Consider the following 57,671-nt stretch of genomic DNA (forward strand, 5'->3'; position numbering starts at 1 on the left):
TGCTGTTCACACTGGCGGTGATACTGGACGTCCCCACTATGATCCCGGCGGTCAGGGTGGCGGTGTAGACACCACTGCTACCCTCAGTAACTGCGCCAAGGGTGCCCAGCGTCCCGGCAAAGTTCACCGTCTGTCCGGTGACCGGGTTGTTGTTGTTATCACGCAGCGTCAACGTTACCACCGAAGTGTCGCTGCCATTGGCTTCGATATTGACCGGCGCTGCTACAAGGGTAGAGTTCGTGGTGCTCAGCTCGCCACTGTTGCCGTTCAGGGTCACCGTAGCTGGGGTCATGTCCAGCGCAATGCCGTTGATATTCGAGCTGACAGCGGTGGTGCCCGATACCGTTCCCGCCGTCAGGGTCGCGGTGTAGACACCGTTGCCGCTATCGGTCATGGCACTCAGTGTTCCCAGGGGACTAAGAAAGGTCACATTCTGACCCGTTACCGGAATATTGTTGCCGTCTTTCAGCGTCAGCGTCACCACCGAGGTATCGCTGTTATTGGCTTCGATATTGACCGGCGCTGCCACCAACGTAGAGTTGGCAATGTTTATTTTTTGTGCATTCACCGTGATAAGCATGCTTGCCTGACTGGAAGCATTACCTTGGGTGTCATAGGCGATGGCGTTCAGAATATAACTGTTACCACCGGTTCTGTTCATCTGATACTCAGGCAGCGTTATCTCCAGCCCATCCTTGCTGGTTTGTTTTAACACGCCACCTGCCGCCATCAGCTCTGCACTTTGCCAATCTATACGCTCAAGCCCGTGTGTTGCCGTCACTTGCGCGGTGACGGAGAGCTGCGAGAAAGGATCGCCCGCCAGACTGTCCGGTAAGGACAACCGCACCAAATTCTGTTTCTGGTAATCCAGCACAATATGATTGTTACGTTCAACCAAATCATAGCGACTCCCGGCCAGTGTACGGCTCGCTGCAACGGCTGAGGGGTCGATATGGGATTGCCACGTTTCACCCAGGCGATAGTTCAATTGGAAGTTGATATTGCTGTCGTTTTGCCCACCTTTACCGGCGCGATGCTCAGCGCCAATAGTCACTAATGGGATGGGGGTATAATTCACTCCCGCAGTAATGGCGTGCGGATTTTTCTGGCGGTTATCTTTGCCAAACAGCGCGACATCATCACCCCGGTATTTTTCATACATCGCCTTACCGCCCAACTGGGGATACGACGGTAAATAGGCTTCCGCCCGCAGGTCATAACCGTTGGCCGGGCGTTCGTTATAATCGATAAAGTCCCGTGACTGGTGCCAGTCCGTGATACCAAAATAGTTGTTGGCGGACAATTTCAGATAATCAGTCCAGGCTTCTGCGCCCACGCCGATACGCCGGTTCTTACCGGTGAGATCATTATCAAAGAAGGTATTGGCACCATACATCCAGTTCCCCTGGAAGGTACGAACCCCGGCCCCCATATTGACCGTATTGCGGCTGTCTTTATTACGGGCACCGAGTTGGGTAAAGAGAATGGATTTTTCATTATCATACAGCGGGATCAAGACATCGGCCGCACTGCCGTCCAGATGGAAGTCATCATTAATATTCAACTGTACGCGAGCAGTACCGAACTGACTCAGCCACTGTTGTGCTGAGTTATTGAATTCATTGCTGGCCGCAGAACGCACCATCCGCTCACCGGATTTAGCGACATCACCGTTGGATAAGGCAGTGGCACCCGCCACTGCATGACCGGCTAATGTATTTTCTACTGAAAGTCTGTTGTCTTTATTGTTATCTACCGAGAAGGGAGAGGCTTTACGGGGGACATCAATTTCATCGCCCGTCGTCAGGGCAGTGAAGGGACGGGAAAAAGTCCGATAAATATTTATTTTTTTGAGTTCGTCAACGGTAATCCCGTATTTTTTCGCCACCATAGCGACGGTTTCATCCGACCCCAGCACATAAGGCTCAGTAGATGAATAGGAGACTATTGTGTCGGCTTTTGACGCCTTCATTGCCGCAATTGCCGGTGAGAAAGAGACGCTCAGCGGGACAAATAATTGTAATAGTAGTGTGCCCCAGGCAACCCGTCTGATGTGGGTTGGGAGAATATAATGACTTTGTCTGTTCGGTAAAACACCGACAGTAGGCTCTGGTTTTTTAAAAAAAGAAAAACATTTAATCATGTATACGCTCATAAATAACGAACATCACTCTTTATTAAGGATAATAAACAAAGGTCATTCATTACACATAGTTATTATAATGGGATTGTGCACTCGTTTTTTCGAGCGCAGTAACTAAAAAATATTATTAATCAATAGATAAAAATAAATTTAAACAAAAATGTAATTATTTAATTTAATCTTAGAAAAGGACCTTAATTTAAGGTAGTAGTAACTATTGAAAAATACAATGGCAGCTATTTTTTAATTTGCCGTGTCAGTTTTCACAATAATCTTAGGTTAGGAATATATCTAGATAATAATTCTATAATAAAACAATAGCGTAGTGATATAAGATTGAATACCTCTTCATGTAGGAATTATCTCATCACATAGATTTGTAGGTGTAGTGATGTGATGGACATCCCTCGGCACTGTTGCAGTTGCAAATAGGCAGTGGTGATAAACTGAGCTCTCTTTTTGCAGAAGGAGCAGCATATGAACCCTTTCCATGGCCGACATTTTCAAGGCGAGATAATCCTTTGGGCTGTTCGCTGGTACTGTAAATATGGCAGAGCACTGGCGCTGCTGAAGCGTGAGGGCAAGTGTCCACTTAGTGTTGAGCATCGGCAGGTGAAATATCTTAACAACGTGATTAAATGCGGCCACGGTAAGTTGAAGCGGATAATCAATCCGATGTTAGGCTTCAAATCCATAAAAACCGCTTATGCCACAATCAAGGGTATAGAGGTGATGCGCGCGTTGCGTAAAGGTCAGGCTAAACCCTGGTATTATCGTCCCCCTCAGGGAGAAGTGCGCCTGAGCAACTACGTTTTCAGTCTCTAAAGTTTTAACCTGAGAGGAAACTTACCCTCAGCGACTATTTGCAACAGTGCCAGAAGTTGTGCCCGTTTATGATCGCCCTCAGTTAATTACTCAGGCCATCGATAGCCTCTCGTTTAAATTACTGGAAGAGTTTTTGGTCGTAGCTTTGCCTTACTGACATCAATCCCAACGTGACACATGCTTTACCTCAATCAGGCGGTAAAGAAACATCAACAACCTGGTGTCCCCATGAGTGCCAGCCAGATGCGAACAGCAATTTACGAGGGTGCTGTATTACGGGTGCGACCAAAAGCCATGACCGTGGCGACTATCATGGCGGGGCTGCTGCCCATAATGTGGGGTGGCGGTGCGGGTTCGGAGGTGATGCAACGTATTGCCGCTCCGATGATAGGCGGTATGCTCAGTGCGCCGCTACTTTCAATGCTAGTCATCCCGGCGGTGTATATGTTGCTGCATAAGGCAGACCGCCAGCCCTAGCTTGTGATTAGCGGTTCATGATTTGTTATTAATTCAGACCTAAGTCTGGCCTCTCAGGTCTTAGGGCTTTCCGTTGCTCTCTCATCACATCTCAACCTGACTGCATGTTTAGCGATACAGAAAACAACAGCACTAGAAGCCAATCGTTCAATACCGTGACCGCCGGGCAATAGAACAAATAAATTCATACTCCTTTACTCAAAACATTCTACTGATCAGATAACCCCTATTTTACCTAACCGTACCCCCACGTAGTTTGCGCCTAAATATCTCTCCCCCCCCGCTCTACTTATTACATCTTACGTATCCATTATATTACTTACGTAACACCTCACGAAAACAGATTTATTAAAGAAATACAAGAACCGAGATGAATATAGAAGAACAATATTGAGAGTTATATAAAATAACATTTAAATCAACGAAAATAAAAAACAAACAAATAAGAACAGATAATGATAAATAATAAATATGGATGCAATCAAGATAGAATACAACTTGTTACTCATCACTACATCATGAGAAAATACGCCAGAAAACTCATTAAGAATATTGAAAGTTAAAATAAAGACAATTCACCACAATCTTAATAACATTATTACGACCATATTATGACCAAGATTTTCTTTTTTCCACACAATATGTCGAAAGGAGAAAACAACGCTAAATACAGCGATGCGACACAAATCATAATAAATTGCATAAAAACATTAGAAACATACACAGACCACTCACACAGAACAGGTAGCCACCAGTATGGAGAAAAATGAGATTGTGTTTAAATTAGAAGGCGCGGTGCTATTCTCTCCGGAAAAACGCTGCTTAAGCGGACCCGATGGATCAGTGGCGATATTAACTGAAAATAATCTTAGATTTTTACAACTCTTACTTAATGGCGTCACTGAAAAAGAAGAGATCATCAATGAAGTGTGGAAAGAGCAACGAGGGGCTATCAGTGAGAGCAGCTACTATGGGCAGTTGTATATGCTGCGTAAAGCCTTCCTACAGGTCGGCCTAAAAGAATCGCTGATACACACCATCCCCCGTAAAGGGGTGCGCTATACCGGGTCGATTAGCCAGATAGCGATAAATAGCAGTCTAGAAAATCAACAGAGTAGTGAGACTGCTAACCCCGTTTCTATCATGCACGATCCTACTCTGTTGGCGGTAGCTACAATACCCACCAATGCCGGAACAATGACATTATCCCCTCCAGCCACTAAGAAAAGTTTTTTGCACAGCTACCGTTGGAAAAAACTGATCTCATTATTGGCTGTTTTCTCTTTCTGTTGGCTCTCATTTCTCTCAGCTTTGGTCATTATTATCTTATTAAAAGGAGAGTGACTTATCGTTAATATTAAGAGTGAGATAAGTGTAATTTTAAAAGACTAAATGATGATTGCCATGAAGCCAAAAAACAAAAAACACCGTTAAATAGTTAGCACTACGAACGAGGCAAGAAAGAAAAAATTCACTCTAGTCTGGCAGTAGAAAATGAACGCCACGGTGCTCATACAAAACATAACGGGTACAACACCCATAACTATTTTAAAAGGAAAAGTATTATGATGAACTTCATGACTAAAGCTTACGTTACCGCACAAGTTAAAGCACAAGCCTTCGCACAGGATAACCGTGGTTCTATCATTGAATATGTGATGATCATTGCACTGGCGGGTGTCTTTATTGGTCTGGCAAAACCAGAGTTGAAGGAATTGATTGAGAATACCATCTCAGCAGCAAAAACAAGTATTGCTCCATAATATCAGCAATAAATATGGCAGCCGTTGGCTGCCATATCCTTTACCTTAATATTAGGTCTGACGATGGATATAATTAGATTCTCGTTAATGGTATTAATCGTCTCTCAGCTATTATTTGTTTGTTACAGTGACATCCGCCACAGAATAATAAGCAATAAGTTTGTTATTAGCATTGCATTCAACGCCATTATATTGATCCTGGTAACACATCATACTGTTAGTATCATTATTCCTATTGTCGCACTATTTTTCGGCTATATTATTTTTCATTTCAACGTGATGGGAGGCGGCGATGTAAAATTGATCACAGTACTCCTGCTGGCACTGACGGCAGAACAGTCATTAAATTTTATAATCTACACAGCGATCATGGGCGGAGTTGTTATGTTAGTAGGTTTATTAATCAATCGCGCTGATATCCAAAAACGCGGGATTCCCTACGCCATTGCTATCACTGCTGGATTTCTATTATCTGTATTAATTTAAATGGCTGAAATAAATTGATTTATCACGATAGCATGACAAAAGGTACGAATAATGAATCGAAAATTTCTTATATTATTTTCACTCCTGATTGTTGCCATCGGAATCTCCGGTATTCTGTTAAATCCTGATAAGGAGATACCTGAATTACTGGCTCAGACAGAGAAAAGAAAAGAGAAAAACATTGTATTAGCCCAAACACGCCATGACCTTAGCGCCGGTGCTTTAGTCTCCAGACAAGATTATTCATTACAGAATATCACTGTAGATGAATCGAGCGGTCTGGTTAAAAATGATCTATCACATGGTCATAGAATTGATGGTCATTTATTAAAAAACAATATTTTAGCGGGTTCATATATTACCGATGAAATGTTAATCTCGCCCAATAGCCATGAATTTTCCCAGTTAAATTTAAAAAACGGAGAGATAATTTATAAATTTTTTATTACGAAAAAAAATGAATACTTACTGAACACCTTAAATCCGGGTGACTTTCTTTCATTCCAATTGCTGACACTTGAAACGAATAAAGCAAAAGGAATGGAAAATGGTATTGCTATTGATAGCAATAGTATGAATAGCAAGCAAAGGCAAAAGTATTCACTTAATAACGTGATACCTAACATGCCGATATTAAGCATTAAAACGTATTCATCTGAAGAGTTATCAGTAAAAAACAACAAAAACAATAAGACTGAAGAGTATTCCCTGGGTTATATTGAAGTGATAATGAAAATACAAGACCTCGAATTTATCCATACGGTGGAGAAAGCCGGTGAGGTGTTTTTAACCCCCAAGAGTGGCGATCACAAACGAATAGATTTGGATGAAATTATCCCTACATTACAGACAATAAGAGAGCTAAGAGGATGAATCGACATCAACTAAAAGATAAAAAACAAAATATAATTATATTCTCGGTTATCTTTATTCTCTACTTTTTGTTTGAAAACACAGCTACTGCCAAGCAAATTTATCTGCCCATTGGTGGTTCACACATTATAAAAACACAGGAAGAGATAGATACGGTTTTTGTCTCTGCCGCAAAAACAGCTGACTATGAAATAGTCGATAATAACAGTGTTATTATTTATGCTAAAAAAGAAGGCTTGGCTGAATTCACTTTGTTCAACAAAAATCATCAGCCGATAAGTAAAACACGAGTGCTGGTGAATAATACTATCAATGATGCTTATCGAAGAATACGTACAGAGTTTCCTGATAGTAAGATAGAAATAAATAAGATAGGCGAAAGCTATATACTTACGGGGAGTGCCGAAACCGAGGAAGCAAAAGATACCATTACCAGTATTATCGGCGAGGCGACTGCAAGTAAAAAAGAAAAAGAGAGAGAAGAGAGTTATCAAAGCAACCCTGAATATCGGGGTGTTATTAATAAAATTAAATTACCTCAAGCCAATCAAGTTAATGTAAAACTCACTATTGTAGAAATAACTAAAGATTTTACTGAAAACATAGGGCTAGATTGGAATTCGATAAAAAGTGCAGCAGGCGCTTTTCAGTTTTTAAATTTTAATGCACAAAGCATCAGCACATTAGTCCATGCTATTAATGATGAGGCAATTGCCAAAGTACTGGCAGAACCGAATCTATCGGTCTTATCAGGTGAATATGCCTCCTTCTTGGTTGGCGGTGAAATACCGATTGTTAGCACCAATCAGAATGGTATTAATGTCGAATATAAAGAGTTTGGCATTAAATTAAACATTGGTGCCAAAGTGAATGAGAAGAAACGTATCCGTGTCATGTTAGGTGAAGAGGTCAGCAGTATCGATAAAGTATTTAATCTTAGAGGTGGGGACTCCTACCCTTCATTACGCATACGTAAGGCAAATACCACAGTAGAGTTAGGTGATGGTGAAAGTTTTATCCTCGGTGGCCTGATCAGTAGTACTGAACGGGAGTCACTTAAAAAAATTCCGTTTATTGGTGATGTTCCCTTATTAGGGGCTTTATTCCGTAATGCACAAACTCAGAGGAATCAGAGTGAATTGGTGGTAGTCGCAACCGTAAACCTGGTAAAACCGGTATCGGCAAGACAGATTGAACTCCCTGATTTTATGCATACCTCTACGGTAGAACGTTTTTTCAATCTGACCAATATCAAAGATACTAAGCGTAGAAAACAGGCGAAAGATTTTCTGCAAAAAGGAGGTTTTATAAAATGAAATGGATATTCATCATAATGGCTATTCTCTTTTCTAATAGAGGGACTACTGCGGTCACAATTAAACCATCCGCCAATGAGTATTCTTACATATTAATAGATGAATATCTCACCAATAAAATTGAAAAACATCAATTTCCCCTTAAATTAAATGACAGTCTGCCATTAGAATTAAATTGCAATTATATGAATAAGGACTACCGGAATAAAAATAATGATGTTCATGGGTGTTCTGTTTATAAAAATAGACATTACGCCATTATCGAATCATGGAATAAAAATTTATAATGGTGGTAGCATGCAATTAATTCTCAATAAAGATCTAATCAACAAAAAAGACAATAGGGAAAAAAGTGTTATTGTGATTATCTCAACCAGAAAATGGTTAAAAGATAAAATATCTGAACATGTGCGATTGGCTGATATAAAAAACATCAAAGAAATAGATGATGATATTTTTAGTACATCATCAATCTCGCTTCCCGACAATGTGAAAGGGATTATTATAGATATAAATGATAATCATGATATCAACACTATTTTTGACCTAATGAAGATTCATACACCACGGGACAGTTGGTGTATATTAGTGGGTGATATCGATTCTATTAGTGTTGCACAACAATTTATTGAGAGAGGTATCTTATATCTTCACATCCAATCACAATTGCCCGATCTCACGCAAAATTTACTAAAAGGTATCCAAATAGAGTCAGATAGAAAAGCATTTTTTATCAGTATACTGGGTTGCCGCGGGGGGATAGGCACGACATTACTCAGTTACCAACTGGCGCATGTGATCACCCAAATAAAAAAATCGCCTACCTTGTTATTACAAGGCAATCAAGGTTCTCAAGATCTCGATTTGATCACTGAAAAAAAAATGGGCGAAGATATTACTGATTACCAGAAAAATTTTGATCTTATGCGAGGAAACGAAAGAAAACTCAGTGAAGTTAATGAGCATAACAATAAAAAACATAACTTTATTATTTTCGATCAGACAATTCATAATGCACGTAAAGAAAAAACACTAGACTATATCTCTAACTCAAATTGCATTATTCTACTTATTGATCATAGCATGATGTCAGTTCGTGTAGCGAAAGAGTTTATTGATACTTTGGAAAGATTCAAGAGAGATAATAGGCAAGCCATTAGATTATTTATTTGCCTTAACGAAAACAGACCAATAACAAAAGATATGTTGACGGTTTCTGATATCCAATCATTATTAGGCCATTCTATTGATACAGCGATACCTTATATCAACAATGCGAAAAAATCACTGAATAGCCCTGACTATTTTGGCAGAAAGAAAACTAAGATTGTTGAACTGGCAAAACAATCTTTAGGTATAAATATAAATTTATCCTCTCATACCAATATGTGGATTAGGGAAAAACTCAATAAATTATTTAAATAAATGAGGTTATTATGATTGTCCCTTTAAAAATACAAGAGTTAATGCGTGAAAGAATGTTAGCCAATATTGACATTAATAAAGTTGAACTCCTGGTTGGTGATCGTAACAAACTTATCGGATTGCTCTCTCAAACATTCGATGATTTATTTAATAACAATGAATATAACTTAACGACTCAAGCTCAAAAATATATTATTGAAATGATAGCCGATGAAATAACCGGCTTTGGCCCATTAAGAGAACTTATGGAGGATGATTCCATTAGTGATATTATGGTCAATGGTCCAGAAAGAATATTCATCGAAAGATATGGTCTGTTAAAATTAACTGATCGGCGGTTTGTTAATAACACTCAGCTCACCGATATCGCAAAGCGTTTAATGCAAAAGGTTAATCGACGCATTGATGAAGGACGCCCATTAGCAGATGCCCGTTTAATCGATGGCAGCCGAATAAACGTCGCTATCAGCCCCATTGCTTTAGATGGCACCGTCCTTTCTATCCGTAAATTCAGTAAAAATAAACGGAGATTAGAAGATTTGGTAGATATGGGAGCCATGAGTAGTGATATGGCAAATTTCCTGATTATTGCTGCCAGTTGCCGGGTAAATATTATTATTTCCGGAGGTACAGGTTCAGGGAAAACCACGCTATTGAATGCGCTTTCAAAATATATTTCAGAAGATGAGCGGGTGATAACACTAGAAGATGCTGCGGAACTGAATCTGGAGCAACCTCATGTGGTCAGGATGGAAACCCGTCTGGCAGGGCTGGAGAATACCGGCCAGATAACCATGCGCGATCTGGTGATTAACTCTCTGCGTATGCGCCCTGACAGGATCATTATTGGTGAGTGCCGGGGTGAGGAAACCTTTGAAATGTTGCAGGCGATGAATACTGGCCATAACGGTTCAATGTCCACCCTACATGCCAATACTCCCCGTGATGCTGTCGCCCGTTTAGAGAGTATGATTATGATGGGGCCGGTCAATATGCCTCTCATTACCATCCGCCGTAATATTGCATCTGCAATTAATCTTATTGTCCAAGTATCACGTATGAATGATGGCTCGCGAAAAATTCGCAATATCAGCGAGATCATGGGAATGGAAGGTGAACATGTTGTTTTGCAAGATATATTTACTTTTCAACCAGCCAGTACTCGTGATGATCAAGGGCGTATTCAGGGTGAGTTTATCAACCATGGGCTATTTAATCGCTCATCAGTCAGAATAAACGCCGATATCCATAATCTGGCCACTGAGTTAAACAGTGTTTTCTCTACGGTGAGCAAATGATTTATTACGTCGTAGTGTTATCTGGTATTTTATTACTTGTACTGAATAACCTTAAATGGATGAAAATAAAGCGCTCAATAAGCAATACCAAAAAGAGCAAGGCGAAAAGTACCTCGTCTATTACTATACTGATAAAGAAAATATTTTTTGAATGGGTTAATTATTTATCAACCCATAGTAAAAATACACCTCATATATTATTGCCACTAGCTTCACTGGCAATAGTCTATTATATAAACAGCACTTGGATTAATGTTAATTATTCTTTTATTTTTATTATCAACATAATTTTTATTATTTTTTTACAACTAAAATATGCTCGTTCAAAACATTATTTATTATTTAAGCAAGATTTCCCTGAAGTATTATTAATGATTAATATGGCAGCAAGCAGTGGTGCCAGTATAAATCAAGTACTGGAGCGCTGTGGGAAAGAGATTAGAGGCCCCCTAGGGCAAGAATTAGGGTTGATCTGTCGGCGATTAAATCTTGGTGAACCCCCTGAAACCGTTTTTTATGATGCGTATGAGAGGTTCCATTATCCAGAATTTTATTTCTTAGTGACAATCATACTGCTTAATATTCAGCAAGGAGGGCAGTTAAAAGAACTGATTACCCGATTATCCCAGATAATAACAAAGAAAAAAACAACCGAACAAAAGAAGGCCGTCATGACAGCTCAAATAAGAATGTCGGTTAATATTATTTCTATCATGCCAATGTTATTTTCTTTTTTACTTTATCTACTCGACCCCACGACGATAGAGTTTGTATGGCAACACCCCACAGGTAGATTTATTATCTATTATATTATTACTAGTGAGGTTATTGGTATATTAATTATTAGGAAAATGCTAGGTAAATCCCTATGAGAATAATTTTCTTTACGTTATTAATACTATTTGGTTTGATTATAATGTTAAAAGTTAACTCGCGCTCAAGAAGAATATCAACTTATAATAAAATAAACTCGCGTGAAAATAAAAGCAAAGAGACAAATAATGACACAAAAGATAAACCGACCGTACTGTCTGATTTTATAAAACTCCCTATTGTTTTATCTAATATTCTGTATCTAAAGGTTTTAATTATTATTTTTATATTATTAGTCACTGCAATATTGGCTATTTTTAATATAGTGAATATCACTCAAAAAACATTGATCATTATTGGGTTGTTATCTATTATCACAACCTTATATGCACCCAAAATGATAATAAAAAGTGTACTCACCAAAAGAACAAGCACCTTATTGAAATCTTTGCCTTTCTTTATTGATATTACAGCAGCATGTGTTCAATCTGGCATGACAATAGAAAACTCATTAAATTATACTACACAAAAATTCCAAACAATAAATACCGACCTATGCTTGATTATGTCAAAAGTGACCAAGCGTGCTGAAATAAATGGTTTAGAAAATGCGATTAAAGAGCTTCAATATTACTCACCGGCAATAGAAATGAAAATGTTTTGCAGCACGCTGCAATACAGTCTTAGTTTTGGCTCAACGGTGTACGAACAACTGACTCACTTATCACAAGATATGAGAGAAATGCAGCTACTGATGACAGAAGAGAGCATCAGTAAATTATCCACAAAACTAACACTTCCATTATTTTTATTTATTTTAATCCCTTTCGTCTTATTGGTTATCTCACCGAGTATTCTGGAGCTACTTAACTATGTTAAAAATATTTAATACTATTCTTATCATCCCAGTGATGCTTTTTCTGTTAAGCGGCTGTTTGAGTAAACAGAGTTTAAGCACAAAAGAATTTTCTTATCGTGAAAGCATTTTAATTAAAGCCAATAATCAAGTTGGGTTGATTAAACTCTATCGCGAATCACTAAAGAATAAAGAGGACGAATCAATAAGAATTAAATTGGCTAATTCCTATTATATCTCCGGGGATAGTTATTCTTCTTTATATTATCTACAACCCATTTCACATATACCCAACGTATCCATCTATCTTTTACAGATAAAAAATTTAATTAACAAAGGCGATAATTCTGGTGCCACCACGGTACTGCACAGATTATTATCTATTGCCCCCCATAATCCTGAAGCACATAACTTAAAAGGTATTATTCTGGCTAACAGTGGTGATACAGCAGGAGCGCATAATGCTATTATTCAATCACAGGCACTGTTTATCCAAGAAGATATTGCAAGAAATAATATTGCAGTCATTTCAATGTTAGAAAAACGTTATAAAGACGCAGTGAAGATATTACTACCGGACTATCTTTCCGGTAAAAGAAACAGTTTAATATTACATAATCTGGTATTTGCATTGATTAAAATTGGTGATACTCGCTACGCAAAGAACATTATTGAAGCTGAGCGGTTATCTGATAATGCTGACGAGTTAGTGTTAGCGCTGAGTCAGGTTGATTCACTCCCTCAAGAACAATCCGTCATTAGGGAAAAATGATGAGATATACAATATTACGTTTATTGCCGGCGAATAGAGGTTCTATCGCTGTTGAATTTACGTTAATTTTTATCCTTTTTATCTTTATGCTGCTATTGGTTGTAGAAACCTCTCGCTTGTTTTATATATCGGCTAATCTTGATTTCGCATTATCTGAAGCAGCTAAAACCGCTAAAAATAAGGATGATGAAAACGAACTCTCTTATCAACAACTTTTTGACCGCCATTTTAATCAACAAGTTACTGTTCTGGGGGCATTGGTTCATACCCCCCCCTCCGCAAGACTTACGGTTAATTTTAGTCATAGTGTGGCTGATCTTATTAATGGCAATAGTGAAGAAAACAATCACACTCTACCACTCGCCCACTATCAGGTACGATTAAATTACCAGCCGATATTCTTACCTTTCCCTCAGGCATGGGTAAATACGTTATTGTCCAGGGAGGTGATTTTTGTCCAAGAAAAATAATACGTTAATCAATAATCAAGGTGGTGCAATTATTGTTGAATTTGCATTTGTGACTTTTATTATTGTTTTATTTATAAAACTGCTGATTACTATCGCTGAATATCAGTCGATTTCCGGTAAGTTAGATCGTCTTTCATATTCAGCGGCGGGTATCATTCGTGAAAGGGGGCGGTTATATCCACATGATCCTGAATTGAATCAACAGCAAGTTGATCAACTCAAAGATCTTGTTCAGCGTGCGTTACTCAACTCGGGTGTACCTGCTGATAACCTCACGATGCGAGTAGAGACATTACATTTTAACCCCATCGAGCCACCAGGTTCTCGTCAGCAACAAGTTGATGAGCACAAGAGCCTGTCATTCAGCACTGGCGATTGCTCCCCGGTTCAACCGCTCCGTGGGTTAGTTGCACTATCACCATTAAGCCAAAGTGAACGCTGGGTGCCGCTCTATCAGGTCACAATATGCCTGCCTCCCCCTCAGAGATACCGTGACCTGATGAGTGTAAGCCCCCTGCCAACATTGAAATCATCGGCTATCACTATCGGGCGCTAAACAGCCTACGAATATACCCAACATACTTCAAGTTGCATGTACGTTGGCTGCACTTTCCTGCACCTGGAATTTTTTGGGTATAAATAAAATATAATAAAGGTTATATATGCAAAAAAAAACAATGGCAACTTTCATACTAGAGAAATGTGAGTTTTTTCTTAAAAATAGACAGGGGGCCATTCTATTTTCTTTTGTGGCGTTAATACCTGTTTTTATTGGGTTGATATTTTTGTCTTTTGAATTTTCTCACTTTATCCAAAAGAGAGCTAAACTCTCTGATGCGCTTGAACAAGCATCTTTAGCCTTATCAACAGAAAATAATTTTAGGAACGATAGAACCAGTAATAATAGAAATAATTATCTGGTTACATCGTATGCACAATCTTATTTACCGTCAGAGCGTTTCTCGCAACCAAGGATAGTCAATACCTACAATGAGATTTTAGGTTACACTGAATATAATGCCAGTCTGCAGATGAATTATCAGTTAGCATTATTAAACTCTTACTTAAAACAAACTCCCTCGCCGACATGGGATGTTAGCGAAAATGCGGCCGCCAGAAAGTATTTATCATCAATAGCCGAACCTATAGATGTCGTGTTTGTTACCGATTTTTCCGGATCGATGAATTTACCTTTCGGGGATATTGAGCTAAATAACAGAATAACTAAACTTGATGAGCTAAAAGCAATTTTTGTAAAATTAAATAAGCGAATATTTTCAAATGATGGTATTAATACAATTGGATTTGTTCCCTTCTCATGGGGCACCAAAAGAATGTCTACCAATGGGCAGTTATCATCTACTTATTGCCACTTCCCCTATTCACCTAAGAAAATTGATGGAAATGGTCATTATCTTCAACGTTATACTGCCTCAAATTTGAAGTATATTCCTGGTTTGGAAAATCTCAGTGGGATCGATAATATCGCTTACGGTAAATTAGATGAAGATAAACACCACGCCATCCTTACTGAAATAGAAAAAAAATATAAAGAAAATATAATATCAACTAAAACCCGAGAGCAGGCCAAATATTTTATTGATAAAGCATATAAAGTAAATCAAATTTCTACCATCACTAAAATTGTGGAAGAACATATTGATTATAAAGAAACAATAAACTCAATTGACCAAAATGGTGAAACGATTGATATACCAATGGATGACATATTAGATCCATTTTTCTGTCTAAAAGAGACCAACGCAAAATCACTTAATTTTGATCATAATTCAAAAGGAGATATAGACGAAATCCTCAAGATGAATGCTGAGGGGGGAACATTAGCCAGCTCGGGAATATTAGTGGGTAACAAAATGCTCACTGAAAGCCCAAATAACAATAAACTGATGATTATCCTGTCTGATGGTGATGATAATACGCAAAAAATGAGTTCTCCACACGATCAGAAAGTGGGCATCATCAATATCACGCAAAAATTGATTACTGAAGGTATGTGTCAGAAAATTAAAGATAATGGCATAAAAATGGTTTTTATAGGGGTTGGCTACGTTCCCGATAATAATATTATCGATTGGGAAAAAGACTGTGTAGGAGCCGGTAATTTTTATCTGGCAAGAAATGCCCACGAATTAGAAATTAGTATCGAACGAGCACTGGTTGTTGATGATGAAGTGGGGAGAAATATCCCTAAAAACTGAGATTGATGCAAGCGCGGTAACAGTAACCGCGCTTGCAAAAATTTATTGTGCGCCGCTGGATCCCGCTTCCACACCCACTAATCCAACTTTGAGATAGCCTGATTTACGTAGCGCATCCATCACGCTCATCAAGGTTTCATAATCCACCACTTTATCTGCCTGGAAGAAAATCGTGGTTTCTTTATTGGATTGGGTCACTTTGTCCAGTGCCGTGGCTAATGTTTCACGGTCAACTGGCTGGTCACCGATATAAAGCTGGTTATCCGCTTTAACCGTCAAGAATACCGGTTTCTCTGGCCGCGGCTGCGGTACTGCCGAAGATGCAGGTAGATCCACTTTGATATCTACCGTTGCCAACGGCGCGGCGACCATAAAGATAATCAACAGCACCAACATGACATCAATAAACGGCGTCACGTTAATTTCGTGTAGTTCTCCACTCTCGTCGAGGGAATCATTCATTCGCATTGCCATAAATCACCCTGCTCGTAATTGATGAGGATGGCGAGGGGACTTTACTTCGGCGCTACTGGCTAAATCTAAATCGCGGCTCAACAGCAGTAATACTTGTGCCGCAACATCACCCACTTGAGCACGATAATTTCCGATCTGGCGAGCAAAGATATTATAAATAACGACCGCAGGGATCGCAGCGACTAGCCCTAACGCCGTTGCCAATAACGCTTCGGCAATCCCCGGAGCGACAACCGCCAGATTGGTGGTCTGTGAGTGGGCAATGCCGATAAAGCTGTTCATGATGCCCCAAACCGTACCAAACAAACCGACGAAGGGGGAAATCGCACCAATCGTTGCCAGGAAGCCATTACCTTTGCCCATTTGGCGGCCAATGGCGGCTACCCGTCGCTCCAAACGGAAAGCAGTACGTTCTTTAATACCATTATTGTCATTTGACTCTATCGACAACAAGCGCTCGTTCAGTGCTTCACGCAGTAACAAACTGCTTACGCTGTCTTGAGCAAAATCTTCTGCTCGTTCTGAAGCGGTATCAAGATCGGTCACGGCACCAATCACATCATGCTCTTGACGTAACCGACGGCGAGCGCGGAATAATTCAGTTCCTTTAGAGAATAAAATGGTCCAAGTGACGATAGAAGCCAGCACCAAGCCAATCATGACACCTTTAACAACCACGTCCGCATTCTGATACATACCCCAGACAGATAAATCCATCGCCAGCTTTTGTGGTACTGGAGCCGTAACGGGCTGAACCATAGGTGCTGGTATTGATTCTGACGTTAATACTGATTCTGATGTTAATACTGACTCTGGTGTTGATTCAGGTATTGCAGCAACCGAGGTAATTTCTGGTGCAGGTAACGGGGTTGACGTTGCCGCTGTGGGTGCGGTAACCGTAGCCGCAACCGCACTGCCGTTGCCTTGTGTGGCTTGTGCATGGCCCGCTAAACCTGTAGCCAGTAATAATACCATCACGCCTTTCATCACCCGGCCTTGCACTAGTGATGTCTCTTTAATCTCTTTGCCAGCTATTTTCACGCTGCGCCTCCACCCAATATGCATGTCAATTTAAGGACAAAATCAGCTTTTGATCATATCAAACAAACAGCGGATTGATAGTAATTATCATTAGTATTTGGCAAGATTTTTTTTGAGCGCAAGAAAGAATGAAGTCAATATCGACGGTGCCCCCACGCCGAACTAACGGTTGTTGTTAGCTGTTGCTTCTAACTAACCGCCCATCCATAAGGAAGAAGTGATTGATTGAATAGAAGAACGCTTAAGTCAGTAGCCGCCCTCTTAAGGCGCTATTTATTAATAAATGTTCTGTTTGGTTATTTACACAGAATTTTTCTGCCGCAAAACAGCAGAAAACAGCGAGTCGCTCTCTTTAGTTTTTTTCATGGTAAAAGCTACTCTCAGACAACAATCATCATGCTAACGTAGGAATACATCCCCAAAATGAATGCTAGCTGGCGATTGACTAGTCTGGCTTATACGAAGGTGACAACACAATTATGGCAGTGAATAAAGCAGCCCCAGAAAAACTGGAAACAGCATTAGTCAGCGCAGGGCGAAGTAAAAAATTTACTCAAGGCTCGGTGAATACCGTGATCCAGCGAGCATCATCTCTGGTTTTCGAATCAGTAAAAGCGAAAAAACATGCCACGATCAATCGGGGCAATGGTGAGTTGTTCTATGGCCGCAGAGGAACATTGACCCACTTCTCGTTGCAAGAGGCAATGACGGAACTGGAAGGGGGGGCAGGTTGTGTGCTTTATCCTTGTGGGGCCGCCGCCATCAGTAATGCTATTTTATCTTTTGTCGCTACTGGCGATCATGTGCTGATGACTGGCTCAGCTTATGAGCCAGCCCAAAGTTTCTGCGATAAAATTTTATCGCGCATGAATATCACGACCACCTATTTTGATCCCATGATAGGTGCAGGGATTGCTTCACTGATTACCCCGAAAACCAAAGTGATATTTCTTGAGTCACCCGGTTCCATCACCATGGAAGTGCAGGATATCCCTGCGATGGTTACGGCCATCCGTTCGGTGGCTCCGGATGTCGTTATCATGATGGACAATACCTGGGCCGCTGGTGTGCTATTTAAAGCACTGGATTTCGATATCGATATCTCTATTCAGTCCGGTACTAAATACATTATTGGTCACTCTGATGCCATGCTGGGCATTGCGGTTGCCAATGCCCGCTGCTGGGAACAACTGCGTGAAGACTCTTATTTGATGGGTCAGATGGTCGATGCTGATACCGCCTATCTTGCCAGCCGGGGCTTACGTACGTTAAGCGTCCGGTTAAAACAACATGAGAAAAACAGCATTGAAATCGCTAACTGGTTGGCAGAGCGCCCAGAAGTGGCGGTGGTTTATCATCCCGCACTGCCAGGCTGCAAGGGCCATGAATTCTACAAACGGGATTTTCATGGCTGTAATGGTTTGTTTTCTTTTGAATTAAAAGAAGAATTAACCCAGCAGCAACTGGAAAATTATCTGGATCACTTTACCCATTTCAGCATGGCCTTTTCATGGGGTGGGTTTGAATCGCTGATATTAGGTTATCAGCCGAAGGATATTCGTGCGATCCGCAAATATGATGCGGAAGGCATCAAAGGGACATTATTCCGTCTGCATATCGGCCTTGAGAATGTGCAAGATTTGCAAGACGATCTGGCCGCAGGATTTGAGCGAATTCAAACCGTACAATAGATGTCTCCACTCCGTTAATGCGCTATCAACTCCTGGTGCATTAACGCTCCCTTACATAAAAGTACCAACGATAGGTTTATATCGCCTGCCAAATTGAGTTATTGGGGATAAGATCAACGTGATTTCACCTCATTAAAGATATACTGATACCCACCAACGATATCCTCACACGTTAGGCAAACAGGAAGAGAAATGGATGTATTACGTGAAATCCTTCATGCTCTCTGGCAACAGGATTTTAGTAAACTGGCTGACCCAAATGTTATTTGGGTGATTTACGGTATACTTTTTACCACCCTATTTTTAGAAAACGGTTTACTTCCCGCCTCTTTTCTCCCCGGAGATAGCTTGTTGCTATTGGCCGGTGCTTTGATAGCCAAAGGGGTCATGGGTTTCCTGCCCACGCTGATCATTCTGACCACCGCCGCCAGTTTAGGCTGTTGGTTAAGTTATCTACAAGGCCGCTGGTTGGGTGATACGTCGGTGGTGAAAAGATGGTTGTTACAGCTCCCTCTTCAATACCGTCAGCGCGCCCATACCCTGTTTGTTCGCCATGGCTTAGCCGCCTTGTTGATGGGCCGTTTTCTGGCTTTTGTCCGTACGTTATTACCAACACTGGCAGGCATTTCTGGCCTAAACAGTATGCGTTTTCAGTTATTTAACTGGCTAAGTGGCCTGCTATGGGTTGGCAGCGTCGTGGGCTTGGGTTTTGCCCTCAGCCATGTTCCGTTAGTTAAACAGTATGAAAATCAGGTGATGACAGTACTGATGATTTTACCCATTGTTCTGTTATTGGCCGGTTTAGTCGGCACACTGATTTTGGTATGGTGCAAACGCAAGAGCACCACCGAATAGCGTAACTAAGTGAATAAAACGGCGTCTGATACGCCGTTTCTATGAGGCCTTGGTTGCAGCTATCGCTCCTCAGTCAAGGGTCAATTAATACGCTGTTTGGCAACATCTTCACTCGGCGTATGACCAAAGTAGCGTTTAAACTCACGGCTGAATTGTGAGGCACTCTCGTAACCCACTTTGATCGCCGCAGTACTGGCTTTCAGCCCATCATGTAGCATCATCATGCGCGCCCGATGTAATCGGTAAGACTTCAGATATTGCAGTGGAGAGGTGTTGGTCACTGCTTTAAAGTTATGGTGGAATGCTGAAACACTCATATTTACCTCTGCCGCTAATTGCTCGACACTGAGGTTATCGGCAAACTGATTTTCGATGTGCCGCAATGTTTTGGTGATCTGGTTAAAGTGCCCATGGCGGTTAACTAACGCTTGCAAGGCCCCACCGCATGACCCACACAATACGTAGTAGAGAATTTCCCGCACAATTTGGGGGCCAAGGACACGGGCATCACGGGCAATGGACATCACATCCAGTAACCGTTCGGTTGCACACAGCATCTCTTCTGTCAGAGGGGCGGAGTTCACACCCGAGGTATTGCCCGGCGGTTTTTCCAGCTCGTCATCCCCCATGCTCATCATTAAATCTTGTAACATCCGGCTGTCTACTTGAATGGAAATCCCGGCCAATGGTATTTCAGGGCTAGCAAATGTTTCACACTCAAACGGCAGAGGAACACTCAGGATTAGGTAGTTTTTTGGATCATACTGAAACACTTTACTGCCCAGATAACCCACTTTGTGTCCCTGAAATATAATTACCACACTGGGGGTGTACATTACCGGTGTTCGCGGTTGATGCACTGTAGAGTACAAAATTTTCACCCCAGATACCGTTGAGGGGGTTAAACCATCACCTTGAGCCAGACGCGCAATTTTATCTGCCATTTGTGCTTGAATATCAATCACATCAATCATTACGCCCTCGTCCGCTTTTGTATGACTTTGGATAACAGAGACCATGCTATTTGTTACCCCAAGTGATCGATTACCAAAAAACCTACTGTTCAAAACAATCTGACATAGATTGTGTCTTATTTGCTGGGTTTTCTACAGTGATCTGGAGAAATAGGCAAGAGCAAGGCAGAAATGTGCATTGAGGTCTGTTCTTAAGTTGCCGACAATGGTTACCAATGAAATTAAGTACATCGTTATTATACTTGTACTAATATTGGCTAAATCGCACTCACATTGGCTAAAAAGCGCTCCGGGCACAGTGATGCGGTTACTGATAAATACTCACTGCATCACCTTATAGCGAAGCAGCAACACCTATTTTTTACTGTTCATCCCATAAGCTGGAAGAGAAATCATGCAAAATTTTACCCTTCATACCCCCACTAAAGTGCTGTTCGGTACCGGTCAAATCGCGCAATTGACTCAAGAGATCCCGGCGGATGCCCGGATCTTGATTACCTACGGCGGCGGCAGCATTAAACAAAATGGCGTGCTGGATCAAGTTCATAAAGCATTGAAAGGCTTTGATTTTCTGGAATTTAGCGGCATAGAACCCAATCCAACCTATGAAACTCTGATGAAAGCTGTCGAGCTATGCCGGACTGAAGGTATCAACTTCCTGCTGGCCGTTGGTGGAGGGTCAGTATTGGATGGCACCAAATTTATTGCTGCTGCAGTCAATTATCCGCAAGATCCATGGCACATTCTGGAAACCACAGGGCGCGATATTACTGAAGCGCTGCCAATGGGTTCGGTTCTGACCTTACCGGCAACAGGTTCTGAGGCTAATAATGGCGCAGTTATCAGCCGCCGTAGCACCGGAGATAAGCAGCACTTCTTCTCACCCCATGTCCAGCCCCTGTTTGCCGTGCTGGATCCAGTGGTCACTTATACCTTGCCACCACGCCAGGTGGCTAACGGTGTGGTCGATGCTTTTGTTCATACCATTGAGCAATACCTGACCTATCCCGTGGATGCCAAAGTACAGGATCGCTTTGCTGAAGGGCTATTGTTGACCCTGATTGAAGAAGGCCCGAAAGCACTACAAGATCCGGAAAACTATAATGTCCGCGCCAATATTATGTGGAGCGCCACCATGGCATTGAATGGCCTGATTGGTGCCGGCGTACCGCAGGACTGGGCGACTCATATGCTGGGCCACGAGTTGACTGCACGCCATGGTTTGGATCATGCACAAACATTGGCAGTGGTGTTACCGGCCCTGCTGGTTGCGAAGAAACAACAAAAACGCGCCAAACTGCTGCAATATGCAGAGCGTGTCTGGGGGTTGCGTGAGGGCAGTGAAGATCAACGCATTGATGCGGCGATTGAAGCGACCCGTCACTTCTTCGAAAGCCTGGGTGTGCCCACTCGCTTATCCGCCTACAAACTAGACGGCAGTTCTATTCCAGATCTGATTAAAAAGCTGGAAGAGCACGGTATGACCAAGCTGGGTGAACACAGTGACATCACCTTAGTTGACAGCAAACGTATCTATGAAGCGGCGGTATAACCGCTTTATATAAGATTTAACCTGCATTTATCCTGTACTAGAACTGGCAGTATTACCGCATGTCATGCTGCCAGTTCTCCTGTTTATACCCGTTAGACGTCAGGCTACATATACGTTGGCGGCTATTACTCACTCAGTTGCTAGCTACCGACAACCCGAATGATTTTAGGTATATTTTCTTTTTCACCTACCACTCACTTTTTTCGCCTGCTATTAACTGGGCGATATGATGATTAGCTGCCCATAATAATATTGTCTGTACATAGCGACATGACTCACACATAACCCTACTACCCTTATGTGATAGGGCTTAATAATTAGCAAAGTCATAAATAAAAATGATAGCGACTAAACTTACGTTATCAGCAACAGGCTAATGCAGCCCAATCAGTAAGCCAAGGAGATAAACATGACAATGCAACCCCTTATCAAGTTGCACGATGGGCGTTTGATGCCGCAACTCGGCCTCGGCGTTTGGCAGGCAAGTATTCAAGAAACAGAGCTTGCGGTCAGTAAGGCACTGGAAATCGGTTATCGCTCAATTGATACCGCCGCTATTTATAAAAATGAAGAAGGTGTGGGCAAGGCACTGAAGGCGGCGAGCGTTGCTCGTGATGAACTGTTTATCACCACGAAGCTGTGGAATGATGATCAACATAATCCTCAGCAAGCCTTGGAAACCAGTCTGCAAAAGCTCCAACTGGATTATGTTGACCTCTACCTGATCCATTGGCCGGATCCAAAACAAGACCATTATGTCAGTGCCTGGCGTGAACTCGTCACACTAAAAGAGCAAGGTTTGATCCGCAGTATCGGTGTGTGTAACTTCCATATTCCTCATCTGCAACGGTTGATTGATGAGACGGGCATCGCCCCTACTGTCAATCAGATAGAACTGCATCCGTTGCTGCAACAACGTCAACTCCATGCCTGGAATGCCACCCATCATATCGCAACCGAGTCCTGGAGCCCGTTAGCACAGGGTGGTGAAGGCGTGTTTGATCAAGAGGTTATCCGTAAGCTCGCTCAGCAATATAATAAAACGCCCGCACAAATCGTGATCCGTTGGCATTTGGACAGTGGGCTAATTGTTATCCCCAAATCAGTAACACCGGCGCGTATCAGAGAAAACTTTGAGGTCTTTGATTTTAAACTGCAAAAAGAGGAGTTGGTGGCAATTGCTAAACTGGATTGCGGCAAACGGCTGGGGCCAGACCCGGAAGTTTTCGGATCTGACCGCTGATTTTAGGCCAGCAAGAACCACTTAATCAGACTGCTGACAAACCCCGATGACGCGATCTTGAACGGTGAGGATAGGCAGAGGAGTAAAGAGTCCGCGCCAAGGATGGCGCGGCTCGAGCCTACATGGATGTATTTACGGCGTCTTTACGATCTGCCTGTTCTCTCCGTCGCGGGCACTTTGTCAATAACCTCAATTAATGCTGCCTGTTTTTCCCTCTGGATCCGGCAGATGGCTTATTGACCGCAGCTTTATTTGCGCCCGTTTTACCCGCTGATTTTTTGGTTGCGAGCGTACTGTGGGCTGCAGAAGTACTTTGATTTGCAGAAGTACTTTGATTTGCAGAAGTACTGTGCGCTGAAGAAGTGCCATTAGCCACCGTCGGAGCCTTCTTGCCAGCAGAGGCTGCGGGTGCTCTATTACTCGGCTGGCGCTGGCGGGTGATCGATGTGTGCTTGGTCAGTGCCGGTGTGTGGTGGCGCAGAGCACGGCGTGCCTCACGCTGCTCTTCCAAGGTCGGAGCCGGCACCAGGCATTCACGACGAGCACCAATCAAATGTTGCAGCCCCATATCTTCAAGCGCACTGCGGAGCATCGGCCAGTTAGCCGGATCATGATAACGCAGTAATGCTTTATGTAACCGCCGTTGACGATCCCCTTTGGGAACCACCACCTCTTCACTTTTATAATCCACTTTCGCCAACGGGTTCTTACCGGTGTAATACATGGTGGTCGAGTTAGCCAACGGTGACGGATAGAAGTTCTGCACCTGATCCAATCGGAAGCGGTTTTTCTTCAGCCACAGCGCCAGGTTCACCATATCTTTATCTTCAGTACCCGGATGTGCGGAGATGAAATAAGGGATCAAATACTGCTCTTTACCGGCCTGTTTCGAGTAAGTATCAAACAGTTCTTTGAAGCGCTGATAGCTGCCCATACCCGGTTTCATCATTTTAGAAAGCGGCCCTTCCTCAGTATGCTCTGGTGCGATTTTCAAATAACCGCCCACATGGTGGCTGGCCAACTCTTTGATATAACGCGGATCTTCTACTGCCAAATCGTAGCGAACGCCGGAGGCGATCAGGATCTTTTTGATCCCTTTCAAATCACGGGCTCGACGGTACAAAGAGATCGTCGGCTGATGGTTGGTATCCATGTGCGGGCAAATCTCGGGATACACACAAGACGCCCGGCGGCAGGTTTGTTCAGCCCGAGGGGACTGGCAGCGCAGCATATACATATTCGCGGTAGGCCCGCCAAGATCAGAGATAACACCGGTAAAACCAGGGACTTTATCGCGAATCTCTTCGATTTCACGAATAATAGAGTCTTCAGAGCGGCTCTGAATAATGCGCCCTTCATGCTCCGTAATAGAGCAGAAGGAGCAACCGCCATAACAGCCGCGCATGATATTGATCGAAAAACGAATCATGTCATAGGCCGGGATCGGCGATTTTCCGTAGGACGGGTGCGGAACGCGCTGATAAGGCAGTGCAAATACACTGTCCATCTCTTCGGTACTCAGCGGGATCGCCGGTGGGTTAATCCAAATATAGCGATCGCCATGTTTCTGCATCAACGCCCGCGCACAACCGGGATTAGTTTCATGATGCAAAATCCGCGAGGTATGGGCATACAACACTTTGTCCGCCTTCACTTTTTCATATGAAGGCAGTAAAACGTAGGTCTTTTCCCATGGCTTCGGTTTGGCCGCACGCACGGTTATTGGTTTGGCCTCCGGTGTCGGCATATCATCGGTCGCACACGGCAGGTCTTCACCGTAAGGATTGGGAATGGCTTCAATACGGCCCGGTTTATCCAGACGGGTAGAATCCACCCCGCTCCAGCCCGGTAATGGTGTCTTACGCATCACAACGGTGTTACGGACATCCTGAATATCCGTAATTTTCTCACCCGCAGCCAAACGGTGCGCCACTTCCACCAATGGCCGTTCGCCATTGCCATACACCAGCATGTCCGCTTTAGCATCTACGATCACCGAGCGGCGTACAGTATCAGACCAATAGTCATAGTGAGCAATACGGCGCAGGCTGGCCTCGATGCCGCCCAGTAATACCGGCACATGGCTATAGGCTTCTTTGCAGCGTTGGCTATACACCAATGTCGCGCGATCTGGCCGCTTACCACTCTGGTTATCCGGCGTATAAGCATCATCGTGGCGCAGTTTTCGGTCAGCCGTATAGCGGTTGATCATCGAATCCATATTGCCCGCCGTGACACCAAAGAACAGATTCGGCTCTCCCAGACGCATAAAATCATGTTTATTCGTCCAATCTGGCTGAGCAATAATCCCGACCCGAAATCCCTGAGCTTCCAGCATACGGCCTACGATGGCCATACCAAAGCTTGGGTGGTCAACATAGGCATCACCAGTGATGACAATGATATCGCAACTGTCCCAACCCAATATGTCCATTTCCTCCCGTGACATAGGTAAGAATGGCGCGGTGCCATAGCATTCAGCCCAATAAGGCTGATAAGAAAACAGGTCACGCTCTGGTTGGATCAAGCTGATACTCATGGCAACACTCTTTAATAGGGGGAAAGTTGAGGTGGTTCGGGTTAAGAAATCATCACCGGCCGGCGATTATACGCGGTTATCCATGTGAAGAGGAAGGATATATCTTTTGATGACATGGATAGGCTGTCAGATTCAGTTGATCGTAGTGTGGTGATAGGGGTTTGGCTTAGGCCACCCAGCGAAGGTGATCACCGAATGATTTTCAACCGAGGCACTGATCTGAACAGTTTTTCATTCAAAGAAGGTTTCTTGATTCAAAGAACAGTTTTTGATTCAAAGAAGGATTTTTGATTCAAAGAATAGTTAGAGTGCCGACAGTGATAGCCAAAATATAATTGGGCAAAAATCTGATTTTTAGATGAATTTATGGAAATAATTGACATAAATAACCATATGAAGACTATTCTAGTGGTGCGCCCCCTATGCCTAAGAGCACGAAAAAAGAAATAAAGCTGACCCCATTCAGACCAGAGATTAAAAAATGAAACCATTAAAAAACACATTTATCTTCTGTGCCATTCTTATTTTTTCTTTGAATAATAGCCTTGCCAATCAAAATATTATAAACGAAGCAAACATCCTAATGAAAAAAGCCGTAATGGCTGATAACAAAGAAGAGTTAAATTTATACTTACATGAGATTAAAGAGTTAACGATAAAAAACCAAGATAATAAAACTCTCAACAATATGTATGCCAACATACTCACATCAACAGGAAAATATAAAGAAGCTTACATTGAATACAAGAAAATTAACGAGAAAAAAGAAAATCCAAGTGTAAAATTATTAGAATGCATGTTGCAAGAAAAAATAGATAGAAAATATTTACCTTGTTATCAGGATGCTATTTCGCTTTATGAGAAAAATAACATCACGGACATAAACTATGTTATAGCCTTGATCTTGGGTGAAGATAAAAGAGCAAACGATAAAAAAGTATCTTATCTAAAAGAAAATAAAGTTGATGAACTGGAAGAGTATACCCTCTCTATCAGCAGAGATGCGTATATTCGTTTAATTCTCCCATAAGTTAATTTTATTTTTTTGTTAACGGCGATTAGATACCGCCCCAAATAGAGATGATAGCAGGTTGATTATCAGGCGAAAGCCAAAAAGGATGGCTTTGAAATTAGTTGTTGACCATAAAAGTACATATCAGTACACCTGCTAAGCAGGCAAGCGAGACATGTGTAAGCGCAGGATCCTAATGGGGCCACGCTTATGGCCCCATTGGCGGTTGAAGCTACGGAGATTAGCTGAGCTAAGCCATAGCAACCGAACCGATCACCACGTCACCAAAACGTGATCAAAGCGTCGGTGCTGCCACCGTCACTAACTGCCCCGCCGAGCCACGATCAGCCATTTCCAGCGTCTGACTGTAGAACAAGAACGGGAATTGCGGTGATGAAACCTGATTGAAATACACCCACAATTCAACCGTACCATCCACCCAAACCGTATCCTTCCAACCACGATCTTCCGCCATTGCCGCCGCACCATTCACACTTTTCACCAGGAAAGAAACGCCCTGAATATGAAATGCTTGTGGCATATCAGCATGTATTATCCAACGCTCCCATGTCCCCTGCTGAGCCTGCACATCTACTCGGTTCATATCCCAGATAGCGCCGTTAATTCCCGGTAGATTATCCCCCAGTTGGAATTCACGGGAACGGATCACACTGCCTTCAATAATCTGATCTGCCAATAAACGCATAGGCAAATTATCCGTCACCAATGGCAATAACCCCGTTGGTTTTAATGTCAGCACCAAGGTAGAAATCAAAATACTTGATGGCTCAAATAACCCACGCAGGCGATCCATAATACCGGCGGATTCACCAGCAGTGATCGAGACTTCATTGCCCTGTGACATATCAATCACCACTTCACGCCGTTCACCCGGTGCAAGAGAAAGTTGCTGTACCGCCACTGGCGCAGGTAGAAAACCCTGATCGCTGGCAACAACATACAGAGGACGGCCATCACTGAGTTGCAGGGTGTAGCGGCGGGCGTTAGACGCATTCAATAAACGTAAACGTACCCACCCACGAGAGACTTCAACAAATGGGCTTTGCGCCCCGTTAACCAATAACGTGTCCCCAACAAAGCCCCCTTTGGCAGGCGGGTCATATTCCGGCACACCAAAATTATCCAACCGTTTATCTTGAATAATAAGAGGGAAATCATCGACACCATAGTGACTTGGCAACGGCATCGCTTTACTGACCGCATCTTCCACCAGCCACATCCCCGCCAGCCCGTTATAGACATGAGGAGCCATTCGGTTAGGAGTATTGGCATGATACCAGCAGTTTGCCGCCGGCTGACGTACCGGCAATACAGGTGACCAATCTTCTCCGGGGCGGATTATCCGGGCCTCTCCGCCCATCAGCGTACCAGGGACTTGTAACCCACTGATCGTCATTGATACCGGCTCAGTCAACCGGTTGCTGTAGATGAGCTTAACGTCATCACCATTAAAAACTCTGACCGTCGGCCCCAGATACATGCCGTTAATTCCCCACACAGCGGCTTTCTTATTACCACTAAATGCCCAGTGCGCCCGCTGTAAAGTTAAAAACAGCGGCTGGCCGCGGCGAGATTCTAATAAGGGGGGCACCGGTAACCGAGGTTGCTGAGTACTATTAGCCTGTGCCCTCAACGGCAGTGAGCCAGCACCAAGCGCTAAGCCCGTAGCCTGAATGAACTGGCGACGACTGAGTGACATATCTTCTCCGTGAAAACCACAATCAAACCCACTGCAAAATTTTGCCTGACTGCGAATAACGCTGAAGGGCGGCAAAACGCTCACGACCAGAGTCGCTTAAACCAACATTTCAAATTCGTGGCGATAAACATAACCGCCACACGGTGCGACAATAGTCAGCACCGAAGAAACAAATACATTATTTTTCAGTAACTGACTATTGAGCCACTTCAGCATCTAACTGCTCAATTTTAGCCAACATCAAATTACGGCAATGCTCAGACAGTTCGCGAACGCGCTCTTTAGCGTAGCCGGAGGTGTCAATGGGCGGTAACATCTCAATAATCACTTTACCGTTCGACCAACGGTTTAACTTGATACCATTGGTGTTAGAAACACAGATCGGTACGATAGGAACACCTGCAGCAATCGCCGCATGGAACGCGCCAGTCTTAAACGGCAATAAACCACGGCCACGGCTGCGAGTGCCTTCTGGAAACATCCAAATAGAGATATTTCTTTTCTGCACCTGTTCAACCACCTGAGCAATGGTGCTGTGAGCCTTGGCACGGTTGTCACGATCAATAAGCAGGTTACCCGTCAACCAATAGAGCGGGCCAAATAAGGGCACCCACAGCAGGCTCTTTTTGCCCACCGTCACGGTACCGGGCTGAACTACATTCGACATGGTGACCATATCGTAATTATTCTGATGGTTGGCAATATAGATACAGTTGCCGTATTTAGTTGCTTCTGCAGGAATACGCTGCTCAATCGTAATGCCAAACAACACGGACATCCGACCAAATAGATGCGAAAATGTTGCCACATGGCGGGGATTTCGCGGGCTGAATAGGCAATAAATCGAACCAAACACACACACTAGAAAACAATATAAAACAGCCAGAACCGTGCGCAAAATTAATAGCATAACCGCCTCTTAAATACTCACCCTTAAATAGACAACTGACGCTAGTATAACGGTTTACTCGCAAAATACTGCTTACTCACAAAATACAGTGCAGAACCCTTGCCATGGCTCTGTTACACGACAGCGCGCGCAAATTATACCTACCGTATGCCGCATTAACAGGGTCATGTTTGACTAACGTCTCAATCACCACCACAGCAATTCAAGCCATGATGGTGATTGGTTTTTTTATTTTTACTCTTCGCTATCGGTGGCTATTGCCCGTGGCGGTGCATCGACATCGATCCGATCGATCCGTTGCAACCCACGTGGCAATGGCGAGCCTTTGCGACCGCGCTCAGCACGGAATTTTTGCAAATCTTCAGGCCTTAGCGTGAGTTTACGTTTACCAAAATGAAGGGTAATCGAGGTTTGTGGAGGCAGGACAAACAGCCATGCTAAGCGATCTTCACCTGCCGCCGCTTGTGCTGCGGGGATAGAGACAATTTTGTTGCCTTTGCCTTTTGAAAGCTCAGGTAAATCAGCCACCGGGAACATCAACATCCGGCCAACCGCCGTGATCGATAGCAACATGTCATCCGGGCCGTAAATTTCCAATGGCGGCAAGACCTTGGCATTTTCTGGCAATGTAATCATGGTTTTGCCAGCACGGTTCTTGGCGACCAAATCATTAAAGGTACAGACGAAGCCATAACCGGCATCTGATGCCATCAGCAATTTCTGCGAATCCGGTGCCATTAAGACGTGTTCAATGGTCGCTCCCGGCGGCGGCGTCAGTTTACCGGTCAGCGGCTCCCCTTGGCCACGGGCAGAAGGCAGCGTGAGCGGGTCTAATGCGTAGCTGCGCCCCGTGGAGTCGATAAATACCACCGGTTGATTGCTCTTGCCCCGCGCGGCTGCACGGAAGCTGTCACCCGCTTTATAGCTTAATCCGCTTGGATCGATATCATGACCTTTCGCGCTACGAACCCAACCCATTTCAGACAACACAATGGTTACCGGTTCAGAAGGTACAATATCATGCTCGCTCATGGCTTTGGCTTCACCACGTTCAGTTAACGGTGAACGGCGGTCATCGCCATAAGCGGCAGCATCAGCTTGAATTTCTTTCTTGATTAGGGTGTTAAGCTTGCGTTCAGACGCCAGCAATGCCTGTAACTGATCGCGTTCTTTCGCTAACTCATCCTGTTCACCCCGAATTTTCACCTCTTCCAGTTTGGCTAAGTGGCGGAGTTTCAGTTCGAGGATCGCCTCAGCCTGCGTTTCCGAAATGGAGAAGCGCTGCATCAGTAACGGCTTAGGATCATCTTCGGTGCGGATGATATGAATAACTTCATCAATATTCAGGAAGGCAATCAATAAGCCTTCTAAAATATGCAGGCGCTTAAGTACCTTTTCCAAGCGGAAATTCAGGCGATTGCGCACAGTTTGGCGGCGGAAGACCAGCCACTCAGTCAGGATCTCTAACAACCCTTTGACTGATGGGCGGTTATCCAAACCGATCATATTCATATTGATGCGATAACTTCTTTCCAAATCAGTTGTGGCGAACAAGTGGCTCATCACTTGATCCAGATCGACCCGATTGGTGCGTGGAACAATTACCAGACGAGTAGGGTTCTCATGGTCAGATTCATCACGTAAATCTTCAACCATAGGCAATTTCTTAGCGCGCATCTGGTTGGCAATCTGTTCCAGTACTTTCGCGCCGGAAACCTGATGTGGTAACGCTGTAATCACGGCGCTACCATCTTCTTTTTTCCACAACGCCCTCATACGGACGGAGCCACGACCATTCTGGTAAATTTTACGAATATCATCACGCGGAGTGATAATTTCTGCTTCAGTCGGGAAATCCGGCCCTTGCACAAACTCCAGCAACTCGTCGAGCGAAGTCGTAGGTTTATCGATCAGCGCCAGTACAGCCTGAGCAATTTCACGCACGTTGTGTGGCGGGATATCCGTCGCCATACCTACGGCAATACCGGTTGTGCCGTTCAGCAAGATATTTGGCAGGCGCGCAGGTAGCATTTTCGGCTCCTGCATGGTCCCGTCAAAGTTTGGTACCCAATCTACCGTGCCCTGGGCCAGCTCACCCAATAACACTTCGGCATATTTGGATAAACGAGATTCGGTATAACGCATCGCTGCAAAGGATTTAGGATCATCCGGTGCCCCCCAGTTCCCCTGCCCATCGACCAGCGGGTAACGATAGGAGAAAGGCTGTGCCATCAGTACCATCGCTTCATAGCAAGCACTGTCGCCGTGCGGATGATATTTACCCAGTACGTCACCCACAGTACGGGCTGATTTTTTGAATTTAGCGCTGTTGTTCAACCCCAATTCGGACATCGCGTAAACAATGCGGCGCTGTACCGGTTTTAAACCATCGCCGATAAACGGCAACGCCCGATCCATGATGACGTACATGGAATAGTTCAGATAGGCGTTTTCAGTAAAGGTGTGCAGAGGTAGGCGTTCTGCACCGTCATGAGTCAAATCACTCATTACTTAATTATCCTCAGACTCTGGAATGACGATCACTGGCGTCAGCGGATCGGCACCGCAAGTTCATTGTCGATTTCTGCCCGCGATAGTACCTCATCTACAGGGTTACTGTCACAGTTCACAATCAATCTCAATCGTTTCGCGTTTTATTGATCGTCTTGATTGATCTACCGGTACTTTATTGATCTTTGAGCAACAGTGTTATGCATTATTGTCTATTTTTCTCTGGTCAGTTAACCATTAGCATACTCAGTATTCCGGGGAGGCCACAAAAATGCTTTCAGGCCCCCTCTTGCTCTAGAAGGTCGATATCAATGAGTAACATACTAATTATTAATGCAATGAAAGAGTTTGCCCATTCTAAAGGGGCACTTAATCTTACTCTCACTAACGTAGCTGCCGATTTCCTGCGTGAAAGTGGCCACCAGGTGAAAATCACCACGGTTGATCAGGGCTATGATATTGAAAGTGAAATTGAAAATTACCTGTGGGCGGATACCATTATTTATCAAATGCCCGCCTGGTGGATGGGCGAGCCTTGGATTTTGAAAAAGTATATTGATGAAGTCTTTACCGATGGTCATGGCCGCCTGTATCAGAGCGATGGCCGTACGCGTTCCGATGCCACTAAAGGTTACGGTTCTGGCGGTTTGATTCAGGGTAAAACCTATATGTTATCCGTGACCTGGAACGCACCGCGTGAGGCCTTTACTGATCCGGAGCAGTTCTTCCACGGCGTGGGAGTCGATGGGGTTTATCTGCCGTTCCACAAAGCAAACCAATTCCTTGGCATGAAACCATTACCAACATTTATGTGTAATGATGTGATTAAACAGCCGGATATTGAAGGGGATATTGCCCGCTATCGTCAGCACTTAGCTGAAAACTTTAACAGCTAAGCGGTTCGGCCCTCCTCTCACCGTGGAGGGCCGTTTTATACGTTGCCCCTCCCCTCATTTATATTCTTAGCCAATGACTCCCCTGTAACTTAATCTGTTCACTAACATAATCGAGAAAACAGGTAATGCGCGCAGCAAGCTGAGTATTTCGGTAATAAACAGCGTTGATCGGTTGCCAAGTCTCCAGAATTTGATCAGCCAGAACCTCGACTAAACGCCCGGCTAATTGATCCTCACGGGTCATGAAATCAGAGAGTTCGACAATCCCTTCGCCCTGCAGAGCCAGTAAACGCAGAGTCTCACCGCTGGAAGCCGCCAGATTGGGAATAATTGACGCACGCCCGCCGGGTAAATGGGGTAATGACCACTGATTAAGAAATTCTGGCTGAGTAAAGCCCAGCAGGCTGTGATCTGCCAGTGCCTCAATGGTGTGAGGCGTACCGTGACGTTGTAGGTAGTTAGGGCTGGCAAGCAGACGCACCCGGCTGGCACCAAGCAGCCGGGCATGGATCGTTGAATCCCTCAACGCACCGATACGGATAGCAATATCAGTGCGCTGCTCAAGTAGATCGATATTGAGATCATCGGTATTCAATTCCAACGTGATTTGCGGATACAACGCACGGAAACCGGTGATCATCGGCACAATGACATGTTGCATAAAAGGAGCTGCCGCATTAACTCGTAACCGGCCGGCAGGCTTCAACCGCCGCAGGGCAATTTGCTCTTCAGCATCATCAACTGCGCCGATAATCTGCCGCGCATGACTGAGGAACAGTTCCCCCTCTTCTGTCAGCTCCAGACGCCGAGTAGTACGGCGTAGCAACGTCGTCGCCAGCTTTTGCTCCAGCCGACTCAATGCCCGGCTAATCCCCGATGTCGTTTGGCTACGCTGCTCTGCCGCAGCCGTGATAGAACCGCAGTCCACTACCGAGATAAATGCCTGCAACTCTTCCAGCGTTACTTTCATCGATCAGACCTCGATCTCAGCAGTATCCCCTTTCTCTTGCAGCCAGTTGCGGCGATCTTCCGAGCGTTTCTTTGCCAGCAACATATCCATAATGGCCAGAGTTTGATCAATATCATCGTCACTGATGGTCAATTGCACCAAACGGCGGGTATTGGGATCAAGGGTGGTTTCACGCAATTGTAATGGGTTCATTTCACCCAACCCTTTGAAACGCTGAACGTTAGGTTTACCCCGTTTGCGTTTCAGTTGCTCAAGCACACCCGTTTTCTCCTCTTCATCCAGCGCATAGAAGACCTCTTTGCCCAGATCAATACGGTACAATGGCGGCATTGCTACATACACATGGCCATTGCGTACCAGTGCCCGGAAGTGACGCACAAACAGTGCGCACAGCAACGTGGCAATATGCAGGCCATCGGAGTCCGCATCCGCCAGAATGCACACTTTACCGTAACGTAACTGGCTTAAGTCTTCGCTATCAGGATCGATACCGATAGCCACGGAAATATCGTGAACTTCCTGCGAGGCCAGTACTTCATCAGAAGAGACCTCCCAAGTGTTCAAGATCTTGCCTTTCAACGGCATGATCGCCTGATATTCCCGGTCGCGGGCTTGTTTTGCGGAACCGCCGGCGGAATCCCCTTCCACCAAAAACAGCTCTGTAAGGCTCAAATCCTGCGAAGTACAATCTGCCAATTTGCCAGGCAGTGCAGGGCCACTGGTCAGTTTTTTACGCACCACTTTTTTCGCTGCACGCATACGGCGCTGAGCGCTGGAAATCGCCAGTTCGGCCAGTTGTTCCGCTGCCTGCACGTTCTGGTTTAACCATAAGCTGAAGGCATCTTTGACGACACCGGATACAAAGGCCGCACATTGACGTGAGGAGAGCCGCTCTTTCGTCTGACCCGCGAACTGTGGATCCTGCATTTTTACCGATAGCACATAAGCGCAGCGTTCCCAGATATCATCTGCCGAGAGCTTGACTCCCCGAGGCAAGATATTGCGGTATTCACAGAAATCGCGCATGGCATCCAGCAACCCCTGACGCAAGCCATTAACGTGGGTACCGCCCTGCATGGTCGGGATCAGGTTAACGTAGCTTTCAGTCAGCAGTTCGCCGCCTTCGGGCAACCACAGTAATGCCCAGTCAATAGCTTCAGTGTCACCGGCAAAAGAACCCACAAATGGTGCTTCTGGCAGGGTAATCAAGCCGTTAACCGCTTCCATTAGATAATCGGTCAGGCCATCGGCATAACACCAGCGCTGTTCTGTATTGTTGACCTTATCTTTAAAAACGATCTCGACGCCTGGGCACAATACTGCTTTGGCTTTTAGCAAATGGGATAAACGGGAAACCGAGAAACGCGGGCTATCAAAGAAAGAGACGTCCGGCCAGAAATGTACGCTGGTACCGGTATTGCGCTTACCGCACGTACCAATAACCTGTAAATCCTGGACTTTATCGCCATTTTCAAAAGCGATACTGTAGATTTGGCTATCACGGCGTACCGTGACTTCTACCCGCTTGGATAAGGCGTTAACAACTGAAATACCCACACCGTGCAAACCACCAGAAAACTGATAGTTCTTATTGGAGAATTTACCACCCGCATGTAACCGACATAAAATCAGTTCAACAGCAGGAACCCCCTCCTCTGGGTGGATATCAACCGGCATCCCACGGCCATCATCAGTCACTTCGAGTGATTGATCGGCGTGTAAAATGACGTCAATACGACGGGCATGACCAGCCAGCGCCTCATCGACGCTGTTATCAATCACCTCTTGACCGAGGTGGTTTGGCCGCGAGGTGTCCGTGTACATTCCTGGACGACGGCGCACTGGTTCTAGACCGCTGAGTACTTCAATGGCATCAGCGTTATAGCTGGATTCAGTCATGGTTTGATTAATATTCGGCTAATGGTTGGAAGGCTGGCGGTGACATACCCCATTGGCCATCCGGCCCTGGAGTCATTAGGTCGCGCTTACACCGCCTAACATCAGGTGTTCGCCAGCCCTAAAAAAGTCACAATCGGTGAAAAATAGTGATCAAAGCCAACAAAGGCATGATTTCCACCTGATTCTACGGTTTGCCGGCAAGGGGTATAATAGGCAACCGCTTGACGATAATCGAGGATTTCATCCCCGGTTTGTTGCAATAACCAGAGTAAATCCGGCGATTCCAACTTTTCAATTTGCATGGCTTTCAGGTCATAAATGTGCCGAGACTCTAACACATATTGTTGCCCTGTGTAGGGGTTCTCGTTCTTACCAAGATAATCACTGAGTAGCTCATACGGGCGTACTGCCGGGTTCACCACAACGGCCGGAATACCAAAGCGCTGGGAAAGCCAGGTTGCAAAATAACCGCCAAGGGAAGAACCGACAATACCGATAGATTGCCCGGCTTTATCCATCACAATGTTCTCCAGCATTTCTGCCGCAGGTGCCGGATAAGGAGGAAGTTGGGGTGTTAACATCTCTATATGCGGATAGTGTTGCTGCAGCCACTCTTTAAACGCTGTGGCTTTCGCTGAGCTGGGAGAGCTATTAAAACCATGAATATATAAGAGTGTACTCATCAATAACCATCCGAGTCCATATCAGGGCAAAATTCGTCACTGTCTAACCGATGAACCTCAGTTTCCAGCCCCCCGTCAGGCAGTAAATCGAGATAACGCCACCCTGGTGCCACAGCATCAAGCGTAAAGTTAGTACAATGTGGTTTAAATTGCACACAGGTCGAAGGGCTGGCTAGCAAGCGCTTGCCATACCAGTCAAGATCTAAATCTTGATGAATATGACCGCACAATAACGTAGTAACTCGGGGATAACGAGTCAGGATCGCAGCCAGCATATGCGCATTGCGCAAACTGTGTTGGTCAAGCCAGGTGCAACCTGACGGCATAGGATGATGATGCAACAATATCAAGGTGTAACGTTCCGGATACGCGATTAGACAGCGCTCCATCCACTCCAACTGATAGTCGCTCAACTCACCATAAGGCACACCAAATACTTGGCTATCCAACAACAGGACCTGCCAGTGTTCTCCTGCCAGAACCTGTTTTGAAGGGGCAATCCCCGCCTCAGCCAATGCATCGACCATCGCTGGCTGGAAATCGTGATTGCCGGGCAGCCAAACGCAAGGCACAGGCAGGCGAGATATTCCCTTCGCAAAATTCTGATAGGCGGCGACAGAATGATCCTGAGCCAAATCGCCCGTGGCAACAACAAGATCAAACGGGTACTGTTCCGCAATAATCGCGTCTAAGACCGCGCGATAGCTGTGAGAAGTATTCACACCCAGCAATGTCTCATGTTCGCCAGCAAAGAGGTGGGTATCTGTTATTTGTAAAATTCTAACCCTGGCCCCACTCGCCACAGGCAGTTTAAACAGGCTTTCCAAATGGTATCCTTGTTTTTGCCGCCCCCCAATCAGATAGTTATGCGTATTATGACTATCTGTAGGCAAGGCCATAAGTCTGTCTAACAAACCGGAACGGCCACCGCTCCATGCGCCAAACAATAGCGCAACCAATCAGCAAGAAACTGGTTAATTTGATGCTTTTCATCCCGCTGATGCAACTTTTTATTGGGATAATCATAACTTGCTTTGAAGCGAGAGATCTGCTGACTGGCACACACTTCCGCGACCATTGCATCATGATAAAGGCGTACCACCATTGATGGTAGGCTCCAATGACTAGCAGCAGGGGCCGTTTGTACAATCTCGACGACCGAAGTGTAGCGGGTTGATTCGATGATTGTCAGCCGATAACTAACTTCTTTAATCTGATAAGCCACGCTTTCACCCACTTCATCGATACGCAGGATTAAACGACGTAATTGTGCATAGTTAATCTCGCACAAGCGCATCATCTCAGGAAAATCAGGCGTGTAGCGTTTATTCATTCTTATCTCGCTTTTTTATCCCGCGTTTTCTACTGCTGCCATTCAGCTCTCAGCGCTTGATGGTGCAACGCCAACCATTGTAATGCAATGACTGAAGCTGCGTTATCAATCACACCTTCTTCAACCCAACGATAGGCTTGTTCGCGGCTGACAACATGCACCCGGATATCTTCATTTTCTTCGGCTAAGCCATGAATACCGCTCGCGGTCGTCGCATCAACTTCACCGACCATAATGGATAAACGCTCGCTGGTACCACCGGGGCTAGCTAAATAACTGAGTACGGGTTTACAGCGACCAACCTGAATTCCCGCCTCTTCTTCTGCCTCGCGCCGGGCGACCTCCTCAACGCTTTCCCCCTCCTCAATCATCCCGGCTACCATTTCTAATAACCAAGGAGAAACCGCGCTGTCAATGGCAGCAATGCGTAATTGTTCAACCAATACCACTTCATCGCGCTGTGGATCATAAGGCAGGAGCACTGCGGCATGACCACGCTCAAAAATTTCGCGATTGACCTCACCGCTCATTTCACCATTAAACAGGCGATGGCGAAACCTATATGAATTCAGTGAAAAAAAGCCCCGATACAATGACTCACGTGCAATAATTTCCACATCATTCTTGTCGAAAGTCACCGGTGAGGATTGCTTTGATGTCATATACTTCTCTCTTTACTTAAATAACGCGCCTGAATTCTGTTTTTACCCTATAACGGTTTGGTAATCACGCTTTTACTGGTATCACCGTCATGAACTTAACCCAGCACTAACGCAGGCAACAGTTTTTTTAAAACAGCAGGCATTATCAGCGGGTAGAAATTAAGTTGTTTGATAAAGAAGGTTTAATAACGGTGGTTGGATAAAAATTGTTTGATAAACATGGCTAGATAACGATCAGTTTCTGAATACTCGTTTAGCTTTGTGATAGATTTAAGTAAATTAAGGCAGGATGGCACAATCGGCCACCTTATCCCATTGGCAGACTCTGATAGAATCGTTAACAATTCGTCTATCGACAGCTACCATGTAACATTGCTGCACAACAAGGATTGCAAATGAAGAAACTGCTCCCCCTTCTTATCGGGCTGAGTCTGGCTGGTTTCAGCACCATGAGCCAGGCAGAGAACTTGCTGCAAGTTTATAAGCAAGCCAGGGATAGTAACCCAGATTTACGTAAGTCAGCCGCTGACCGTGATGCAGCATATGAAAAAATCAATGAAGTACGCAGTCCACTGTTGCCACAACTTGGTTTAGGTGCCGGCTATACACATACCAATAGTTTTCGTGATGCGTCTGACAATCCAGATAGCAATGCCACATCAGGTTCTCTACAACTGACCCAGACAATATTTGATATGTCTAAATGGCGCGCCCTGACCTTACAGGAAAAGGCAGCTGGGATTCAGGATGTGACATTCCAGACCAGCGAACAGCAACTGATTCTTAACACTGCAACAGCTTATTTCAACGTACTCAGAGCGATTGATAGCCTTTCTTATACTGAAGCACAGAAACAATCGGTCTATCGTCAGTTGGACCAAACGACCCAACGTTTTAATGTGGGCTTAGTGGCCATTACTGATGTGCAGAACGCCCGAGCCAGTTACGATACCGTATTAGCGGCAGAAGTAGCCGCCCGTAATAATCTGGATAACGCACTAGAAAGCTTGCGCCAGATTACTGGGGTTTATTATCCCGAGTTGGCGTCGTTGAATGTAGAACGACTGAAGACTCAACGCCCAGATGCGGTTAATAACCTATTGAAAGAGGCTGAAAAACGTAACCTTTCTTTGCTTTCTGCCCGCTTGAGCCAAGACTTGGCACGTGAGCAAATTAAATCTGCGGAAACAGGCTATATGCCAACCGTCAATTTGACCGCATCCTCTTCGATAACCAATACCCGTTACAATGGCGGAATCCCTAGTTCTCAACAGGTGAATAATGATTCCGGTCAGAACAAAATTGGCGTGCAATTTAACTTACCGCTGTACAGCGGTGGTGCCACCAATTCTGCGGTGAAACAAGCGCAGTACAATTTCGTTGGCGCTAGTGAGTTGTTGGAAAGTGCACATCGCAGTATGGTGCAAACGCTTCGCTCATCATTTAATAATATTTCAGCCTCGATCAGCAGCATCAATGCTTACCAGCAAGTAGTCATTTCTAACCAAAGCTCTTTGGATGCAATGGAAGCTGGCTATCAGGTAGGCACCCGTACCATTCTGGATGTTTTGACTGCAACGACTAACCTGTATCAGTCCAAGCAACAACTGGCTGATGCGCGTTATAACTATTTAATCAATCAGTTAAACATCAAGTCGGCACTAGGGACGTTGAATATGAACGACCTGATGACACTAAACGCAGTATTGGATAAACCGGTCCCAACGTCAGCGACTGCTCTGGCACCAGAGAATACTAGCCAAACTGTCGCTACACCACGCGCTCAGTAATCAGTAATAACCCACTCCGTTATCGGTTTGGCTTCACCGGGTACAGTCATTGGCTGTACCCGGTTTATTTTTTGCCTCCCTCAATTTTATGACCAAACGTTATTCGTTTTGCTAGCACAGTGAGTTTTGCTAGCAAGCACTTTTCGTCAATGAAAAAAGTGAAGTGACTCTCAGCGATGAGTATAACTTTGTAAAATCTGCCGCTCACACTCCCCTGTGCTTTAATTTCAAACATGTTTCCCCTATTCTTAGGGAACTTACTGGGAAAGGGCATTGAATGCCCAGATAAAGAGATAAATAATGATGAAACGGACTAAAAACATCAATCAAGAGACTTTCCGTAAATCCTGGCGTAGTTACCGCCTTGCGCCCGTAGCTTTAGCTGTCAGTGCTGTATTTATGCTGGCTGGCTGTGAAAAAACCGATGAAACCGTCTCTTTGTACCAAAATGCTGATGATTGCTCACAGGCGAATCCGTCCCAGAGTGCAGAGTGCACCACTGCTTACAATACAGCCTTACAGGAAGCGGTTAAAACCGCACCTAAGTACGCAACCCGTGAAGACTGCGTGGCAGAATTTGGTGAGTCTCAGTGTACTCAAGCTCCTGCTCAGGCAGGTATGGTGCCAACATCGTCTGAAACCACTGCAGCAGCACCACAGCAAAGTGGCAGCATGTGGATGCCATTAATGGCTGGTTATATGATGGGCCGGATGATGGGAGGCGGGGCAAGCCAACCCTTGTTTACCTCAAAAGCACCGAACAGCCCGGCTAACGGCAAGTTTGTTGATGCGAGTGGCAAAAATTTTGGCGCAGCCACCACTGGCCGCACAATGACCGTGCCTAAAACCGCTCTGGCACCAAAGCCTGCGGTAACCAAAACCATCACTCGCGGTGGCTTTGGTGAATCCGTGGCAAAACAGTCCTCTATGCAGCGTAGCGCCGCAACATCATCCAAAACCACCACACGTAGCATGGGTGGCTAAGGCTGATTAATGAAACGTTTAGCAATTAGCGAACGCCCGGACTGGCGCGAAAAAGCCACTGAGTTTGGTTTTCGTTTTCACACCATGCATGGCGAGCCATACTGGTGTGAGGATGCTTACTACGAATTCACACTGGCGCAAATTGAAGAGCTGGAAGAAACCACCGCAGAATTACACCAGATGTGCCTGCAAGTGGTTGAAAAAGTCATTAACAGCGATCAGTTACTGACCAAGTGCCGAATCCCGAAGCATTGTTGGGAGTTTGTCCGTCATTCATGGCGTAGCAATCAGCCCTCTCTCTATTCACGTCTTGATCTGGCCTATGACGGTAAAAACCCGGCGAAGCTGCTGGAAAACAATGCAGATACCCCAACCTCATTGTATGAAGCGGCTTTTTTCCAATGGCTATGGTTGGAAGACCAAATTAACGCTGGCAATTTGAGCCCCGACGCTGATCAGTACAATAGCCTGCAAGAAAGGTTGATTGAACGCTTTGTCGAGCTACGTGATAACCATGGATTTAGCTTGCTGCATCTGGCCTGCTGCCAAGACAGTGAGGAAGACCGTGGTACCGTACAATATTTGCAAGATTGCGCACTGGAAGCGGGTCTACCGACTGAATTCATGTTTATGGAAGAGATCGGTTTAGGGGAGAAAGGGCAATTTACTGACCTGGATAATCAAGTGATCAGTAATTTATTTAAGCTCTATCCGTGGGAATTTATGTTCCGCGAAATATTCTCCACCAAACTGGAAGATGCTGGCGTACGCTGGCTGGAGCCAGCCTGGAAGAGTATTATCTCCAATAAAGCCTTATTACCGCTGTTGTGGGAAATGTTCCCAAATCACCCTAATTTACTGCCCGCTTACTTCGCGGAAGATGACCATCCACCACTGGATAATTATGTCATCAAACCGTTGTTCTCACGGGAAGGTGCCAACATTCAGATCGTAGAGAACGGTAAAGAAGTGGCCAAAGTTGATGGGCCGTACGGCGAAGAAGGGATGATCATCCAGCAATTCCACCCATTACCAAAATTCGGTGATAGCTATACCTTGATTGGTAGTTGGCTGGTCAATGATCAGCCGTGTGGTATTGGTTTGCGTGAAGACCGTGAACTGATCACTCAAGACCTGTCGCGGTTTTATCCGCATATTATTTTGGGATAATGCCACTACATTCTCAGGTGGTTGCCGCTCAGGCGATTATGCTATTCAGATAATTATGTAGTTCGGATAATTATGTAGTCCGGATAATTATAGTAAGGGAAGGCAATTCGCCTTCCTTAGACTGCTGACAAACCCCGATGACGCGATCTTGAACGGTGAGGATAGGCAGAGGAGTAAAGAGTCCGCGCCAAGGATGGCGCGGCTCGAGCCTACATGGATGTATTTACGGCGTCTTTACGATCTGCCTGTTCTCTCCGTCGCGGGCACTTTGTCAATAACCTCGGGAAGGCAATTCGCCTTCCTTTTTTATATCCAAAGTCATTGTCGTTGCAGCTAGGCTGCAAGTGAGTGGATCCCGATGAGCTTACTCAAGTCAGTGATTCGGGTGAGCGAACGCCGCTAACAACGCTGCGGCGTCAGGGGCGAAGGGTATTTAGCCGACCTGCACCGACAACATACTTAACGACCCCATCTCAACCCCATCCGTCGGGATCGAAATCGGCTCTTTACCATCCCAACTCCCTAGCACATACAGCAATGGCAGATAATGCTCTGGCGATGGATTGGATAATGCTGCGCCTTCATGTTGCATAAAGTTAACCAGCGGGTGGTCATCCCCCTGATAGCTTAAATTATCCCGTACAAATTGATTGAAAGACTCCGCCCATGGATATGGGCTGCTCTCACCCTGCCATTTGCCCATACGCAGGTTATGCACCACGTTGCCGCTGGCAACAATCATCACGCCCTGTTCACGCAATGCCGCCAGTTTTTGGCCTAATTCATAATGATAAGCCGCAGGCTGCGTACCATCGATACTCAGTTGTATCACTGGGATATCAGCCTCAGGGTACATCTTGATTAATACGCCCCAACTACCATGGTCCAGCCCCCACTCACTGGTATCAGCCTGTACCGGTGTAGGTGCCAGCAATTGCTGAATTTGCGCCGCGAGTTCAGGGGAGCCAGGAGCCGGATACTGCGTATCAAATAACGCCTGTGGAAACCCGCCAAAATCGTGGATTGTCCGGGGATGTTCCATCGCAGTTACCGCCGTACCACGGGTATACCAATGGGCAGAAATTGCCAAAATCATCTTTGGACGCGGTAATGTTTCACCTAGCGTACGCCATGCCTGAGTGTAACTATTTTCTTCCAGCACGTTCATCGGGCTACCGTGGCCGAGAAACAGTGCAGGCATACGAAAGGTGTTCATAGAAAATCCTTACTGTTGAGAAAAAAGGGGGGCGTTTAAACCTTAAACAGTACATTACGCGCTTTCTTTTCATTAAACAGCCGGATAACCATGATGAAGATATTCAATAAATTTGAAGGGAAAATAAAGAGGGGATAACACAGCTGGCTTGGCATAAGATAGAAAATAACCGGGTGGTAATTTATTCAGATGAGCAGCAAATTCAAACCAATAGCAATGATAATAAGTAGCAATTGTAATGAATAGCAACGACAACCAATAACAACACCCCGGTGTTTACGTGCAATATCAACAAGCAAGCGATAGCGATATCACCAAATAATATCAGGCGAGATCGCCATCAGATTAACTGGCTTTCTTCGCGTGAGACTGGAGATAAGCCGCCAAATCGTCAATTGTCACGACTGGCATATCATGCAATTTGGCAAACTCAATCACTTCTGGAGCATGAGCCATGCTACCGTCGTCATTGGTCAGTTCACACAACACACCAGCCGGTTTGTAACCTGCCAATGTCGCCAGATCGATAGACGCTTCGGTATGACCACGGCGTGATAATACACCACCGGGTTGACCGCGCAGCGGGAATACATGCCCCGGCCGATTAAGATCAGCAGGTTTAGCGTTATCAGCGATTGCCTTACGGATAGTGGTCAGACGATCTGCCGCAGAAACCCCAGTTGTGACACCTTCAGCCGCTTCAATTGTCACGGTAAAAGCTGTCTGGAATTGGCTGGAGTTATGGGTAACCATCATAGGTAAATCAAGCTGCTGGCGGCGTTCATCAGTGATACACAAGCAGACAATGCCACTACCGTGGCGGATGGTCAGAGCCATTTGCTCTAGCGTCATTGCTTCGGCAGCAAAAACCATATCGCCTTCGTTTTCACGACTTTCGTCATCCAACACCATAACGCCACGGCCGTTACGCAGGGCGTCGATTGCACGTTCTACACGCTCGACAGGCGTGCCAAAATCTGAGAGAAGCGTCTGATTCATGGTAAAAAAACCTCATTAAAAAATTATGGATTACCAGAATCAGGGCGGTCTTGAGGAGTAAAAGGCCAGAAATAAATAGCCGAAATAACGCAAGCGGACTATATCCGTCATTTTCCAAGCGACAAAGATGTTGGTTGTTCTCGTTCTCCCGAACCGCTTACTCATGTAAGCACCTCAGGATATTCTTGATGACCACCTTCCTGTATCTTGAAATCTATAGGGTGTATAAGCCCGGCAGATACCGTTACTCTCTCCCATCCGGACTATAACCGTCGGCCCCGGAATTACACCGGGTCTGCTGACCTCTACCTTGCTCTCTTGGATAAGAGAAACAAAGTGAGCGCTCGCGGGCTTTTGCACCACCGACATGACGATATCGTCGCAATACAATTTACCGCCGGTGGGGACTTTCACCCCGCCCTGAGAATAAGCCCCATAACTATAGCGCTATTGATTCATCTGGGCAATTACCAAAACGCAGAATTAAACCTTGCGTCCAGAGGTTTATACAATCAGCATCGAGCATTATACTGATCAAGAGTCACCACACATCTACTTAGGGAAATATCATGATTGACCCGAAAAAAATTGAACAAATCGCCCGCCAGGTGCATGAATCTATGCCAAAAGGTATTCGCGAATTCGGGGAAGACGTCGAAAAAAAAATCCGTCTGATACTGCAATCGCAGTTAACCCGGTTGGATTTAGTTAATCGTGAAGAATTCGACGTACAAACTCAAGTATTGCTGCGCACCAGAGAGAAACTGGCGTTGCTGGAACAACGAGTGGGGGCACTTGAGGCAAAATTTAACAGCGCCCCGGCGGATCACGGCGAAAAGACCGGGGAATAATTGGGCTGAATAAGCCGCCACGTATCAGCGGCGTGCCAGTAGAAATCACGTATAACGATCACTTACGTATAAACATCAATCACGTATAACAACCAATTATATAAATAAAATAGAGGGCGCCCATCAGGTGCCCTAAATACTTTGTATTCCAACACATTAAGGCTGAGTTAGCTGCGTCTTTGGCTTAGACATCAACATCCACAACAGCGCAAACATCAGCAAAGCGTATACACTTTTCCAGCCAATCATGACCAGTAATACACAGCAGAGAAGACTGCCAATCACTGACATCACCCGCGCGCGTCCACTCAATAAGCGGATCCCTGCCAGCATACACAGCAAGTAAATCAGCACGAAAATACCGTTGGCATACACAATCAGCAAATCCAGTGGTAAAGCAAGCCAGTAGATTAGCAGCGCAAAGACCAGACAACTGCCGACCACAGCGGTCAGCGCATTAACTGGCGTTTGACCAGCAGATAAACGCGCCAGTTTACTTTGTGGACGAATCTGAGACTGCGACCACACCATGCGAGCAAAACTTTGGGTATAAATATTCACACTGGCAAAACAAGCCAGATAGCCAATAATGCAGGCAATCCACAGCGCATGTTCACCAAACAACCGAACTACAATTCCTGGTAACGAAGCCGCGGCAGCCTGCGAATCGCCATAAGCCTGAAAATGCAGCACCGCGACAGTACACCCCCAATAAACTACGCCAGCGACCAATAACCCGACGATCAATGCCCGAGGGAAATCACGCTCAGGGTGGCGAAATTCCGTTGCCAAATGAGCAAAAGCTTCTAAACCAACAAAACACCAGAACATCACGGCTAACGCGTTGAATATATTGGGTGGGGAAATATCTTGTAGCGCTGGCCATGGGATCTGCGATAGGCGGATATCCCCCTGCCACCAAATTGCTGCCACCAGCGCTATCACCAGTAGTGCAATCACGGTTTGTATATTGGCGCTTGAACCAGCGCTACGGGTGCCCAGTAGCCAGATAACCAGCAAGGTCACCAGTTGCACCATTAGCAACCCGGTATCACTCCAACCAAACATCGCCTGCCAGAACCCGGCCGCTATTTGCAAGGCGGCGGGTAACCCAACAGGAATGACTGACAAAAATAACCAGCCCGTGACTTTGCCCAGCTTCGGACCGAAGGCGATGGCAACAAAGTGTGCTGCCCCCCCAGCACTGGGGAAATGGCGACCCAGTGCCGCAAAGGCGATAGCGATTGGGAAGACCAGTACGATTAATACTGGCCAGGCCCATAAACTATCATGGCCCGCCAACATTGCCGCCAAGGCTGGCACAGCAAAAACCCCCGTCCCCAACAGGGAAGTGGACAATAACCCAACGCCTTGCGCCAGACTTAACTCTTGCTTTAACCCACCCACAGCCACATCCTTATTCGCCAGCGCTCTGGCGCTGACTTAGCCGCGGCCGTTTTTGATCGACTGAATAATGTTGGTGGTAGAGACACCATCTTCAAAATTCAGTATTTTGACCTCGCCACCGGCGGCCCATACTTCTTCGCTACCCGCAATTTCATGGGGCTTATAATCACCGCCTTTGACTAACAGATCGGGCAAAATATCAGCAATTAAACGCTGTGGCGTATCTTCTTCAAAGGGTACGACCCAATCCACCGCTTCCAAGGCACCCAAGACAACCATACGTTGCTCTAATGGATTAACCGGCCGCTCTTCACCTTTCAGCCGTTTGGTGGAAGCATCGCTGTTTACCGCCACAATCAGGCGATCCCCCAGCTTACGGGCATTGGCCAGATAAGAAACATGGCCAGCATGAAGAATATCAAAGATGCCATTGGTCATAACCACCTTTTCCCCACGCTGGCGAGCCTGCGCAACTGCCCTTTTCAGTTGCTGCTCATCCATCACCCCGAAACCGGTTTCTGCACGGCCACGGATAGCGTTTTCCAGCTCAATCGGAGAAACGGTAGAGGTACCCAATTTACCCACGACCACACCAGCTGCCGCATTAGCCAAGAAACATGACTCTTCCAGGCTGTTACCTGCAGCCAGCGCGGCAGCCAGCACACCAATAACCGTATCGCCAGCACCTGTGACATCAAACACTTCTTTTGCCTGAGTAGGCAAATGTAGCGGCGGTTTACCCAGTTGCAACAAGGTCATTCCTTGTTCAGAACGGGTCACCAGCAATGCCGAAAATTCGAAATCTGCCACTAGTTGCATACCGCGGCTAACCAACTCTTCTTCATTTTTACAGCGCCCCACCACTGCTTCAAATTCAGACAAATTCGGCGTCAACAATGTGGCACCACGGTAGCGCTCAAAATCACTGCCTTTCGGATCAATCAGGACCGGGACATTCGCTTTACGTGCCAGTTGGATCATCTGCTGTACGCTGTTCAATGCCCCCTTGGCATAATCGGACAGCACCAGCGCGCCAATCTGTGGCAACGCCTGTTGAATGCGTTCAAATATCGGCTCGGGATCAACACCATCAAAGCCCTCTTCAAAATCCAAGCGGATTAACTGCTGGTTACGGGAGAGTACCCGTAATTTGGTAATGGTCGGGTGAGTGGGTACCGAGACAAAATCGCAACGCACCTGAACTTCGCTCAGCTTGCAGGTCAGCGCACGCGCCGCATCGTCAATGCCGGTCAACCCAACTAAACGTGCAACCGCGCCAAGGGAGGCAATATTCATCGCAACGTTTGCTGCACCGCCGGGGCGTTCTTCGATGGTATCAACTTTCACTACAGGCACAGGTGCTTCTGGTGAAATCCGGCTGGTTGGCCCGTACCAGTAGCGGTCTAACATGACATCACCCACGACTAATACACCAGCACGGCGAAAATCAGGCAGCGTGACTTTCATACGTTTGCCCCCCAACCTGAGTTGTTATTAACCCCGAATGCACCCATCCCTTCGCTCCAATATTGTGTTCATCATTTAGCGCCAAATAATATCACAGGCACCTTGTATATCATTAATATCTAAAATCTATCGCATTAGCTCGCTGGCACCGTTTGCCGCCAACCATTTATGCCAACTGACTTCCACTTGTTCTCTTTCGGCCATAAAACTGTCGGCTGCGACTTTGCTTGATTGTTCTTGCAAGGCCAAATGATGGATCTCATCACGCATCGTGACATAAGCACGGGTGAGCGCGGCGGCCTCTTCCGGCGACATGATGTCGTAATTAGCCATCGATTCAAAAATACGCACATTGTCTGACCAGCGAGTTAACTGCGGTTCGCTGGCTGCATAGCGCAGCACCAGATATTGCGCGATAAACTCAATATCGGTGATCCCACCCGCATCGGCTTTAATATCAAAGAGATCACGTTGTTTACTGCCCAAGTGATTACGCATTTTTTCCCGCATTTCGCGTACTTCCTGCTGCAACTGCGGATCTTCGCGGTGGCGGCAGAGAATTTGCTGGCGAATGGCATCAAACTGTTGATGCAATTTTGGGGAGCCATACACCATGCGGGCGCGCACCAAGGCTTGATGCTCCCAAGTCCAGGCTTCATTACGCTGATAGTCGGCAAATGACTCGATAGTACTGACCAACATACCCGATTCACCCGAAGGCCGCAGGCGTGCATCCACTTCATACAAAATGCCCGATGACGTTCGGGTGCTGAACAAATGCATAATGCGTTGAGCCAAACGCAGGTAGAACTGGCGGCCATCGATACTGCGATCACCATCAGTCATCACATCCAATGGGCAATCCAACAGGAAGACTAAATCCAAATCTGAACTGTAACCTAGCTCCCAGCCCCCTAATTTTCCGTAACCAATAACCGCGAAACCACGGCCTTCGCTTTGCTGTAAATGACTAGGCTGACCATAGCGGGCGACCATCTGATTCCAGGCCTGTTGGATAACAGCATCAATAATGGCCTCGGCCAGATAAGTTAAGTGATCACTCACTTTCATTACCGGCAGCACCTCAGTGATATCACCGGCTGCGATACGTAATTGCTGCGCCTGTTTAAATTGACGCAACGCCTCTAATTGCTGTTCTTCATCATCTTCTGGCACGCGCAGCAAATATTGGCGTAACTCATCGCGGTAGGCACTGGGAGCCAGAGGCTGATACAGAGATTGCGGGTCAAGTAATTCATCCAATAACAGTGGGTAACGTGCCAGTTGGCTGGCGACCATCGGCGAGGCAGAACACAGGCGGATAACGTGTTTCAGTGCCGCATGGTATTCCACCAATAACTCCAGATACGTGGTACGCGTCACGATACTGAGCAACAGTAGGATAAGGCGACTGAGGGCAACATTGGCATCGGGGCGTGGACACACTTCAGCAAATAACCGTGGCATCAATTGATCTAGCACTTCACGGCCACGCGGCCCAATAGTGCGTTTATCAACGTCATGACGAAAGCCACTGATCGTCGCCAATAGCTGACGGCGGGCGGCCTCCTCCAGATGTGGTGTCAATGGGGCTAAATCACTCTCTTCCAGCACATCCTGCCATAGGCTTTTATACAACCCATGGCTCGGATCTTCGCCAATATCAGGGGTTTCATCGCCGATAAGGTCATCAAATACCACACGAACCGCATGCATGTGATTTTCCAGCGCGGTACTCATCGCCGCCCAATCCGCGTACCCCATTCCCCAAGCTAACCGGGCTTGGTTCAGTGGGTCATTGGGTAATGTCTGGGTTTGCTCATCGGCAATGGCTTGCAGCAGGTTTTCCAAACGGCGCAAAAACAAATAACTGCCACTGAGGTCAACCACTTGCTGCTCTGGCAGTAACCCCAGCTCAGCCACCGCCTGCAATGTTGGTAATAGTGCACGCTCTTGCAACCGAGGTTCACGCCCCCCGCGGATCAGTTGGAAGACCTGAGTAATAAATTCGATCTCACGAATGCCACCGGCACCCAGCTTGATATTGTCTTTCAACCCCCGCCGCCGAACCTCACGGGCGATCATCCCTTTCATATTACGCAGTGATTGGATCACGCTGAAATCAATATAACGGCGGAAGACAAAAGGCCGTAGCATTTGACGTAACTCTTGGCTATATGGATCGTCAGCACCGCCCATAAGGCGCGCTTTCACCATTGCATAGCGCTCCCAGTCACGCCCTTGCTCCTGATAATAATCTTCCAGTGCAGCAAAACTCAGTACCAAGGGGCCGCTGTCACCAAACGGCCGCAAGCGCATATCTACCCGATAGACAAAGCCATCAATGGTGTGTTGATCGAGCGCCTTAATCAGCCGCTGGCCTAAGCGGGTGAAAAATTGGGCGTTATCCAGATCACGCCGCCCACCTTGAGTCTGACCATTTTCCGGATAAGCAAAAATCAGATCGATATCAGACGAGAAATTCAGTTCACCGCCACCGAGTTTCCCCATCCCCAAAATCAGTAGCGGCTGCGGCACTCCCTGACTGTTACATGGGGTGCCCAGCTCACGGCAGCACACCTGATAGAGCCAATCGCGGGCAGCGATGATTATGCTCTCCGCCAGAGTACTCAACTGCTGTAATGTCTCCACCGTCCCACTGGTTTGTAGTACCTGTGACCAGGCGATACGGACCATAACCCGGCGGCGAAACAGCCGCAATGCGGTTAACAATGCCGCTTCATCCTGCACCCCGGCCAGCGCCTCACTCAGCCACTGCGGATAATATTGCCACTCCTGCGGCTGCGGAGGTTGTTGATGCAACTCCTCCAGCCACTGCGGATGAATCTGTAACATATCACTGACAAAGTCACTCAGCGCCAGTACCGCGATATCTTCATCACATAAATCCGGTGATGCCGGTAACTCAGAAAAGCGCTGCTTGATATTCTGCGCCTGAATCTGTAATTCCGAAGGGAGTGGCAACATATCAGATTCCTTGTATCCCCTTCGCATATTTCGTATGTGAAATTGCAGGGCTGTTTTTTATTAATGTTGTAAGTTTTTTATAAATGCCTTAGCGCTATTTTTTATAAATGCCATGGTGCTGTTTTTATAAATAACTACCTGCAACGCCAATAACTTTGGTTATATATTCAATTAGCGAACAGCGCCGTTTAACCAAAAGGCGGCCTGAGATAATGCTTCTTTGCGGGCAGTATCTCGCCAGTGGCCCTGACGCTCCATAATCGCCTGCTGTAAACCAAACCAGCCATCGATATACGAATGCCATTCACTTTGTGGATAAAAACCAGAAAGCAGTTGGAAGGTGATGATCTGGCGGTTCAGACGGGGGAGTTGTGCCAAATAGCCATCATCATCAAGATGGTGGCCAAAAGCCTCTTTTAAATCGGCAGCACTGCGGCTAAGCATAATGTCACAGAAGCGTTTAAACGAGCCGTCGAACTTAGCTTGTGCTTTAGCATCCATAAATGGCCGCCAGCCCGCAGTGACCAGCCATGATGTAAGCGCCAACTTACATTTCAGATAGTCGGCGCTGTAACACAACAACTCGGCATCGACATTCTTCGGTTCTAATTGCGGCTCAAGGGCAATCAGCAACGCACGTAGCTCTGTGCTAGCTTTCCGTGGCACCAAACCGCCAAAAATAGCCAATGATTGGCGAACCATTGCCAAAGCGTCGATAATCATGCCTTTGGCCGCAGGCTCCCCCCGTAACCACAGCTCTTCATGATATTGCCAATGTTCCAATATGCTTTCCAAACCACCGGCCATCCCCTGCTCAACCGTTGATTTCGCCACGGGTTGAAATACCAGGAAAGGCCGTAGCTCACGTGGTGGATTACCTTGCGCCAAATGATAGCCACGTGCCGCCTTACTCAAATTGCTCTGGCGTAAGCCACCAATTTCCGCCAATTCGGCTGCCAGTGCCAATAAATCGCCCTGAGTGCCCTGTTTCAGCTCCAGTTCAATCTCACTCAACGGTTCCGACAACATATCAGCTCTGATAGAGCCTTGGTCGAGGGCAAGTTCTATCTCGCTCTCACCGTAAGTGATTACCCACTTTTCGCGGGTGAAATCAGTACGGAACAACGGCTGTAATTCCGTTTGCAACGAATCAGCCGCCCAACCTTCCGGCCAGATATCCTGCGGGAAACGCGCCAAATCCAGTTGGTCGCTATCAATATCGACATTATATTCAGGCCGTTGATGTAAACCGCCCACGACTTTGCCGCCGGTCTTCGCCGTCATTTCATAGCGGCCATCATAGCCGCGAATACGTAAACCGATATCATTCTGGCGCAACCGCTTATCCGCCGTATCAAAATAGATATTGGTCAGTGTTTGTGGGGGAAAATACTGGTTTTTCTGGGACTCAATCCACTCAGGCAAAGCAGCAATGGCCGCAGGAGTAGCAATAAATTTTAATTCTATTTCAACGGTCATAATTTCATTCACACCGGTATGTTACGAGATGACGGGCATTATGCACCTTTCGCTTCGATTTGCCTGTTTTGTACAGATAAACCCGCTTGGCGGCCCCCCGCTAAAACTCTATTTTAACCTGTTTTAGCGGATCTGCCCTACGCCTTCATAAGACAAATTTTCACGGCAGTTAAAATAAGCAGAAATAAGGCCAAAGCCGCGCTGGCTGTGAGACTAAGACAGTTCTCATTCCGGTTTATGCGTTGCGTCGGCAAACTGAACACACTACTATCGTTCCATAAATTCACTCATAAATGACTCTCTAATGCAGAAATTACGCCTAATTTGCCTCACGATACTCAGTTTAAGCCTCTCTTGGGGCGCACAAGCTGAAGAAAAACGCTACATATCAGATGAACTGGATACTTACGTTCATAGCGGTCCGGGTAACCAATATCGTATTGTTGGCACACTAAAAGGCGGGGATGAGGTCACCCTGATAAGCGTTGATAACGGTACGGATTATGGTCAGATCCGTGACAGTAAAGGAAAAACCACGTGGATTCCGTTGAATCAATTGAGTGAAACGCCAAGCCTGCGCATTCGTGTGCCCGATCTTGAGCAACAGGTTAAAACACTGACCGACAAGCTAGCTAATATTGATAATAGCTGGAATCAGCGCACGGCAGAGATGCAACAGAAAGTGGCAGCCAGCGATAGCGTTATCTCTGAATTGCAAAAAGAGAATGAATCGCTGAAAAACCAACTGGTGGTTGCTCAGAAAAAAGTCAATGCAGTCAATCTGCAATTGGATGACAAGCAACGCACTATTATTCTTCAATGGTTTATGTACGGCGGTGGTGTTGCGGGTATTGGTCTGCTCCTCGGTTTAGTGTTGCCACATTTGATCCCAAGCCGTAAAAAGAATAACCGCTGGATGAACTGATAGCGCGAATGATTCGAGCGAGTGAACCCCGATGAGTTTATTTATCAGTAAAATCAATTACAAGTAAGTGATTCGGGTGAGTGAGTGCCGCTAACAACGCTGCAACGTCAAGAAAAAAGGGTTAAATATGAACATCTACCTGGTCGGCGGAGCCGTACGCGATAGCTTATTAAACCTGCCAGTGACCGAACAAGACTGGGTCGTGGTAGGAGCGACCCCTGAGCAATTACTGACATTAGGATATCAACAGGTCGGTAAAGACTTCCCGGTCTTTCTGCACCCTGTCAGCCATGAAGAATACGCCCTGGCGCGTACTGAACGTAAATCCGGCCAAGGCTACACCGGCTTTACCTGCTACGCCGCACCCGATGTCACGCTGGAAGACGATCTATTACGCCGCGATTTAACCGTTAATGCGATTGCCCGTAGTGCTGACGGGGCATTTATCGATCCCTACCATGGCAAACAGGACTTGGAAAACCGAGTGTTACGCCATGTCTCCGCCGCATTTGCTGAAGATCCACTGCGCGTTCTGCGGGTAGCACGTTTTGCCGCTCGTTTTGCCTACCTTGGTTTCACCATTGCCCCAGAAACGATGTCTCTGATGACCAACATGGCGCAAAGTGGCGAACTTTCCGCCCTAACACCAGAGCGCGTGTGGAAAGAAACTGAGAAAGCACTGAAAACACAAAGCCCACAAGTCTATTTTCAGGTACTTCGAGATTGCGGTGCATTGGCTGTGCTGTTCCCTGAGATTGAGCGTTTATTTGGGGTGCCAGCACCGGAGAAATGGCACCCGGAAATTGATACCGGTATCCATACGCTGATGACGTTGGCTATCGCTGCACAGCTCAGCCCAGAGGTTGATATACGCTTTGCTGCCCTGTGCCACGATTTGGGGAAAGGCCTGACACCCAAAGAGTATTGGCCACATCATCACGGCCATGGTCCAGCGGGCGTTAAATTGGTTGAGCAACTGTGCCAACGGTTGCGGATCCCCAATCCTGTTCGTGATTTGGCTAAATTAGTCGCGGAATACCATGACCTGATTCATACAGTGAATAAACTCCGGCCAGAAACTCTGCTAAAACTGTTTAATGCCATTGATGTATGGCGTAAACCTGAGCGCCTGGAGCAGATGATTATGACCAGTGAAGCGGATGCCCGTGGCCGGACTGGATTTGAAAAAAATCCCTATCCACAAGGGGATTATCTGCGAGCCGCATTCCATATTGCCAACGGGGTATCAATACAAGAAGTGGTCGCCAGCGGGTTACAAGGCTTGGCAATTCGCGACGAACTTCAACGCCGCCGCCAGCAAGCTCTGGCTGAGTGGAAACAGACTCAGGAAACACCTTCAATATAAGTGGCTCCGCCGTTCAAATAAACCCCTCTGAACAAGGGGTTTATTTGTTTGTAGCCACGGTTATCCCTTACATAAAGACCCAATACACCACGGCTGCAACAATAAAGCGGTAAATGGCGAAAGGAACAAAAGAGATCCGTTTAATCAGTGACAAGAAGGTCTTGATGGCTATTAGTGCGACGATAAAGGCGGTGATAAACCCTACAGCAAACATCGGTAAATCGCCCAATGTCAGGAAATGCAGGCTCTTATATAAATCCAGCCCGCTGGCTCCGATCATCATCGGTACCGCCAGAATAAATGAGAATTCAGATGCCGCGTAGCGGTTCACACCGACCAGCATCCCACCGGAAATGGTGGCTCCAGAACGAGAGAACCCCGGCCATAGTGCCAGGCACTGGAAACAACCAATCGCAAAAGCCTGACGGTAGGTAATATCATCCAGCCCGACAGCCTTAGGATTTTTAGGTTTGAACCATTCTGCGGCCAGCAATAACACCCCACCAGCCACCAATGCATACATGACACTTTTTGGGTCAAATAGCGCCTTGATAACATCATGGAATGCCAAACCTAGAATCACCGCGGGGATCATCGCCAGTAAAATATGGCCCAGTGTCAAATGACCATCGGTTTTCCCCTCATGGGGTACCGCACCAAAGTGAATACCAATCAGACCGAATAAGCGCCGCCAAAACACCACAACTACGGCCAGAATGGAGCCTAACTGAATAATCACTTCGAAAGTTTTTGCTTTATCACCGGTAAACCCCAGCAACTCCCCGACAATAATCATATGCCCGGTAGATGAAACCGGCAAAAATTCAGTCAGCCCTTCGACCACACCCAGAATAAAAGCCACAAACAGCGAATACATATCCGTCATCTACAATACCCAATACCCTGTAATGGAAAACCACAAAAAAACGGCAATGCTGAAAACAGTGCCGTTCAATTTAGAATTTAATTCCTACCCAAAATAATTGGGGCTGCAGCCCAGTAGGCTGGCTCTCATCAGTGGTTAGGCTGAAGGAACCCCACACATAGCGCTGCAACTTCAAGTAAGAAGGACACAGAAAATTTATCACGTTCCTCGACACAATCAGACAACATTATCAATGCAGAATGACATTTTTATGTCATACGGTGACAAAAGGTCAGCTTAGCCGTTGGCCGCGTTCAATAATTACGCCAACATTTTTGGCCTGGGCGACAGCCCCCGGCTTGCTAACTTTGATACGTACCCACGGCGAATTAAAGCGTCGTAATAACAGTTCGGCTACCTCTTCAGCGACCCGCTCTACCAATGCAAAACGCTGTGAGCCGACATGTTGTATTACCGCCTCACTGATATCAGCATAACTCAGGCAGTCATTGACATCATCACTGCCCGCTGCTTTACGGTTATCCCAGCCCATTTCGATATCGAACACCAGTTTCTGCTGGATGGTCTGCTCCCAGTCATAAACCCCGATGGTGGTTATGATACTGAGTTCCTCAATAAATACGATGTCCATCACGTCATTCTCTGTTTTTGTGCCTGCCGGATACCACTTCCAGCCGAATATGCGTATTATCCACTGATGTTGCTATTAAAACGACCATTATTCAACGGGGCGGTGTTATGAGTGCTATCGCGCTTGGCATGATTATCTTCGCGTATTTGTGCGGCTCTATTTCCAGTGCAATCTTGGTATGCCGGGTTGCCAGGCTGCCAGATCCACGGACACATGGCTCCGGTAATCCCGGTGCGACTAACGTGCTGCGTATTGGTGGCCGTACAGCAGCAGTGGCGGTATTGCTCTTTGATATATTGAAAGGCATGTTGCCAGTTTGGTTCGCTTATCTGTTACACATCCCGCCACTTTATCTCGGTTTGACCGCTATAGCCGCCTGCCTCGGCCATATTTATCCCGTATTTTTCCACTTTAAGGGGGGTAAAGGTGTAGCAACCGCATTTGGTGCAATCGCGCCTATCGGCTGGGATTTGACCGGTTTGATGACCGGGACCTGGCTGCTGACAGTATTATTGAGTGGTTATTCATCATTAGGCGCAATAGTTAGCGCCTTGATTGCCCCGTTTTACGTATGGTGGTTCAAACCTCAATTTACCTTCCCTGTCGCCATGCTCTCTTGCCTTATTCTGATGCGTCACCACGATAACATTCAGCGTTTATGGCGTGGTAAAGAAGGGAAAGTCTGGGACAAGCTTAGAAAGAAAAAACAGAAAACTCCCGCAGAAGAAGCCGCTGAGTTAGAAGAGAAAGAAGATTAGTTTTCCCCGAAACCGAGAATGGCTGCGGCAACACTCAGCCGTTCGACACCCCT

Annotated in this window: 50 protein-coding genes, 5 pseudogenes and 1 riboswitch; of the genes and pseudogenes, 32 read left to right on the top strand and 23 right to left on the bottom strand. The window is 45.8% G+C overall.

Going from position 1 to position 57,671, the window contains the following annotated elements; translation table 11 throughout:
- Positions 1-2,068 (bottom strand): YrIlm family inverse autotransporter adhesin (gene yrIlm, locus AC971_RS16185; protein ID WP_231573023.1); only part of this gene is annotated, 2,068 nt, incomplete at its 3' end.
- Between the two features lie 621 nt (positions 2,069-2,689).
- On the opposite strand from yrIlm, the pseudogene AC971_RS16190 reads away from it, so the two are divergent.
- The 16 genes and pseudogenes from AC971_RS16190 to AC971_RS16265 form a co-directional block, all read left to right on the top strand.
- Positions 2,690-2,968 (top strand): annotated as a pseudogene (locus AC971_RS16190) (DDE-type integrase/transposase/recombinase); the annotation flags it as partial.
- Between the two features lie 177 nt (positions 2,969-3,145).
- Positions 3,146-3,445 (top strand): annotated as a pseudogene (locus AC971_RS16195) (efflux RND transporter permease subunit); the annotation flags it as partial.
- A 756-nt stretch (positions 3,446-4,201) separates the two neighbouring features.
- The gene (locus AC971_RS16200; RefSeq protein ID WP_012104484.1) at positions 4,202-4,789 is read left to right on the top strand and encodes a winged helix-turn-helix domain-containing protein; all 588 of its coding nucleotides are present in this window, start codon (positions 4,202-4,204) and stop codon (positions 4,787-4,789) included.
- A gap of 221 nt (positions 4,790-5,010) precedes the next feature.
- Positions 5,011-5,208 (top strand): hypothetical protein, encoded by a 198-nt coding sequence (locus AC971_RS16205; RefSeq protein ID WP_012104483.1) that lies wholly within the window; start codon positions 5,011-5,013, stop codon positions 5,206-5,208.
- A 63-nt stretch (positions 5,209-5,271) separates the two neighbouring features.
- Positions 5,272-5,694, top strand: coding sequence for an A24 family peptidase (locus AC971_RS16210; RefSeq protein WP_025381406.1), 423 nt, complete (start codon positions 5,272-5,274; stop codon positions 5,692-5,694).
- A 51-nt stretch (positions 5,695-5,745) separates the two neighbouring features.
- A complete protein-coding gene (locus AC971_RS16215) occupies positions 5,746-6,567 on the top strand; it encodes a tight adherance operon protein (protein ID WP_025381407.1) in 822 nt (273 codons plus the stop codon).
- A complete protein-coding gene (locus AC971_RS16220; RefSeq protein ID WP_025381408.1) occupies positions 6,564-7,883 on the top strand; it encodes a type II and III secretion system protein family protein in 1,320 nt (439 codons plus the stop codon). Before AC971_RS16215 ends, AC971_RS16220 begins: the two co-directional genes overlap by 4 nt.
- Positions 7,880-8,170, top strand: a complete 291-nt coding sequence (locus AC971_RS24765; protein ID WP_025381409.1) for a hypothetical protein — start codon at positions 7,880-7,882, stop codon at positions 8,168-8,170. The genes AC971_RS16220 and AC971_RS24765 overlap by 4 nt, the downstream gene beginning before the upstream one ends.
- Positions 8,171-8,180: 10 nt before the next feature.
- Positions 8,181-9,308 (top strand): CpaE/TadZ family protein, encoded by a 1,128-nt coding sequence (locus AC971_RS16230; protein ID WP_025381410.1) that lies wholly within the window; start codon positions 8,181-8,183, stop codon positions 9,306-9,308.
- Positions 9,309-9,319: 11 nt separating this feature from the next.
- Positions 9,320-10,606 carry a TadA family conjugal transfer-associated ATPase gene (locus tag AC971_RS16235; protein WP_025381411.1) on the top strand — a complete coding sequence of 429 codons (1,287 nt, stop codon included), beginning with the start codon at positions 9,320-9,322 and terminating at the stop codon, positions 10,604-10,606.
- On the top strand, positions 10,603-11,478 hold the full coding sequence (locus tag AC971_RS16240) for a type II secretion system F family protein (RefSeq protein WP_025381412.1): 876 nt from the start codon (positions 10,603-10,605) through the stop codon (positions 11,476-11,478). The genes AC971_RS16235 and AC971_RS16240 overlap by 4 nt, the downstream gene beginning before the upstream one ends.
- Positions 11,475-12,308, top strand: coding sequence for a type II secretion system F family protein (locus tag AC971_RS16245; RefSeq protein WP_025381413.1), 834 nt, complete (start codon positions 11,475-11,477; stop codon positions 12,306-12,308). Before AC971_RS16240 ends, AC971_RS16245 begins: the two co-directional genes overlap by 4 nt.
- Positions 12,292-13,047, top strand: coding sequence for a tetratricopeptide repeat protein (locus tag AC971_RS16250; protein WP_025381414.1), 756 nt, complete (start codon positions 12,292-12,294; stop codon positions 13,045-13,047). The genes AC971_RS16245 and AC971_RS16250 overlap by 17 nt, the downstream gene beginning before the upstream one ends.
- Positions 13,044-13,517, top strand: a complete 474-nt coding sequence (locus tag AC971_RS16255; protein ID WP_025381415.1) for a TadE/TadG family type IV pilus assembly protein — start codon at positions 13,044-13,046, stop codon at positions 13,515-13,517. The genes AC971_RS16250 and AC971_RS16255 overlap by 4 nt, the downstream gene beginning before the upstream one ends.
- Positions 13,501-14,073 carry a tight adherence pilus pseudopilin TadF gene (gene tadF / locus AC971_RS16260; RefSeq protein WP_025381416.1) on the top strand — a complete coding sequence of 191 codons (573 nt, stop codon included), beginning with the start codon at positions 13,501-13,503 and terminating at the stop codon, positions 14,071-14,073. Before AC971_RS16255 ends, tadF begins: the two co-directional genes overlap by 17 nt.
- 106 nt (positions 14,074-14,179) lie before the next feature.
- Positions 14,180-15,736, top strand: coding sequence for a TadE/TadG family type IV pilus assembly protein (locus AC971_RS16265; protein ID WP_025381417.1), 1,557 nt, complete (start codon positions 14,180-14,182; stop codon positions 15,734-15,736).
- A gap of 42 nt (positions 15,737-15,778) precedes the next feature.
- On the opposite strand, the gene exbD is transcribed toward AC971_RS16265, so the two are convergent.
- Positions 15,779-16,210 carry a TonB system transport protein ExbD gene (exbD, locus tag AC971_RS16270; RefSeq protein WP_025381418.1) on the bottom strand — a complete coding sequence of 144 codons (432 nt, stop codon included), beginning with the start codon at positions 16,208-16,210 and terminating at the stop codon, positions 15,779-15,781.
- A 3-nt stretch (positions 16,211-16,213) separates the two neighbouring features.
- Positions 16,214-17,251 (bottom strand): tol-pal system-associated acyl-CoA thioesterase, encoded by a 1,038-nt coding sequence (exbB, locus tag AC971_RS16275; RefSeq protein ID WP_162471856.1) that lies wholly within the window; start codon positions 17,249-17,251, stop codon positions 16,214-16,216.
- Positions 17,252-17,730: 479 nt separating this feature from the next.
- Here exbB and metC point away from each other — a divergent pair, with 479 nt between their 5' ends.
- On the top strand, positions 17,731-18,942 hold the full coding sequence (gene metC / locus AC971_RS16280; RefSeq protein ID WP_025381420.1) for a cystathionine beta-lyase: 1,212 nt from the start codon (positions 17,731-17,733) through the stop codon (positions 18,940-18,942).
- Positions 18,943-19,134: 192 nt separating this feature from the next.
- Positions 19,135-19,797 carry a DedA family protein gene (locus AC971_RS16285; protein WP_025381421.1) on the top strand — a complete coding sequence of 221 codons (663 nt, stop codon included), beginning with the start codon at positions 19,135-19,137 and terminating at the stop codon, positions 19,795-19,797.
- 80 nt (positions 19,798-19,877) lie between these two features.
- Here the strand turns inward: AC971_RS16285 and AC971_RS16290 are convergent, their stop codons facing one another.
- Positions 19,878-20,771, bottom strand: a complete 894-nt coding sequence (locus AC971_RS16290) for an AraC family transcriptional regulator (protein ID WP_025381422.1) — start codon at positions 20,769-20,771, stop codon at positions 19,878-19,880.
- 394 nt (positions 20,772-21,165) lie between these two features.
- Here AC971_RS16290 and yqhD point away from each other — a divergent pair, with 394 nt between their 5' ends.
- Entirely contained in the window at positions 21,166-22,323 is a 1,158-nt protein-coding gene (yqhD, locus tag AC971_RS16295; protein WP_025381423.1) for an alcohol dehydrogenase, read from the top strand.
- A gap of 52 nt (positions 22,324-22,375) precedes the next feature.
- On the opposite strand, the pseudogene AC971_RS25235 reads toward yqhD, so the two are convergent.
- Positions 22,376-22,606 (bottom strand): annotated as a pseudogene (locus AC971_RS25235) (hypothetical protein).
- Positions 22,607-22,732: 126 nt separating this feature from the next.
- Here AC971_RS25235 and dkgA point away from each other — a divergent pair.
- Both dkgA and AC971_RS25240 read left to right on the top strand, forming a co-directional pair.
- Positions 22,733-23,566, top strand: coding sequence for a 2,5-didehydrogluconate reductase DkgA (gene dkgA, locus AC971_RS16300; protein WP_025381424.1), 834 nt, complete (start codon positions 22,733-22,735; stop codon positions 23,564-23,566).
- 122 nt (positions 23,567-23,688) lie between these two features.
- Positions 23,689-23,757, top strand: a pseudogene (locus tag AC971_RS25240) (gluconate 5-dehydrogenase); the annotation flags it as partial.
- Positions 23,758-23,759: 2 nt separating this feature from the next.
- Here AC971_RS25240 and AC971_RS16305 read toward each other — a convergent pair.
- Complete coding sequence (locus tag AC971_RS16305; protein ID WP_048677749.1) at positions 23,760-26,105, bottom strand: YgiQ family radical SAM protein; 2,346 nt, start codon at positions 26,103-26,105, stop codon at positions 23,760-23,762.
- Between the two features lie 481 nt (positions 26,106-26,586).
- On the opposite strand from AC971_RS16305, the gene AC971_RS16310 reads away from it, so the two are divergent.
- Positions 26,587-27,135: a hypothetical protein gene (locus tag AC971_RS16310; protein ID WP_025381426.1), complete on the top strand. Its 549-nt coding sequence runs from the start codon at positions 26,587-26,589 to the stop codon at positions 27,133-27,135.
- A gap of 277 nt (positions 27,136-27,412) precedes the next feature.
- Here the strand turns inward: AC971_RS16310 and ftsP are convergent, their stop codons facing one another.
- The 3 genes from ftsP to parC all read right to left on the bottom strand — a co-directional run bounded on the left by ftsP (position 27,413) and on the right by parC (position 32,255).
- Complete coding sequence (gene ftsP, locus AC971_RS16315) at positions 27,413-28,837, bottom strand: cell division protein FtsP (RefSeq protein ID WP_025381427.1); 1,425 nt, start codon at positions 28,835-28,837, stop codon at positions 27,413-27,415.
- 196 nt (positions 28,838-29,033) lie between these two features.
- On the bottom strand, positions 29,034-29,747 hold the full coding sequence (locus AC971_RS16320) for a 1-acylglycerol-3-phosphate O-acyltransferase (RefSeq protein WP_038402009.1): 714 nt from the start codon (positions 29,745-29,747) through the stop codon (positions 29,034-29,036).
- A gap of 234 nt (positions 29,748-29,981) precedes the next feature.
- On the bottom strand, positions 29,982-32,255 hold the full coding sequence (parC, locus tag AC971_RS16325) for a DNA topoisomerase IV subunit A (protein WP_025381428.1): 2,274 nt from the start codon (positions 32,253-32,255) through the stop codon (positions 29,982-29,984).
- Between parC and AC971_RS25245 the strand changes: the two are divergent.
- Together AC971_RS25245 and AC971_RS16330 are read left to right on the top strand one after the other, a co-directional pair.
- Positions 32,238-32,499, top strand: a pseudogene (locus tag AC971_RS25245) (hypothetical protein). The gene parC and the pseudogene AC971_RS25245 overlap by 18 nt on opposite strands.
- Before the next feature lie 70 nt (positions 32,500-32,569).
- Complete coding sequence (locus AC971_RS16330) at positions 32,570-33,154, top strand: NAD(P)H-dependent oxidoreductase (protein ID WP_025381429.1); 585 nt, start codon at positions 32,570-32,572, stop codon at positions 33,152-33,154.
- Positions 33,155-33,212: 58 nt separating this feature from the next.
- On the opposite strand, the gene AC971_RS16335 is transcribed toward AC971_RS16330, so the two are convergent.
- The 6 genes from AC971_RS16335 to nudF all read right to left on the bottom strand — a co-directional run bounded on the left by AC971_RS16335 (position 33,213) and on the right by nudF (position 38,701).
- On the bottom strand, positions 33,213-34,124 hold the full coding sequence (locus AC971_RS16335; RefSeq protein ID WP_025381430.1) for a LysR family transcriptional regulator: 912 nt from the start codon (positions 34,122-34,124) through the stop codon (positions 33,213-33,215).
- A gap of 3 nt (positions 34,125-34,127) precedes the next feature.
- A complete protein-coding gene (gene parE / locus AC971_RS16340; RefSeq protein ID WP_025381431.1) occupies positions 34,128-36,023 on the bottom strand; it encodes a DNA topoisomerase IV subunit B in 1,896 nt (631 codons plus the stop codon).
- A gap of 101 nt (positions 36,024-36,124) precedes the next feature.
- The gene (gene yqiA, locus AC971_RS16345) at positions 36,125-36,706 is read right to left on the bottom strand and encodes an esterase YqiA (protein ID WP_025381432.1); all 582 of its coding nucleotides are present in this window, start codon (positions 36,704-36,706) and stop codon (positions 36,125-36,127) included.
- Entirely contained in the window at positions 36,706-37,533 is an 828-nt protein-coding gene (gene cpdA / locus AC971_RS16350) for a 3',5'-cyclic-AMP phosphodiesterase (protein ID WP_025381433.1), read from the bottom strand. The genes yqiA and cpdA overlap by 1 nt, the downstream gene beginning before the upstream one ends.
- 80 nt (positions 37,534-37,613) lie before the next feature.
- Entirely contained in the window at positions 37,614-38,039 is a 426-nt protein-coding gene (locus AC971_RS16355; protein ID WP_025381434.1) for a DUF1249 family protein, read from the bottom strand.
- Positions 38,040-38,068: 29 nt separating this feature from the next.
- Positions 38,069-38,701 carry an ADP-ribose diphosphatase gene (nudF, locus tag AC971_RS16360; protein ID WP_025381435.1) on the bottom strand — a complete coding sequence of 211 codons (633 nt, stop codon included), beginning with the start codon at positions 38,699-38,701 and terminating at the stop codon, positions 38,069-38,071.
- Positions 38,702-39,096: 395 nt separating this feature from the next.
- On the opposite strand from nudF, the gene tolC reads away from it, so the two are divergent.
- The 4 genes from tolC (at position 39,097) to AC971_RS24395 (ending at position 42,993) form a co-directional block, all read left to right on the top strand.
- Positions 39,097-40,491, top strand: a complete 1,395-nt coding sequence (gene tolC / locus AC971_RS16365) for an outer membrane channel protein TolC (RefSeq protein WP_025381436.1) — start codon at positions 39,097-39,099, stop codon at positions 40,489-40,491.
- Between the two features lie 303 nt (positions 40,492-40,794).
- Positions 40,795-41,475, top strand: coding sequence for a DUF1190 family protein (locus tag AC971_RS16375; RefSeq protein ID WP_038402406.1), 681 nt, complete (start codon positions 40,795-40,797; stop codon positions 41,473-41,475).
- A 9-nt stretch (positions 41,476-41,484) separates the two neighbouring features.
- Positions 41,485-42,645 (top strand): glutathionylspermidine synthase family protein, encoded by a 1,161-nt coding sequence (locus AC971_RS16380; RefSeq protein ID WP_025381438.1) that lies wholly within the window; start codon positions 41,485-41,487, stop codon positions 42,643-42,645.
- 213 nt (positions 42,646-42,858) lie between these two features.
- Complete coding sequence (locus AC971_RS24395) at positions 42,859-42,993, top strand: gluconate 5-dehydrogenase (RefSeq protein WP_156170230.1); 135 nt, start codon at positions 42,859-42,861, stop codon at positions 42,991-42,993.
- A gap of 85 nt (positions 42,994-43,078) precedes the next feature.
- Here AC971_RS24395 and ygiD read toward each other — a convergent pair whose 3' ends face one another.
- Positions 43,079-43,861, bottom strand: coding sequence for a 4,5-DOPA-extradiol-dioxygenase (ygiD, locus tag AC971_RS16385; protein WP_025381439.1), 783 nt, complete (start codon positions 43,859-43,861; stop codon positions 43,079-43,081).
- A 345-nt stretch (positions 43,862-44,206) separates the two neighbouring features.
- Positions 44,207-44,860: a 3,4-dihydroxy-2-butanone-4-phosphate synthase gene (gene ribB / locus AC971_RS16390; RefSeq protein WP_025381440.1), complete on the bottom strand. Its 654-nt coding sequence runs from the start codon at positions 44,858-44,860 to the stop codon at positions 44,207-44,209.
- A gap of 242 nt (positions 44,861-45,102) precedes the next feature.
- Positions 45,103-45,292, bottom strand: a riboswitch (FMN riboswitch).
- Positions 45,293-45,429: 137 nt separating this feature from the next.
- Between ribB and ubiK the strand changes: the two genes are divergently transcribed.
- A complete protein-coding gene (ubiK, locus tag AC971_RS16395) occupies positions 45,430-45,711 on the top strand; it encodes a ubiquinone biosynthesis accessory factor UbiK (protein ID WP_002212191.1) in 282 nt (93 codons plus the stop codon).
- A 156-nt stretch (positions 45,712-45,867) separates the two neighbouring features.
- Here ubiK and yjeH read toward each other — a convergent pair whose 3' ends face one another.
- From yjeH to AC971_RS16415, 4 genes are all read right to left on the bottom strand, one after another.
- Positions 45,868-47,118, bottom strand: a complete 1,251-nt coding sequence (gene yjeH, locus AC971_RS16400) for an L-methionine/branched-chain amino acid transporter (RefSeq protein ID WP_025381441.1) — start codon at positions 47,116-47,118, stop codon at positions 45,868-45,870.
- Between the two features lie 36 nt (positions 47,119-47,154).
- Complete coding sequence (gene hldE / locus AC971_RS16405) at positions 47,155-48,585, bottom strand: bifunctional D-glycero-beta-D-manno-heptose-7-phosphate kinase/D-glycero-beta-D-manno-heptose 1-phosphate adenylyltransferase HldE (protein WP_025381442.1); 1,431 nt, start codon at positions 48,583-48,585, stop codon at positions 47,155-47,157.
- Positions 48,586-48,711: 126 nt separating this feature from the next.
- On the bottom strand, positions 48,712-51,573 hold the full coding sequence (glnE, locus tag AC971_RS16410) for a bifunctional [glutamate--ammonia ligase]-adenylyl-L-tyrosine phosphorylase/[glutamate--ammonia-ligase] adenylyltransferase (protein ID WP_025381443.1): 2,862 nt from the start codon (positions 51,571-51,573) through the stop codon (positions 48,712-48,714).
- Positions 51,574-51,744: 171 nt separating this feature from the next.
- Complete coding sequence (locus AC971_RS16415; protein ID WP_025381444.1) at positions 51,745-53,052, bottom strand: CYTH domain-containing protein; 1,308 nt, start codon at positions 53,050-53,052, stop codon at positions 51,745-51,747.
- Positions 53,053-53,356: 304 nt separating this feature from the next.
- Between AC971_RS16415 and AC971_RS16420 the strand changes: the two genes are divergently transcribed.
- Together AC971_RS16420 and AC971_RS16425 are read left to right on the top strand one after the other, a co-directional pair.
- Complete coding sequence (locus AC971_RS16420) at positions 53,357-53,977, top strand: TIGR04211 family SH3 domain-containing protein (RefSeq protein ID WP_025381445.1); 621 nt, start codon at positions 53,357-53,359, stop codon at positions 53,975-53,977.
- A 127-nt stretch (positions 53,978-54,104) separates the two neighbouring features.
- Complete coding sequence (locus AC971_RS16425) at positions 54,105-55,343, top strand: multifunctional CCA addition/repair protein (protein WP_025381446.1); 1,239 nt, start codon at positions 54,105-54,107, stop codon at positions 55,341-55,343.
- A 67-nt stretch (positions 55,344-55,410) separates the two neighbouring features.
- On the opposite strand, the gene bacA is transcribed toward AC971_RS16425, so the two are convergent.
- Positions 55,411-56,229 carry an undecaprenyl-diphosphate phosphatase gene (gene bacA / locus AC971_RS16430; RefSeq protein ID WP_025381447.1) on the bottom strand — a complete coding sequence of 273 codons (819 nt, stop codon included), beginning with the start codon at positions 56,227-56,229 and terminating at the stop codon, positions 55,411-55,413.
- Positions 56,230-56,500: 271 nt separating this feature from the next.
- Entirely contained in the window at positions 56,501-56,860 is a 360-nt protein-coding gene (gene folB, locus AC971_RS16435) for a bifunctional dihydroneopterin aldolase/7,8-dihydroneopterin epimerase (RefSeq protein ID WP_025381448.1), read from the bottom strand.
- Between the two features lie 107 nt (positions 56,861-56,967).
- On the opposite strand from folB, the gene plsY reads away from it, so the two are divergent.
- The gene (plsY, locus tag AC971_RS16440; RefSeq protein WP_025381449.1) at positions 56,968-57,618 is read left to right on the top strand and encodes a glycerol-3-phosphate 1-O-acyltransferase PlsY; all 651 of its coding nucleotides are present in this window, start codon (positions 56,968-56,970) and stop codon (positions 57,616-57,618) included.
- Positions 57,619-57,671: the final 53 nt, after the last annotated feature.

The sequence above is a fragment of the Yersinia similis genome (assembly GCF_001053095.1).
Taxonomy (GTDB): Bacteria; Pseudomonadota; Gammaproteobacteria; order Enterobacterales; family Enterobacteriaceae; genus Yersinia; species Yersinia similis.

Coding starts and splice junctions, on each gene's coding strand:
- ftsP (WP_025381427.1), bottom strand. CDS start 28,837: ATGTCACTCAGTCGTCGCCAGTTCATTCAGGCTACGGGCTTAGCGCTT.
- AC971_RS24395 (WP_156170230.1), top strand. CDS start 42,859: ATGGATGTATTTACGGCGTCTTTACGATCTGCCTGTTCTCTCCGTCGC.
- bacA (WP_025381447.1), bottom strand. CDS start 56,229: ATGACGGATATGTATTCGCTGTTTGTGGCTTTTATTCTGGGTGTGGTC.
- parC (WP_025381428.1), bottom strand. CDS start 32,255: ATGAGTGATTTGACTCATGACGGTGCAGAACGCCTACCTCTGCACACC.
- metC (WP_025381420.1), top strand. CDS start 17,731: ATGGCAGTGAATAAAGCAGCCCCAGAAAAACTGGAAACAGCATTAGTC.
- AC971_RS16215 (WP_025381407.1), top strand. CDS start 5,746: ATGAATCGAAAATTTCTTATATTATTTTCACTCCTGATTGTTGCCATC.
- tolC (WP_025381436.1), top strand. CDS start 39,097: ATGAAGAAACTGCTCCCCCTTCTTATCGGGCTGAGTCTGGCTGGTTTC.
- AC971_RS16285 (WP_025381421.1), top strand. CDS start 19,135: ATGGATGTATTACGTGAAATCCTTCATGCTCTCTGGCAACAGGATTTT.
- folB (WP_025381448.1), bottom strand. CDS start 56,860: ATGGACATCGTATTTATTGAGGAACTCAGTATCATAACCACCATCGGG.
- AC971_RS16255 (WP_025381415.1), top strand. CDS start 13,044: ATGATGAGATATACAATATTACGTTTATTGCCGGCGAATAGAGGTTCT.
- AC971_RS16210 (WP_025381406.1), top strand. CDS start 5,272: ATGGATATAATTAGATTCTCGTTAATGGTATTAATCGTCTCTCAGCTA.
- yqhD (WP_025381423.1), top strand. CDS start 21,166: ATGCAAAATTTTACCCTTCATACCCCCACTAAAGTGCTGTTCGGTACC.
- AC971_RS16375 (WP_038402406.1), top strand. CDS start 40,795: ATGAAACGGACTAAAAACATCAATCAAGAGACTTTCCGTAAATCCTGG.
- yqiA (WP_025381432.1), bottom strand. CDS start 36,706: ATGAGTACACTCTTATATATTCATGGTTTTAATAGCTCTCCCAGCTCA.
- AC971_RS16335 (WP_025381430.1), bottom strand. CDS start 34,124: ATGAAAGTAACGCTGGAAGAGTTGCAGGCATTTATCTCGGTAGTGGAC.
- AC971_RS16265 (WP_025381417.1), top strand. CDS start 14,180: ATGCAAAAAAAAACAATGGCAACTTTCATACTAGAGAAATGTGAGTTT.
- AC971_RS24765 (WP_025381409.1), top strand. CDS start 7,880: ATGAAATGGATATTCATCATAATGGCTATTCTCTTTTCTAATAGAGGG.
- AC971_RS16240 (WP_025381412.1), top strand. CDS start 10,603: ATGATTTATTACGTCGTAGTGTTATCTGGTATTTTATTACTTGTACTG.
- parE (WP_025381431.1), bottom strand. CDS start 36,023: ATGACTGAATCCAGCTATAACGCTGATGCCATTGAAGTACTCAGCGGT.
- AC971_RS16200 (WP_012104484.1), top strand. CDS start 4,202: ATGGAGAAAAATGAGATTGTGTTTAAATTAGAAGGCGCGGTGCTATTC.
- AC971_RS16220 (WP_025381408.1), top strand. CDS start 6,564: ATGAATCGACATCAACTAAAAGATAAAAAACAAAATATAATTATATTC.
- AC971_RS16310 (WP_025381426.1), top strand. CDS start 26,587: ATGAAACCATTAAAAAACACATTTATCTTCTGTGCCATTCTTATTTTT.
- ribB (WP_025381440.1), bottom strand. CDS start 44,860: ATGAATCAGACGCTTCTCTCAGATTTTGGCACGCCTGTCGAGCGTGTA.
- AC971_RS16330 (WP_025381429.1), top strand. CDS start 32,570: ATGAGTAACATACTAATTATTAATGCAATGAAAGAGTTTGCCCATTCT.
- AC971_RS16305 (WP_048677749.1), bottom strand. CDS start 26,105: ATGAGTATCAGCTTGATCCAACCAGAGCGTGACCTGTTTTCTTATCAG.
- plsY (WP_025381449.1), top strand. CDS start 56,968: ATGAGTGCTATCGCGCTTGGCATGATTATCTTCGCGTATTTGTGCGGC.
- AC971_RS16380 (WP_025381438.1), top strand. CDS start 41,485: ATGAAACGTTTAGCAATTAGCGAACGCCCGGACTGGCGCGAAAAAGCC.
- AC971_RS16290 (WP_025381422.1), bottom strand. CDS start 20,771: ATGATTGATGTGATTGATATTCAAGCACAAATGGCAGATAAAATTGCG.
- AC971_RS16420 (WP_025381445.1), top strand. CDS start 53,357: ATGCAGAAATTACGCCTAATTTGCCTCACGATACTCAGTTTAAGCCTC.
- hldE (WP_025381442.1), bottom strand. CDS start 48,585: ATGAAAGTCACGCTGCCTGATTTTCGCCGTGCTGGTGTATTAGTCGTG.
- AC971_RS16230 (WP_025381410.1), top strand. CDS start 8,181: ATGCAATTAATTCTCAATAAAGATCTAATCAACAAAAAAGACAATAGG.
- ygiD (WP_025381439.1), bottom strand. CDS start 43,861: ATGAACACCTTTCGTATGCCTGCACTGTTTCTCGGCCACGGTAGCCCG.
- exbD (WP_025381418.1), bottom strand. CDS start 16,210: ATGGCAATGCGAATGAATGATTCCCTCGACGAGAGTGGAGAACTACAC.
- nudF (WP_025381435.1), bottom strand. CDS start 38,701: ATGACATCAAAGCAATCCTCACCGGTGACTTTCGACAAGAATGATGTG.
- glnE (WP_025381443.1), bottom strand. CDS start 51,573: ATGTTGCCACTCCCTTCGGAATTACAGATTCAGGCGCAGAATATCAAG.
- AC971_RS16205 (WP_012104483.1), top strand. CDS start 5,011: ATGATGAACTTCATGACTAAAGCTTACGTTACCGCACAAGTTAAAGCA.
- AC971_RS16250 (WP_025381414.1), top strand. CDS start 12,292: ATGTTAAAAATATTTAATACTATTCTTATCATCCCAGTGATGCTTTTT.
- AC971_RS16235 (WP_025381411.1), top strand. CDS start 9,320: ATGATTGTCCCTTTAAAAATACAAGAGTTAATGCGTGAAAGAATGTTA.
- AC971_RS16355 (WP_025381434.1), bottom strand. CDS start 38,039: ATGAATAAACGCTACACGCCTGATTTTCCTGAGATGATGCGCTTGTGC.
- AC971_RS16415 (WP_025381444.1), bottom strand. CDS start 53,052: ATGACCGTTGAAATAGAATTAAAATTTATTGCTACTCCTGCGGCCATT.
- ubiK (WP_002212191.1), top strand. CDS start 45,430: ATGATTGACCCGAAAAAAATTGAACAAATCGCCCGCCAGGTGCATGAA.
- AC971_RS16245 (WP_025381413.1), top strand. CDS start 11,475: ATGAGAATAATTTTCTTTACGTTATTAATACTATTTGGTTTGATTATA.
- AC971_RS16320 (WP_038402009.1), bottom strand. CDS start 29,747: ATGCTATTAATTTTGCGCACGGTTCTGGCTGTTTTATATTGTTTTCTA.
- AC971_RS16425 (WP_025381446.1), top strand. CDS start 54,105: ATGAACATCTACCTGGTCGGCGGAGCCGTACGCGATAGCTTATTAAAC.
- dkgA (WP_025381424.1), top strand. CDS start 22,733: ATGACAATGCAACCCCTTATCAAGTTGCACGATGGGCGTTTGATGCCG.